Origin of the sequence: Acetobacterium sp. (assembly GCF_030652775.1) — a bacterium.
Taxonomy (GTDB): domain Bacteria; phylum Bacillota; class Clostridia; order Eubacteriales; family Eubacteriaceae; genus Acetobacterium.
The window spans coordinates 1-57,671 of sequence record NZ_JAUSPS010000046.1; the positions used below are offsets into that span (position 1 = coordinate 1).

The window sequence follows — 57,671 nt, forward strand, 5'->3', positions numbered from 1 at the left end:
AAAATACCCCACAAGTAGTTCATTAGAAAGTCAATTGTTCAAAATGAAAAGTTCATATAAAACAAAAACCCATGAGTTGTTAAAAAATATGGCACTTTTATATGTTTTCTTAGGTTTGTTTACGATCGGATATAGCACCCTCTTTGAGACAAAAATTAGGACTAGCATCCTTCCCGATATTTTTATTAAATCACTAACAGGCACTATGAGCTTTCTTTTAAGTGTTTGGGGATGGTTGCCAATATTTATTTTGTACTTGCTTATTCGAAAAGCATTAGGAATAGATGAGAAGAAAGATGCTAAATTAGAAATAGAAAAAGACTGTATTAACGAAGCGTTAATAAGAAGAAAATCTGAAGAATGTTCTAATCAAACAAAATTGTAATGCCGGTGGTTAATGGTGCGCTGGCAGAAGCTGTTAGAAATATTTTGAGGTAAAGCATGGAAAAATTATTAAAAAGCCATAAGGTCAGACTGCTTATTTTTGCAACGGCAATTTCTTTGCATGCAGGGGTATTCACAATAAAAGAGGGAAACGTTGAACATGTTTTGTATTTCGGATTTCCTGATGCTTTTCTTACGCTGCATAGGCATATTTCCGAATTTCCTGCTGGTGCGGGAATTAATCCATTGCAATTCGTAGCAAATGTAGGTGTAATCTGGCTAATTCTGTTTTATTTGCCTAAGATATTTCGCAAGTTGGTGTTGATGGTACGAAAAAAGAAAGATGACGTTTGATACTAACGATAGATTATTTTTTTTGAAAAAGTGAAAAACAGACGCTTTGCGTGCAATAATGTAATAATAAAAAACCTGAGCAATTTATTAGCTAACATGTATCGTACACATTTATGTTCAATTATGACAAAGAGCGCTGTATTATTCAGGGGGAAAACCCTTTTATGGGAAGTGTTTAAAAGTTGGGGATCGATATCTCACAACACGCAAAGAAAAAGCGTACATGGTCTACGCCTAGAGAACGGGAAAAAAGCTTTAGAAAAATATGACGGGTCGATGGAGATTGAAGATGCGGGAAATGTTTTTTCAGTTTAGCACCTGATGTTCATATAAAATGAGTTAGAGGTATGTAATGTCTCAAGATAAGAACAATGAAGTATTTAATTACGATAAAATTTTCCAAAAGTATTCAAAACTTTTTAGAAATTCGAAATATGAAGTTTATGATTTAGAAAAATTTATATTTTTAATTGAAATAAAAGTTGCACATAGTGAAGGGTTAAAACCCAAAATATTTGATCCATTAGAAACTGTCTTGTACATAGTGATGGTTTTTATTATTGCATCTACAGTTTTACTATTATGTAGTCAAGACGCATTTTTTTGTGTTTTAGTGCTGGCTGTGTTTACTTATATCGCTTTATTTTTTATGGTAAATATTTTAAAAACTAAGTCAATTAATCAAATGACAGAATATTCAAAGGCTAAAAAAAAGTACTTAATCATAAAGAAATGCATTAAAAATGAAATTGTGAGACGCAAAGACAATGATATGAAAAATACTTATGAAGATATGGTAGATTTAATTTAGTCGTTAGTAAAAAAATTCAAAGGAGCCAGTAACATGAGATTCTTAATAGAAAAATTTCCCAAAAATAATGATTTTGATCCTGAAAATGAGGGGTATCATGCCATTAATGAGCCAAGCTTTTTAAAACTTTGCTTGATGGCAATTCCAGTTATTTTCATATCCATGTTTATCATTGGACTAATGCTAAAGATCCGGCTGGGAGCGGATTATCATTTGAGTATGATTGATAGTTTTCAAGATATTTTGATTTTACTAGCCTTAGTACCCATCCATGAAATGCTGCATGTGATAGTTTTTCCGGATAAAATTTCATCAACGGATATTTTTATTGGTACGTATAGAGGCGCAATTTATGTTGAATATTTACAGGATATAAAAAAAGAAAGGTTTTTGTTGGGATTGATATTGCCGATCATTGTTTTGACGGTTATACCCGTTTTAATTATATTGTCAACAAATGTAAATTATATTCTTTTGTCAAAAATTGCCCTGATGAACATGGTTTTATCGAGTATGGATGTCCTGTCATTTTATGGGGTTTTGAGTAAAATTCCGGCGAATGCAAAAATTAGAAATAAAAACTCGCAATCATACTGGAGATTTTAATAGCGGAGGTGTTAAAAATGAAAAAACAATATTACCTGGATTTAGGATTATTGATCATTATCCTGGGATTATCACTTTACTTGCTGGGACAAGTAGATAATCCAGTTTATACCATAATTCTGATTAGCTTTGCCATCATCTTCTCGTATATCAATCTGAGATTTAGAATTATCTTTAAATATCCCTATGAGGGTAAGCTAAGTATCAGTAATTATTCCGGCTATTTTCAAATTTTGTTGGGAAAGCTGTTGTACATCATTGGCTTAATAAATCTTGTAAATACGGACTCAGATAAGCAGCATAATTTTATCATCTACGGTTTTATTCCTGTTATCTGGTATCTATCGATGTTCCACAATACAGCTTATATCTATGATAGTTATTTAATCTACAATTTTTCAAGGGTTATTGATATTCAGGATATTGAACGGTATGAAATGAAGAAAAAATCTTTGGATACATATGTTATAATTGTTCATATGAAAAACCAAAAAGCGCTTAAGCTGAGTCTCAATGATTCTAATTATCATAAACTTCAATTGGAAATTAAGTAGCTGAATGTGAAATAATTTTCAAAACGAAGAGGGGGAGCTTGTCTTGAACTCATTAAAAAAAATCAAACAATTTAAACCATATCTGATTATAATCATTCTTTTCATTTACATCGCAGTTATTGGTAATGGAAAGCTTATAATGTCCGAAAACCAACTATTTTTTTATGTGGGGATCATTAGACCCATTGTGGGTTCATTAGTCGGTGTTTTTTTATATATATTCAGTTTAGATGATTTAAGATTGACTTTGAAAATTAATGTGCATGATATAATTATTGCGATATTCTTGATCTTGTTTTATTACGCTCGTTATATCTCAATACTTGGCTTTTATGTAAATATTACAATTTCAATACCATATTTATTAGTTAGCTCTCCGGTTATAGTATATGTTTTTCCAGTAGTAGCAGGATATTATTTCTCAAAAGGATTCGTTTCAACCAAAAATAAGAGCGATGTGGGTAACTGAAATCTTATAGTTAGTGCAGTAAATTTGGATCTGTAAGGAGGATGGTGAAAACATGAAAAGAAGGATGATACAGGTTGGTTTAATGATCGGCTACCTGTGTTTTTTTGTATTGATGGATTTTTGGGTCATATCCATTCAGAACAGCTTTAATCCGCTGGAACTGAGGAGCGATATTTTTCATTACAGTCGTTTTTGGGGGATGATGCTGATTGTTTTTTTTAAATGGTTTATGCTTGGCTTTCAGTTGAATTTTATGAGTAAGGGCGGAAAGCTGAGAGTAAAGGTTGACATCATTTATCTTGCGACTGCACTGACATGGGCAGCGATATATTTTATGATAAATTTATGCATCCTTGTTCCGATACCAAGGATTTATAGCGGAAAATATATGATGCAGTTAATTTGTCTCATCCCGATTTTGTCTGGATTCTTTATGTTTGAGAGTTTGTTCTTAGGTAGGTCGTCTGCAAACACATACCAATAAATTATAATTATATATAGCTGAAAAATAGTGAAGAGTTTTCATAGAAAGGAAGCGGTTGTTTTGCGAATTTTAGAAAAGATTTATCCGTATCTGGTTATACCATCAGTGATAATCTATATAGGTATTATTGAAAAGGTGAAATTTGTAGTAAAGAATAGTCCGATAGATTCAAACTTTAATTCAACCTTGCCATTTTTTTTCAGTGATGGTTTTTTCTTTATGGCTATTACGCTGCCTCTGATTAGCATGATGTTTGGAGTGTTGTTGGAATTATTGACCAGAAAACCAGCAGCACTTAAAATTGAAATAAACGGACAGTATCTGATTATATCATTTATTGTTGGCTTTTTATATTATATGCCTTACACACCAGCATCTATTCTTTTTTCATATATAAATTTTAACTCGGTTTTGATTGCGAATGCACCAGCCTTTTATCTCATCCCAACCCTTGCTGGATTTTATTTGACAAAAGGCTTACTTGCTTCAAAAGAAAGTGAAAATGGCTAAATTTGATTAACGATCATACGCATTAGGAGAATAAAGGTGATACAAGCACACAACACCCTCCGGCTTTGGCATTTGCCGGAGCTTTTTTTGTTTGGTCTATACAAAAAAAAGCGGCTGTGGGATAATAAACAAAATGGACAGGAGTGAGGACGCACAAATGAGAATATTACATACCGCCGATTGGCATTTAGGCAAAAATATTGAAGGTCATAGCCGGATGGATGAGCAGGCCTGCTTTCTGGCGGACTTTGTTAAAATAGTCAAGGACGAAAAAATAGATCTGCTGATCATTGCCGGGGATGTTTATGACAGCTATAATCCACCAGCCCGAGCTGAGGAATTGTTTTATGAGACCTTAAAGCAATTGTCCGACGGCGGGAAACGGCTGATCCTGGTGATCGCCGGTAATCACGACAATCCCCAGCGCCTTGAAGCGCCAGGACCGCTGGCTCGGGATCACGGCATTCTGATGGCGGGGGTTCCAAAAACGATCATCCCAACTGGTGCGTATGGTAAGCATCGAGTCGTGGCATCGGGAGAAGGTTATGTGGAGCTGGAAATCAACGGGGAACGAGCCGTGATTCTGCTGCTACCCTATCCCAGTGAAAAACGGCTCAATGAGGTTTTATATGACCTGACCACTGCCGAAGACGAAAATCAAAAGTCTTACAGTGATCGGATTCATAGCTATTTTTCGCAACTGGAGTGCCATTACAGAGACGATACCATCAATCTGGTCACGACCCATATTTTTGCTATGGGCAGCGAGGAAGCCGGATCAGAGCGAACGATTCAGCTGGGCGGAACCTATATTGTCGATGGCCAGTGCTTTCCTGAAAAAGCCCATTACATCGCCCTGGGACATATTCATAAACCCCAGGTGATTCCCGGTACCAATGGCCGGGGACGCTATGCCGGTTCACCGATTCATTTTAACCGCCGCGAAATCGCCTATGGAAAAAAATGTATGGTGGTGGAAATTGTCGTGGAAGATGGCGTTACCGTTAAAAATGAGATCCAGGAAATTGATCTGAAAGTATACAAGCCCATCGAGGTCTGGAAATGCGAAAATGTTGATGCCGCCATCGCCAGATGCGCAGCCAATGAGGAGCGATCCTGCTGGGTTTATCTGGAAATTGAGACCGATCACTATATCCGGGAAGACGAAATCAAAAAAATGAAGGCTCATAAGGATGATATTCTGGAGGTGATCCCCCGGCTGACAACATTAGAAACCGAGGCCAGCCTGGAAGCGCTGACAGAGAAATCCTTTGGCGATGTGTTTAAAGAATTTTACCGCCGGGAAAGGGGCACCGAAGCCGATGATGAGGTTCTCGAACTGCTACTTTCGTTGGTGCTTGAGGAGGACAAACAATGAGACCGATCCGGCTAAAAATTAAAGGCATTAACAGCTTTCAGGAAGAACAGCTCATTGATTTTGAGACCCTGACTAAGGCGGGTATTTTTGGCATTTTCGGACCTACCGGCAGCGGTAAATCGACCATTCTCGATGGGATTACCCTGGCGCTTTACGGCAAGCTGTCCCGCAACAGTACCAATTATATCAATGTCAACGAAGAGAAGGCCAGTGTCGTGTATGAGTTTATCATCGCCGGTGCTGAGGAAAAAACCTATCAGGTCAGCCGCGAGTTTAAGCGCAATAAAAACGAGGGTATCAATCAAGGGAAATGCCAATTGCTGGAATTAAGGCCGGAAGGGCCGCTGGTGCTGGCTGACAAGACCACCGAGGTGACCAACACCTGTGAGGAAATCATCGGTCTGGGTCTCACCGATTTTACCCGGACGGTGGTACTGCCCCAGGGCAAATTCAGCGATTTCTTAAAGCTGGAGGGAAAGCCCCGCCGGGATATGCTGGAGCGGCTTTTTAATTTGTCCAAATATGGGGATGATCTCTCCAATCGGCTTAAATCGGAGCGGATCAATGAGATTGAAAAACTCAACCAAATCGTCGGCAGCATGAACACCTATGAAGGGGTCAGCCCGGAAGCACTGGCAGAAAAGCAGGACAGCTATACGCAAAACCATCAGCAGCTTAAAGAAAACCGGGAACGATTTGAAAAGCTGAACGCCGAACTGTTAGAAGTCAAGGTTTTAATGGGTTTGCTCACGGAGCAGAAGACGACCCGTGACGAAGTTCGAAACCTTGAAATAAAGCAAACGGAAATCGCGGAAAAAGAACAGCAGGTGGTACTAGGGAAAAAAGCGCTGGAAGTGCGGCCTTTTCTGGAAGCCTTTGAAACCCTGAAAAATCAGGTTGAAGCAAGCCAAAACAGTCTGATTGGCAGCGAAGAAAAACTGGTGCAACTGCTTGTCGAAAAAGAAGCGTGCGAAAAAAACTTTAAGCAAACCGATGACTATAAAAGCGAAAACCTCTTTAAATTTCAGAGCAAGCTGGAAAAGGTGGCGGATGCCATTCTTTGGAAAGAAGCGCAGTTGGCGCTGGAAATGGAAATCCGTGAGCTGAATAAAAAAATGGATGCGGAAAATCATCACAAGATCAGCCTGGAAAATGAAAAAACACGGTTGACTCAGGAGCTGGAAAAAGCAAAAAAGCTACTTGATGAGCAGCGCCGGGAGGAAAAACAGTGTCGGATTGAATCGGATCATCGTGAAAAAATTAACCGCGGGATGGCCATCACCGAAGAAATCACCCGGTTAAAAAATGAAATTGAAAATGATACAATGCGTCTGGCGAAAAACCAGACTGAAATAAACAAGCTCCTCGAAAGCGAACAAAATCTTACTGAGCAAAAACAGGTAAAAGAAAGCGAACAGGCAGTTATCAATCAGGCGCTTAACGCTCATGAAAAGGCCCGGCCGGCGACCTGGGACAGCATTGGGAAGGAAAAAGAGGAGAGCATCCGCATCAAAAATGTTTTTCTCAAACAACGGGCGAGTAGGGAGAGTCTCACGGCGCTGGAAAGTCAGATCGATACCCTGATTCAGACCATTGAGACAAAAAAGTCTACCGAAAAGCTTTTAAAAGAAAAAAAGGCAGCGGTGGAAGAAGAATTGATGCTGCTGGAAAATAAACACATGGAGCTTATCCTCAGAAAGCAACTCAGAGCAGGAGAATCTTGCCCGGTTTGCGGCTCGACCGAACATCCTCTAACTGCGGATCCGGATGAATCGGATGATGCCATCCGGACGGAGGTCATCAAAAATGCTCATTTGCAGCAGGAACAGGAATTGGCAGAACTTGCCGCAGAGATTGCTCAATTAACCGGAAGCTTTACCATTCTGGTTGAAAATCAGAAGAATCTGAAAAGTGAAATCGCCAGCCTTGGCGAACCGATTCCTGAGGGGCAGCCGAAGTTACTGGAAACCGCTAATACCGAGCTAAGCCAGACTATGGAAGCCTGGGAACAGTTGCTGAAAAAAATGGAAACCCGGAACCATGAAGCAAAAAACCAGTTATTAAAGCTGGAAGGGGATCTCAAAGAAAAAACAGCCGGCAAGCAAGCGCTGCTGTTACAGACCCGGGAGCTGGAAGAACTTAAAAAGAATAAGGAAACAGCATCCCGTGAGCTGATAGCAGAAGGAGCTGAATTAAGAATTAAGCTCAAAGTCCCAAAAGCCTTTGATTTTCACACCGCTAATGAAACCATTAAAAAAATGGATCAGCGTCGGGGCGAATTGATGGATAGCCTCGAAAAACTGGAAAAAGGACTTAATGCCCATCAGCAGCAGCTTGAAAAACTGGGCGAAACGATCCATGGCATTAACCGGCAGCTGCAGGAGTATTTACTGTTGATTGGCGAAAAGGCCAGGCAGTTTAAAGAAAAAAGAATCGCCATTGAGGAAAAGCTGGGAAAAGATTATGAACTAAATGAGCTGGGTGAATTAAAAGATAAATTTTGCGGCAATATCAAATGGATCGAAAATGCCTGGAATACAGCCAAGAAAAAGCTGGAAACCGCTCAAGAAGAGTATGCAAAAAATCAGGAAACAGTGACCATTAAAAAAGCGAATCTACAAACCCTGCAACGCCAATTTGAAACCACCGAGATAGCTCAGAGAAAGCAGCTGGATGCTCTGGGTTTTAAAGATCTGACCACCGCTGTAAACGCCTGTATCGATGACCAAACCATCAAAAATTTAGAAATAGAGATTGATAATTTTTACCAGAACCGAACCAAACTAAATGGCAAGCTGGAAGACCTGAACAAAAAAATTAATGGTCGGGAAATGACCGCAGCGGCTTATGATGAGATTTGCTCATCTCATCAGCTGCTGGAAGAAAGCCTTGAACAGCAGAAGACCCTGGAAATCCGGCTAAAAACCAGCATTGACGAGCTGAAAAAACGTCTGGCCGAGCTGGCGAACTATTTGGAACAAAAGGAAAAAGTGGATCATCGGCTGGCACTGATTGCCGATCTGGAAAAACTGTTTTCCGGCAAGCGCTTTGTCGAGTTTGTGGCCGTATCCCGGCTCAAGTACATCTCGATTGAGGCATCCAAACGGCTCACCGATATCAGTAACGGTAATTATGGACTGGAAGCCGACGATGAGGGGAAATTTATTATCCGGGATTACAAAAACGGCGGTGCCGCCCGGGATGCTTCGACATTATCTGGCGGGGAAACCTTTCTGGCCTCCTTATCTTTGGCGCTGGCGCTGTCCGCTGAAATACAGCTAAAAGGACGGGCGCCACTGGAATTTTTCTTTCTGGATGAGGGCTTCGGCTCGCTCCATGAGGATGCCCTGGAGGTGGTGATGAATTCCATCGAAATGCTGCATAATGACCGCCTGAAGGTGGGGATCATCAGTCACGTGGAATCGATCAAGAACCGGATGCCGGTAAAACTGCTGATTACCCCGGGCGAAGCCGGCGTTGGCGGCAGCAAGGTGCGGATTGAAAAATAAGACGATTGAAAAATAAGACGGATTGAAAAAAGTGGATTGAAATATTAAAAGGACAAAGATGACTAAGGATTATACAATCAAGTATTCAAAACGAAAAACAATGGGACTTTATATAACTAAGAATGCCGAAATCGAGGCTCGGGTTCCCAACGGAACTCCCAAAAAAATCATTGCGGATTTTGTGCACCAACACCAGCACTGGATTAACACCCACCACGGTGCGGTAGCCCAACAGGTAAACGAACGGGAAAATTTCGAACTGCGATTTGGCACCAAGCTGCTATTCCTGGGCCATGAATTCCCCCTGGTGCCGGTAGAAAAATCGGCATTCGGTTTTGACGGCCAGCACTTCTACGGCTATGCCCAGATGTCGGCCGCGGAATTAAAAACCAGTCTGGTAGGCAGCTACCGAACCCTGGCCAAAAGAGTAATTGTGGAGCAGGTGAATGCGCTGGCAAAACATATGGGACTAAAGCCCAAGGCCGTCAAAATAAATGGAGCGAAAAGCCGCTGGGGTTCCTGTTCCAGCGCCGGCAATCTCAATTTTTCCTGGTATCTGGTGATGGCCGAAGAAGCCACCATTCGCTATGTGGTAGTTCACGAGTTGGCCCATCTCATCGAAATGAATCATTCCCCCAGCTTCTGGCGTATCGTAGAACAGGTTTTGCCCAATTACAAAGTGGAACGGGAAAAGCTGAAAATACTCCAGAAAAAATTAAGCGTCCAGTGCTGGGAATAAGCGAGACAATCTCGCTTGAGGTTGTCGATAAACTCCCGTACCGACCAATTGTTAATCTGTTGTTCGCTGCGGAATCGGACAGGCTACGCCATGTCCGCTCCGATGCGTACAACATGATGTAACAATTGTCGGTACTAGGCTATCTTTTTTGACAGTCTGAAGCGAGACCATCTCGCTTATTTTTTTGCTTAAAAACTTGACAGTTGGGAAAAAAGAGTTTATAGTGTATATATAGTATATATACACTAAGACGAAAGGAATGAGGTGATTTGTTGAATATCGTCATCAGCAATTCAAGTGACAAACCGATTTATGAGCAAATTGCCAAGCAGATCAAGAAGATGATTATCAGCGGCGAGCTGAGCCCCGGGGACGCCCTGCCAAGCATGCGTTTTCTGGCCAAGGAGCTGCGGATCAGCGTGATTACCACCAAACGGGCCTACTCAGATCTGGAGCGGGATGGGTTTATTGAAACCGTCACTGGCAAGGGCAGTTTTGTGGCCAACCAGAATTTATCGTTTATTCGGGAAGAGCAACTAAGGCTGGCCGAAGAGCTTTTGCAGAAAGCGGTAGATATTGCCAGAAGCAGTGACATTTCCTGGGAGGAACTCAGTGAGCTGTTGGAACTATTGTATAAGGGAGAATAAAATGACTAATGCCATCGAAATCAAAAATTTAAACAAAAAGTATAAAGATTTTCAACTAAAAGATGTTAATTTTAAGGTGCCCAGAGGCAGCATTGTCGGCTTTATCGGTGAGAATGGGGCTGGTAAAACCACGACCATAAAAGCGATGCTTAATCTGGTCAAGCGGGATGAGGGAACCATTGAAATGCTGGGAATGGATACCTTAAAAGATGAGAAAAAGATCAAAGAATCAGTCGGCGTTGTGATGGACGGCTGCAACTTTCACGACAATTTAAAAACCGGTGATATTTCTAAGATGCTGAACAGCATCTATAAAAACTGGAATACGCAATTATTTCAGAACTATCTGAAAAAATTCATACTGCCGGAAAATAAGATTATCAAGGAATTTTCCCGGGGAATGAAAATGAAGCTGCAGATTGCGGTGGCGCTATCCCACGAACCAGAGCTGCTAATTTTAGACGAAGCCACTAGCGGGCTGGATCCGATTGTCCGGGAGGAAATCCTGGATGTCTTTATGGAGTTTATCCAGGATGAAAAACACGCCATCCTGATATCCTCGCACATCACCAGTGATCTCGATAAGATCGCCGATTATATTGTGTTTATTCACCAGGGTGAAATTCTGCTGGATGAAGAAAAAGAGACTTTGCTTTCTAAAATGGGCATTTTGAAATGCGGCGAAGAAGACTTCCGAAAACTTGAAAGCGATGAATATATCCGCTATCGCAAAAATCAGTTCAGTTTTGAGGTGCTGGTTAATGATAAGGTTGCCATCCGAAAAAAATATCCAGACGCCGTTGTGGATGGGGTAACCATTGAACAAATTATGCTGTTTTATGTAAGGGGGGAAAAATAATGAAGGGACTGATCTTAAAAGATCTGCTTAATCTGAAAAGTACATTTAAAATGTTGGGATTGATGATTTTCCTTTTTGCGGTTATTTACATACCCCAGGGAAATGGTTTTATCTTTGGTATGATTATCCTGATGGTTTCGATGATGGTGGTGACCACGATTAGCTATGACGATTTGGCCAAGTGGGACGCCTACGCCTTGACGATGCCGGTGACCCGAAAAGAAATAGTGCTCAGTAAATATCTGGTGATGGCACTCTTAAATACCCTGGGGGCAGTGTTAGCCTTAATCGTCGGAATAATCGGGAGTATGATCATGGGTCAAAGTTTTTCTACGGAAGTTCTGGCCATTATTGGGGTGCTCTATTTGATTGCCTTTAGTTATGGTTCAATGATGGTGCCGCTGATTTACCGGTTTGGCACCGAAAAAGCCCGACTGATGCTGATTTTAAGCGCTCTGATTCCCACCGGCCTGATTCTGCTGGTGACACAGATGCAGATCCCTCTGCCAGAAGCGGCCAATCCATTGATTTATTTCTTTTTGCTGCTTGGCTTTACCGTCATAATGGTGTTTGTTTCCTTTTTTATTTCGCTACGGATTTATAGTAACAAAGAATTTTAGAACAAAGAAAAATTCGGTAAAATATACGGAGTAAAAACAATAAAAGGGGGCTGAAAAATCAGCTCCCTTTATTGTTCGTTCGGTACCATTTTGCTAAAAGATATTAGTTAATCTTCCAGCCGTTCCTGCAAAGAATCTTCGAAGGCATTGATCCCGATGCGGTCGAGCACGGCAGAAATCCGTTCACCGTCTTTGCCCAGTTCCAGGTAGGTGGCCAGAATTTTTTCAATCAGAGTGGGAATTTCTGCGGCGGCATACAGGTCGGTTAAGCGGTCGCCGAAGCGGTAACCCCGACCCATCCGGCCACCCAGATAAACGGCAATGCCGCGAACCTCTTCGGTGATCGCACCAGTGGTGCATACCTGGGCACACTTGCCACAATTGACGCATTTTCGTTCATTCCAAAGGAGCTTTTGATTAAGCATCGTCAGCGATTGAGCCCGACAGACCTTGGTGCATTTTCCACAGTTAATACAGGCATCCCAGTCAAATTGAATATAGGCCTGTCCCACCAAGCCGATATCATTGGTGTTGGCCTTGGCGCAATTGTTGGGGCAGCCGACAAAGGTGATTTTTGTTTTGGCATGAAGATCCCGGCCGAAAAATTGGTCATGACAGATACCGCACAGCTTTTGCGTATCGTAAAGACCATGTTGGCAAACGGTGCCCTTACAGGCTACCAGGGGGCGGATTTTTTTACCGGTGCCACCGTAAACCAGTCCCCCGGTAGTAAGGGCTGATTTAACGGCTTCAATATCGTCGTAAGTGATCCAGGGAATCTCAATGGCCAATCGAGTGGTTTCGCCCAGATAACCCCGGCCATATTTTTCGGCGATTTCCGCCAGGGTCTGGAATTCTGCTGAGGAGAAATTTCCGGCTCGGCTTAAAACCCGAATGGAAAAATAACCCTCCTGCTGTTGGGCTAAGATCCCCTGGGCTTTCAATGCTGCAATTTCATTTTGTGTGATCACGCGGTTACCTGCTTTCGTTTAAAGGGTTGAGGCAATTTCAAAAATAAGTGGACACGGATGCGATCTTCATTCTTATCATCACGGATCAGATACTCTTTTTGAGTGCCGATGTTTTATTTTCTCTATTGTATGCCTAGTTTCTAAAAACAATATTAAATTTTACCGTCGCAAAATGCTGGAGTTGTGTTAAAATAAACAGAATCATAAAGAATTAAGGAGCGACTATGCTAAAACTTGAACAGGTCTCAAAAACCTATGGTAATAAAAATGAAAAAGCCGTCGATAATGTCAGCTTTGAAGTACATCCCGGTGAAATATTTGGATTTGTCGGACCCAATGGCGCTGGAAAAACCACTACCATTAAAATGATTGTCAGCTTGCTGGCTCCCAATAGCGGTAAAATAAGGATCAATGGGATCGATAATCAGAACGATATCCTGGCTGCAAAAAAACAATTCAGCTATGTACCGGACAGTCCGGAGCTGTTCGAAAAGATTAAGGGCATCGAATATCTGAAATTTATGGCTGATGTATATCAGGTACCCGCCGTAGAAAGACAGGAACGGATCGAGAAATATCTGGATATTTTTGAAATTAAGGATGCCGTCAACGATCCGATCGGATCCTTTTCCCATGGGATGAAGCAGAAACTGGCACTGGTAGGGGCACTTATTCACGATCCCCAGGTTTTTATCCTGGACGAACCGATGGTTGGTCTGGATCCTAAGGCATCCTTTGAGCTTAAAAAGATTATGCGCGATCATTGTGATCGGGGGCGGTCGGTTTTCTTTTCCACCCATGTTCTGGATGTCGCCGAAAAAATCTGTGATCGGATTGCCATTATTAAAAAAGGTAAGATCATTGAAGTCGGAACGATGGCCGAAATTCGTGAAAAAGCCGGGAGTCAGGAGTCATTAGAAAATATTTTCCTGGAGTTGACCGAATAATGAAAGAGATAGTAAATTTAACCAAATTATTTATCAACGAATCATTGGGATTTTCGTTGTTCTTCTATAATCAGAAGTTTAATAAAAAAGAATTTTATAAACAGCTTTTTACCCTGATTATTGTTCCGGTGGCGTTGATCCCTGCCTTTTTTATGTATGTTTCGCTAATGTCAGCCACCTATTTTGGGCTGACGATGATTAATCAGACTTCGGTTTTTTTAAGTATCGGGTATATTATGGCAACGGTATTGATTATCGTTTTTGGGATCATGTATATTCTTTCGGAATTTTATTTTTCAGATAATATCGAAGAACTGATCCCACTGCCGATCAGCCAAAGAAAATTGATCATTGCAAAGTTCTTAAGTATTCTGGTGTTTGAATATATTTTTGCGGCCTTCATTTTTCTGCCGATTCTGATTATTTATGGAGTCGGTCAGGGCATGGGATTGCTTTATGTGCTGTTATCTTTTTTGATCTTTTTGACCATCCCGGTGCTGCCGCTTTCGTTGATGACTGCTCTGATCATGTTGATGATGCAATCGGCTTCCCTCAAAGGCCGCAAGGACATGCTGCAGATTGTTTTTGTCTTTATCGGCATTGCCGTTATTTTTGGCGTGCAGATCTGGTTTACCAGCCAATTGGGGAATGGCGATGAGGTCGATTTTCAGCTCCTGATGAATACCATGCTGAGCAATAATGAGGGGATTCTAAACATCATTGGTTATGCCATGCCGACCAGCTTTTTAATGGCCTGGGCACTGAATAAAATCACCCTGATGTCCTTTGTCTGGGTAGGCGCGCTACTGGGAATTACCTTATTATCCGGCGCCCTGATGGTCGCAATCGGCGAACGGGTTTATATTAAGAGTATTGTCAGTGGAAAATCCATGAAAAAAGGCAAACAATTAAGCGGGGCTGAGCGAAGTAAAGCGCTAGGTAAAAAAAGCCATGGCGCCATGGCGGTATTTACCATGGATTTGCGGCTACTGTTGCGGACGCCGGTGTACTTTTTTAATAATGTCAGCGTGGTCATCATTGCCCCGCTGTGTGTCTTCTTAAGCTTTTATTTTATTAAAATACCCCCGGAAGATCTGCAGGGAATGCAGGAGTTTTTCAGAGCGATGCCGGTTTTAATCAACTTTTTACTGATTTCCTTTTTTATTTTTTTCGGTGGTACCTCAGCCACTACGGCCACCACCTTTTCCCGGGAAGGAAAAGCCTCCTGGCTGACCCGGATGATCCCGGTGACAGCCAGGGATCAGATCGTCGGACGAACCGGCGTTGCGATGCTGATTCAAAGCCTGGGGATCGTGTTTACCATCATTGCGATTCAACTCATCTTTCCCTTAACCCTGTCCACCCTGCTATTAACGGTTGTTCTGGGGATTCTGGGATCACTGCCGATTTTGCTATTTGGATTGTTCATGGACATGAATCGACCGTTGCTTAATTGGGACAACCCCCAAAAGGCGATCAAAAACAATATGAACGTGGTCATCACGCTTTTTGTCGGGATGGCCTATACCGGGCTGCTGATTGGGATCAGTGGTTTGCTGGGATATTTTGTTAACCCTTTGCTGGGGTATGGCTTGTTTTTGTTGATCAGTATTGGCATCAGTGTTGTTTTTTACCAGGTGATCAGCAATCGCCTGGAAGCGGAATTCCTGAATTTTGAATAACAAATTAAAGCCTAAGTTAATGGTTGCGAATCATAATAGCTAATATGAATGATTTTAATCAATTCGCAAAATCAGTTCGTAAAATCAGTTAGAAAAATAAAAAGGAGTTGAAGAAATGGCTCTCGACGACGTTCAAAAGAAAGCGAATCGACTTGTTCATGAAATGAGTCCTTATTTATTACAGCATGCCTATAATCCGGTTAATTGGTATCCCTGGTCGGATGAGGCCTTCAAGCTCGCCAAAAGACAGGATAAGCCGATTTTTCTTTCGATCGGCTACAGCACCTGTCACTGGTGTCATGTGATGGAAAAAGAATCCTTTGAAGATGAAGAAGTGGCCGAAATCCTGAATAAATATTTTATCAGCATTAAGGTGGATCGGGAAGAACGGCCGGACATTGATCAGATTTATATGACTTTTTCTCAGGTCAGCACCGGTCAGGGCGGCTGGCCGCTCAATGCTTTTTTAACCGCCGATCGAAAACCCTTTTATGTCACCACCTATCTGCCCAAACAATCCCGCTACGGACATCCCGGCATCATCGATGTGTTGCTGGGAATTGAAAGCCAGTGGCGAAAAAACAATGAAGACATTGTTCATTCGGCCAATAAGATGACCGGACTACTAAATGATCTGGAGGAAAGAAAAGGCGAAACGGAAATAAAGCGAACGATCTTTTTTGATGCCTATGATTTCTTTGATGAAAGCTTTGATGATCGCTATGGCGGCTTTGGCAAGGCTCCCAAATTTCCCACCCCTCATCATCTGTTTTACCTGTTGCGCTGCTATCAGGCCTTTAAACAGCCCGATGCTCTGGTAATGGTGGAGAAAACCCTGCAACAGATGTACAAGGGCGGTATTTTTGATCATGTCGGGTTTGGCTTTTCCCGCTATTCAACCGATGAACAATGGCTGGTTCCTCATTTTGAAAAAATGCTTTATGACAATGCTCTGTTGATCATGGTTTATGCCGAAACCTACCAGGCCTCCGGCAATCAATTATATAAAAAAATAGCCGAAAAAACGATCACCTATGTCAACCGCGACCTGAGATCCCCGGAAGGCGCCTTTTACAGCGCTGAGGATGCCGACTCGGAAGGGGAAGAAGGCAAGTTTTATGTCTGGTCGATGGATAAGGTCGAAAAAATATTGGGAAAAAAGCGGGCCGATGTCTTTTTTAAATTCTATCCGATGACGCCTAAAGGCAATTTTGAAGGCAAGAACATTCCCAACATGATCGATAGTGACCTTGATCTGATCGAAGCCAATCCGGAGCTGGAAAAAGCCCTCGATGAGATGACCGCCGATCTCTTTGCCCAACGCGAAAAACGGGTTCATCCCCATAAGGATGACAAGATCCTGACCTCATGGAATGGTCTGATGATTGCAGCTCTGGCTATGTCTGGCCGGATATTCAACAAGACCGTCTATATCAAACAAGCCGAAGAGGCGATGGCCTTTATTGAAGCCAACATGACCAGGCTAAATGGCCGTCTTTATGCCCGGTATCGAAAGGGTGAGGCGAAAATCCTGGCTTATCTGGATGATTATGCCAGCGTCATCTGGGGATATTTGGAGCTTTATCAGGCTAGCTTTAAAACTGAATATCTGGAAAAGGCGATTGTCCGGGCAGTCGATATGATCAACCTCTTTGGCGACGAATTTGGCACCGCCGGCTTTTTTCTATACGGAAATGACGCCGAACAACTGATTGCCCGACCCAAGGAAGTCTATGACAACGCCAAGCCATCGGGAAACTCACTGGCGGCCTATTGTCTGCTTAAGCTAGGAAAAATAACCGGGGAACAAAAATACATTGACATTGTCAATGGCATGTTTGCCTATTTTGCTGGAAACCTGAATCAGGCACCGATGGCCAGCACGATGATGCTCTGTGCAAAATTATTCCATGAACAGCCAACCACCGAAGTAGTCTTTGCCGGATATGAGAAGGATACGACGATCCGGGAGATGAACCGCCGCTTGAACCAGCAATTTCTGCCTTTTTCGGTGGTGCTTTTTAACAAAAGCGAAACAGATTTGAAAAAAATCAATGAATTTGCCGTCAATCAGCAGATGATTCACGGCGAACCCACGGCTTATATCTGTAAAAACTACCGCTGTGAGCAGCCGGTGAATGATCTTGAAGCCTTTCTTAAAATTATTGAAGACTGATTATTACTCATAAAAATGGGGTAATAACTAAGTAATGACAGGAAAGGAAGGAACCACTGTGAAATACGAAAAAAAAGATCAGGACACCTTAATAAAAACGCTGACGCCGGATCAATATGCGGTGACCCAGAAAAATGCCACCGAACCACCGTTTGAAAATAAATACTATAACGAATATCGCAAGGGGCTTTATGTGGATATCACCACCGGCGAACCGCTTTTTTCCTCCAGCGACAAATTTGAATCGGGCTGCGGCTGGCCCAGCTTCGCCAAGCCGATCGATCCCGAAGTTGTCAAAGAACTCAGTGACACCACCCTACGGATGAAGCGCACCGAGGTGCGCAGCGTCACCGGCGATGCCCACCTGGGTCATGTGTTTGAGGATGGCCCGATCACCACCGGGGGCTTGCGATACTGCATCAACAGTGCCTCCCTCCGCTTTATCCCGGCCGACGAAATGGAAGCTCAGGGTTACGGTGACTATTTGAAATTTGTTGATTAGATTGATCGGTTAATCGCGAAAGCGACGATTTATAAATAATGAGAGGTGAAAGTGAATGAACAGTATTGAATTTGCAATAAAAATGGAACACGACGGCGAAAAGTATTACCGGGAACAAGCGGAAAGCAATCAGGACAACCCTTTGAATGTCATATTTTTATTTTTGGCAGATGATGAGAAAGGTCATGCGGTGCTTTTGGAAAATGAGTTAAAAAAAATAACCTATGAATTGGGCGACAATGAAACACTCTCCCATACCGACAACGTATTTAAAGACAGAGGTGAATTTAAAAATAAATTTGAAAAAATTCCCAATCAATTAGATGTCTATCGGATGGCCTTGCAAATGGAAAAAGATAGCATTGAACTGTATGAAAAATTTTTCAAAGAAACAACAGATGAACAAACGAAAAAATTATTCGGTTACCTGGTCAAGCAGGAAGAAAACCATTTTAAAATCTTTGATAACCTGATCAACCTGGTTGAACGACCAGAGGAATGGGTGGAAGATGCTGAATTTGGTGTCCGGGAAGAATACTAAAACGGATCGTTGCAAATCATTTAAGGATTAAAATAAAAAAAGATAAAGGGTTGAACTCTCTTCACAGAAGAATAGTTCAGCCATTTTGTAAAAAAAAATCCGTGACAAGTTTTAATTTATTTGATATAGTACATTGAAACTTAAATTTAATAATAATATAACAGGTGTCGGCTGTAATCAATGTATTATAAGCCGGTGAAAAGGGAAGAGGGGTGAAAATCCCCCGCGGTCCCGCCGCTGTAAGAGAAGAGTTCCTCCAGGAATGCCACCACTTTGTTGGGACGGCAGGAGGTAATGTTGACGCTTGAGCCAGAAGACCTGCCTGTTTGTATATCTCAAACTCTACGAGAGATAGAGGAGGTTTATTTTTGTACGCATTTTTGCGACCTCATTGTCTTGTTTAGAGATAATGAGGTTTTTTTGTGCAAAAATGTAAATGGAGAGTGATGGAGCAAGATGTCAAAAGTATTAGTAATAGCCGGGACAACCGATGCCAAGACAGTAATTGAGAGACTATTAGAAAAAAATTATGACGCGGCAGTGACGGTCACCACCCGATTAGGCGCTGGTATGTTGGATGAGTTCAAAAATCTGGATATTTATCAGGGCAAACTGAACAAGGAGCATATTACCCAGTTAATCAGAACACTTAAACCGACCTGTTTAATTGATGCTGCCAATCCCTTTTCGACAGAAATAACCCGCAATGCCATCAATGTCTGCAAATATGAAGCCCTGCCCTATATTCGTTATGAGCGGGAGCGGGTGAGCTATGAGGATGACCCGGACATTACCATTGTCAAGAACTATGGGGAAGCCTGTGATGTCCTGATGAACTGCGAAGGTAATATTCTGCTGACCCTGGGAAGCAATAAGATTGAGACGTTTAAAAAAATTCCCGACTATTCACAGCGGGTTTATCTGCGAGTATTGCCGGACTGGAAGGTTTTGAGCAAATGCGAAAGCCTGGGATTCAGCCCCAAAAATATTATCGCGATTAAAGGACCGTATAACGAGGCCTTAAACATCGAATTGTTCAAATATTGCCAGGCAGCGGTACTGGTGACTAAAGAAAGTGGTAATATGGGGGGCGTGGTCGACAAGATCAATGCCGCTAAAAAACTGGGAATGAAGATCATCCTCGTCGATCGGATCGAAGCGTGCTGCAACAATAAATTCAGTTCGGTGGAAGAACTGTTGAAATGTGTGGATAGAATTGATGCGGGTTGATTGTATCAGTAATCATGAAATACTGAAAGGTAAAGTCTTCAAATGGAAAATAGTTTAGGTAAATCAATCAACTTTATTAGAACCAGTGAAAAAGCCGAACATCAAGTGACACACCACCATAAAATCGGGCATAAACATGGGGAAGGATCAGCCATTGATTTTTATGCCTATGCCTCGAAGCTCCGATGCTGGAATCCTACTTTTAAGGTCGTCTTTTCTTTTTTGACGCTGCTACTGTGCATTGGGCTGAATAATCCCTTTGTGTCGATCGCGGTGATTATCGGGATGGCTTATTTAACGGTGCTAAAGGGTGGCCTGTCGCTGGCGGCATATATTTCCGTACTGATGATCCCGATTACCTTTATTATCATGGGAACCATTGCCATCGGGGTTGATTTTTCTAGCCAGCCGATCGGACAATTCAATCTTTTTCTAGGCTTTGGCTATCTATTCACCTCAGTGGACAAACTCCAGGAAATGGCGTTTCTGATGTTAAAAGTTTTCGGAGCCATCAGTGCGATGATCATGATGACCTTGTCGACACCGTCTTCTGAAATTATTGGGGTACTCCGAAAAGCCCATGTGCCGAAGTTAATTATTGAGCTGATGAACCTGATCTATCGCTATATTTTTATTTTGATGGATGTTTTTAACAACATGAGAAATTCGGCCGATTCGCGGCAGGGGTACTGCGATTTTAAAACGTCCTGCACTACCTTTGGTAGTGTCGCCAGCAATCTGCTGGTGGTTTCATTAAAAAAGGCCAATGCCTACTATACGGCCATGGAAGCGAGAGGGTATGAAGGCGATCTGATTTTCCTGGAAGATGAAAAAAAGATGCCAATGAGGCATCTGGTCATCGGCGCAGCCTTTATTATTTTTCTGATTATACTTGGGATTATGACACATTAGAAGGGATCGATTATGAGAGAACCAATACTTAAGGTTAACAATCTGCATTACAGCTATGGAAACGGTAATCCGGCACTGGACGGTATCAGTGTGGATATTTATAAAGGAGAAAAAATTGCGGTGATCGGATCCAATGGCTCCGGAAAGTCCACTTTTTTCCTCAATGCCAATGGGGTATTAAAGGCTGATCATGGGGAAATCAGCTATCAGGGTACCGTTATTAACAAAAAGAATTTACGAGAATTGCGTAAAAATATTGGCATCGTGTTTCAGGAGGCCGATAATCAGATTATTGCGTCTACAGTGATGGCAGAGGTTGGTTTTGGCCCGATGAATCTAAAATTACCGAAAGAAGAAGTCATCGAACGGGTTGAAGAGGCCTTATCCTATATGAACATCCTGGATTTTAAAGACCGGCCACCCCATTATTTAAGTGGCGGTGAAAAAAAACGTGTGACCATAGCCGATGTCATTGCTATGAAATCGGAAGTGATTATTTTTGACGAACCGACGGCAGCTCTGGATCCACTCAATGCTCAGATGCTGGAGGAGGTTTTGGTGAAGCTTGGCGAAGAAGGAAAAACCATGCTGATCTCTACTCATGATGTAGACTTTGCCTACCGATGGGCAGAACGGGCTATTGTTTTTGATCAAGGAAAGATCATTGCCGATGGGACGCCGCTGGATATTTTTAAAAATACTGGAATTCTGGAACAGGCAAATCTGAAGCGGCCAGCGATGCTGGATGTTTATGAGATGCTGGTGGAGAAAAAAATGGTAGCGGATACAAAAGACTATCCCACCAGCCCCCAGGATCTGAAGGTCTTACTGGAAAAACAATTTAAGTTCGCATGAACCATCATTGCTGATGGTTTGGAAGAATAAAAATAATTAATTAAATTATATCGATTAAGATGGTTTTGTGAGATTTGAAATGAGCGCTCAAGAGTGTCACGAACCCTTAAGATAAAGATAAAAAAAGAGGAGGAACTATGAACACAAGTTTAAACATCAGAGAAAAAAGATTCATTGCTGTTGTGGCAGCAATTGCTTTGGTATTCGGGTTTACCCCGGTAGCCAACGCTATGCACATTATGGAAGGTTATCTTCCAGTCGGTTTTTGTATTGCCTGGGGTGTCATCTGTATTCCGTTTTTGATTGCGGGTTACATGTCAATGAAAAAAACGCTTAAAGAAAATCCTAAAACCATCACGTTATTGGCAATGGCGGGAGCCTATGTTTTCGTGTTATCATCTTTAAAAATACCATCGGTCACGGGCAGTTGCTCTCATATGACCGGAACAGGATTGGGAGCAATTCTTTTCGGACCAGCTCCGATTAGTATTTTAGGACTGATTGTATTGGTTTTTCAATCAACCCTGCTTGCTCACGGTGGTGTGACAACCTTGGGAGCGAATACATTCTCGATGGCTGTTGCCGGTCCATTTGCTGCTTATGGTATTTATAAATTAGGCTTAAAATTAAAAATTAACAAACATGTGGTTGTATTTCTGGCGGCAGCTCTGGGAGATTTTTTCACCTACCTTATAACCAGTTTTCAGCTGGCACTTGCTTATCCGTCGGAAGCAGGTGGTGTTGCAGCATCTTCAATCAAATTTCTGGCCGTATTTGCACCAACTCAAATTCCGCTGGCAATTATTGAAGGGATTCTGACGGTTGTAATTATTATTGGTCTGGAAACATATGCTCAACCTGAATTAAATGATCTTGGATACCTGACTGGAGGCGTAAGATAATGACAAAGACAAAAAAAACAGTGATTGGGTTATTGATTCTGGTAGGTTTAATGATTCTTGTTCCCTTATTTGCTTTAAGAGGTGCTGAATTTGGTGGTGCCGATAATGCCGGAAGTGTTGTTGTTTCTGAAATTCAAGGTGGCGAATATGAGCCTTGGTTTACACCAATTATGGAAACCGCACTGGGGGGAGAATTGCCTGGGGAATTGGAAAGTTTATTCTTCTGTATTCAGACTGGTATTGGGGTAGGAATTATTGCCTTTATTATGGGTCGATTTGTGGAACGAAAGAAAAAAGAAGACGGACTGAGTAAAGCCAACTAGTTTCAGTATTCAGATTGACTCAATTTAATATTCAAAAGAACAGGTGTCGGCTGTAATCACGTATTATGAGCCGATTAAAAGGGAAGATGGGTGAAAATCCCACGCGGTCCCGCCGCTGTAAGAGAAGAGTTCCTCCAGGAATGCCACTGTAGTAATATGGGAAGGTAGGAGGTAATGTTGACGCTTGAGCCAGAAGACCTGCCTGTTTATGCAAAACTCTGCGAGAGACAGAAAAAGGTTTTATTTGTGTGCCGTTTTACGGGCTCATTGTCTTATTTAGAGACAATGAGCCTTTTTTTATCTAACTGATTAGAAAAAATTTTAGGAGATTAATAATGAGAAAGTTAAGACGTGTGTTGGCGTTGTGTGTCGTGATGATTGCGGGTTTATTCTGCCTGGCAGGATGCAGCAGTTTGTCGGAGAATGTGGATGGAAAGCTAGAATTTGATTCAGCAATGGAACTAAAATATGCACAGAATTTTTCAGTGGATTTTTATAAGGGTGGCTATAAAATCATTACCTTAAAAGACGGATCACGTTATCTGGCGGTTCCTGAAGGAAAGAGTGTACCAGAAAATCTTGATGCAGATCTGGTGGTGCTGCAATTGCCGTTAACCAATGTCTGTCTGGGATCAACAACCGCGGCATCGTTGATGACGGGTATTGATGCATTAGATGCCGCCACATTAACGACACAAAAAAGAGATAGTTGGTATATCGAAGCGGTCGGTGCAGCTATGGATTCGGGACAGATTACATATATCGGGAATTATGATACACCCGATTACGAAATACTGGCATCAAAACAACCGCAATTGCTGATCTATTCAGGGATGTTGGATACGCACCCCGAAGTGTCGGATAAATTCAAGGAGCTGGGTCTTAACTATATGGTGGATCGTTCATCAGATGAACAACATCCTCTAGCTCGGATTGAGTGGGTAAAACTTTTTGGGATTCTGTTTGATAAAGAAGATGAAGCTCAAACTTTGTTTGAAGAACAGGAAAAAGTTGTTGACTCAATTAACGCTAAGTCAACCGGAAAAACCGTGCTGGCGTTCTATCGCGTATCAAATGGAAGTTGTTATGTCAGAAATGCCGGAGATTATTTCGCAAAAATGATTGATTTGGCGGGTGGAAGCTATTGTCCAGGGGATCTGAAAGTGGATGAAGGTGGAACGACAAAAATGGATTCTGAAACTTTTTATCAGACGGCTGCTGATGCTGATTACATTATTTATATTGATTTCAGTTCAACAGAACAATTGACAAAGCTGGATGAGCTGGTTGCCAAAGATCCGCTTTTTGCCGATCTGAAAGCGGTAAAAAACAAAACGGTCTGGAGTACCCGGCAGGACTTCTGGCAGGTAACAGCGACACTGGGTAATATGATTTCGGATATTAATACGGCGATTACGGTAACCGATAATTCCAAAGATGATTTAACCTATCTCTATCGATTACAGTAGGTCAGTTTCAAAAATGAAAATAAGTAGAGTTGGCAAAATAGCGCATTATCAAATTGTGTTTATGCTGTTGATGCTGGCATTAATTGGAGCTTTAATCTTTAGTATCAATTCTGGTAGTGTCGATATGCCAGTCAAAGATATTTTTAAGATCATTGTATTCGGAGCACAGGAAGGCTCAGTTGAAAGTAATGTTATCTGGAAAATAAGACTGCCGCGATTAATCGCGGCAGCCATACTGGGCGGAGCATTATCAGTAGCTGGTTTTTTACTTCAGACATTTTTTAGAAATCCGATTGCCGGTCCCTATGTATTGGGAATTTCTTCAGGGTCGAAAATGTTTGTTGGCTTCACGATGATTGTTTTGATGCGGTATGTCAACGCCTTGCCATCAGGGATTATCGTGCTCGCAGCATTTGCCGGCTCGTTGGTGTCGATGGGATTTGTGTTACTGGCAGCTAGAAAAGTTTCAAACATGTCGATGCTGTTACTGGTCGGTGTGATGATTGGGTATATTTGTTCAGCATTGACTGATTTCTTTGTGAATTTTGCGCAGGAACGGGAGATTGCAAATCTGACGAACTGGTCGATGGGTAGTTTTTCAGGAATTGGATGGTCAGATATCGGGGTGATGGCAATCATTGTCTTTATTTCGCTACTTGTTGTCATGATGTTATCTAAACCAATTGGGGCCTATCAATTAGGAGAAGGATATGCACAAAGTATGGGCATCAATATCAAGTGGTTTCGGATTCTTCTGGTTTTGTTTTCAAGTCTGCTCTCAGCCACTGTGACTGCATTTGCCGGTCCCATCGCTTTTGTGGGAATTGCGGTGCCACAGATCGCAAAAATTCTTATGAATACTTCAAAACCCATTATTATCATTCCAACGACTTTTTTAGCCGGATCGGTATTCTGTGTTTTCTGTGATATCCTTGCCCGAACACTGTTTGCCCCAACTGAATTGTCGATCGGGACCGTAACAGCATTCTTTGGTGCCCCATTTGTGATCTGGTTGTTGTTAAAACAGAAAAAATAGAGAATAAATTTAGCGACAGCCAGAATTTTGTTTATTTAGAAAAAAGTACATTAAGAAACCTAAATAAATGAAGGGAATCGTATTGATTGAATGATCATTTATCAAAAGGAGGAGGGACTGAAATAATCAGTTCTGAATAGCGATGTATTTTAAAACAGATAATTTATCGGTCGGCTACGGTGGTAAGGCATTAATAAAGAACATTAATATTGGGGTCGAAAAAGGCAAAATCTTATGTTTGCTAGGTCCCAATGGCTCTGGCAAGTCGACCATTCTGAGAAGCATCTCCAAACATTTAAAAAAAATAGCCGGGACAGTTTTTATCGCCAAAGAGGATATGAACAGCTTAAATAGCGTAGAGGTAGCAAAACGCTTATCAGTGGTGTTAACCGAAAAAGTGGCACCGGAACTGATGACCTGTGAAGAAGTGGTGGCAACCGGCCGTTATCCCTATACCAATCATTTTGGAAAGCTGACTGACGATGATCACCGGATTATTGAAGAATCGATGGAGGCAGTCAGTGTTCTGGATCTGATGGATCAGGAGTTTACCCATTTAAGTGACGGTCAAAAACAACGGGTTTTGTTAGCACGAGCCATTTGTCAACAACCGGAAATCATTATCCTGGATGAACCAACTTCCTATCTTGATATCCGTCATAAAATTGAATTGTTGGGGATTCTCAGAAGTATGGCCGTAAAGCAAAATGTAACCGTCATTCTGTCTCTTCATGAAGTCGATCTGGCTGCTAAATTGGCCGACACCATTATTCTGGTAAAGGATAATACAATATTCGGGTCGGGTTGTCCGGAAGATGTATTAAATGATGGTGTCATTAAAACACTCTATGGTATTGAAGCCGGAAGCTTTAATATGTTGATGGGAAGTGTGGAATTGCCGAGAACCTGCATGTCGGACTCCCGGGTGTTTGTTTTCGGCGGGGATGGCTATGGGACACGATGCTACCGGGCGCTGCATAAAAGCGGTATTTCATTTTGTACTGGGGTTTTGTACCACAATGACGTGGACTATCAGGTGGCGATGAGTCTTGCCAGACAGACGATTTTTGAAAAGAGCTTCCGCCCAATCAGTGATGTGATTTATGAACAGGCCTGCAAAGCGATGCTGAAATGTGAGGTTATCATCGATACCGGATTTGATCTGGATGGCGAGACCAATCGGAACCGGCAGCTTTTAGAACTGGCTTATAACACCAATAAATCCATTTTGAGCTTGCGTAAGCAAACGCTGAAAAGCAAAGCGGAGGTTCAACAATTTGAAACGATTGGAGCTATGATCAATAGCGAAAAATTAAAGCTTGATTCGGATGAAATGAGCAGCATCAGCTTGTGTAGTTAAGGAAATAAAAAAATGGCAAGTGCGAAACTGAACGAGAAGCGTGCAGCACTTTCGCAATAACCTGAAATAAAAACTAAAAAGGAGTGACATTAAACGTGAAAACAAATTTATTGAAGAAACTTGGTGTTGGAATGTTGGCATTAATGCTGACAGTTTTGGTGATGGGCTGTGCAAATAATGGCAAAACAACCAGTGAGGGTGGTAATGACATGTTGAAACTGGATTATTCCACTGCCTTTAGTGTTGAATATCTGGATAATCAGGTCAAAAAATTAACCGATGCCGATGGTCGCATTATTATGATGGTTCCTGAAGGAAAAAAAGTTCCCGATGAATACCAGGATGCTGACGTGATTATTGAGGGCAAGCTGGATCGTGTGATGCTGGCTTCGGCGACTCAAGGCTGTATGATGCGGGCACTGGATGCCGTTGACTTTATTAAAGCCGTGACCACCAAACAGGAATCATGGACGATTGCTGAAATTGCTGATGCCATGAAGGCCGGAACAATCACTTTTGTTGGTGACAATAAAGCACCAGACTATGAAATGATCAAGTCACTTGATCCCGAGCTGGTATTAGTATATTCGGGTGATTACGGTCTCCAGGATATGATGGCAAAATTTGATGAACTGGGAATTAACTATGCCGTGTGCAACGAGTATACCGAAGAAGATCCCCGCGGTCGGATGGAATGGATTAAATTCTATGCCGCCTTCTTTGACAAAGAGGATAAGGCAGTTACCTTTTTTAATCAGGCGGTGAAGAACATTGAGACAACCGTTAAAGATGCAAAGAAAACTGAAAAACCCAAGGTGGCTTGGGCGATGGTATCCAGTGGCAAGGTTTATATTGCCGAGAATGATTCCTATGTGGGAAAAATGATCGAAATGAGCGGCGGCGACTACGTGTTTAAGGATATGGCGGCTGGAAGCGGCGGCATTACCCTGGAAGAATTTTATGCGACCGCCAAGGATGCGGACATTCTAATTTACTCATCGCTAGAACAGTACTCACCAACACTGGACTCGGTGGTCTCCCAATCGCCAATTCTGGCGAACTTAAAGGCCGTTCAGGATGGTCAGGTCTGGTGTCTGGGAAAAGATTTTTATCAGTCCATTGATAAAACCGATGAAGTAATCAGCGACCTGTTCGCGATCTTCCATGGCGATGGAATAACTACACATTTTAAAAAATACTGATGCTAAAAGAAATGAAAACGGATAATTTTAATGACCAGATGACCACAGAATTAGAAAAACTAAACAGAAGATCGGTATTGCTGATGGGATTATTGGCAGTGGCGGTGGTTCTAACCTTTTCTTTCTGTGTTGGATTTGGATCACTTAAAATAGGACTGGATGAACTGATAAAAATAATCTTCCGTTTTGGTGACTATGACCCGGTTTTGAGTGAAATTGTCTGGGACATTCGATTTCCCCGCACAATCGGGGCATTGCTGGGGGGGGCAGCCCTGGCAGTGGCCGGCATTATGCTCCAGGTGTTCTTTCGAAATCCGATTGTTGAACCGTTTGTCTTAGGGATCTCATCAGGTGCGGTGCTCTGCGTCGCTCTTGTCATGCTGGGGGGGATTAGCCTCGGTTTTGGGGCCGTATCACCAATGGGATTATTCCTGGCCGCCCTGCTGGGATCTTCGGTTGTGATGATCGTGGTGCTGATGTTTGCGACCCGGGTAAAGGATGTGGTGTCGCTGTTGGTGATCGGGTTGATGATGGGTTATATCTGCAGTGCCGTCACCAGTGTCTTACAATCATTTGCCGAAAAGGAAGCGCTGCAGGGCTTTGTCGTGTGGACACTGGGAAGCTTCTCCGGATTTACCTGGGCAAGTGTTCGGATTATTGTGGCGTTATGTATTCCCATCTTCGGCTCACTGGTGTTTTTAGTCAAACCGCTTAATGCTTTTTCGATGGGGGAAGAGTATGCCATGAGTATGGGTGTCAATATAAAACGGTTTCGCATTTTTTTAGTGGCCATTACCAGCATTCTGGCCGCCGTGGTGACAGCCTTTGCCGGACCGGTGGGATTCATTGGTCTGGCGATCCCACATCTGGCCAGGCTGTTATTTAAAACCGCTGATAATAAAATACTGGTGCCGGGATCGATTCTGATGGGGGGGAGTGTTACTGCCTGCTGTGACCTGATTTCTAGAACGATTCTGGCTCCGGTTGAACTGCCCATTAGTGCGGTGACGGCGTTTATTGGTGCTCCGATTGTGATTTATTTGATAATGAAAAGGAGGACAAGTCTATGATTGCCTTAAAAACAGAAAACCTGAAAGTCGGCTATGGTAAAAAAGTGGTGGTGGACGCGGTTGATATTTCTGGCTTCAGAGGCCAGGTGCTCTGTCTGCTGGGTCCTAATGGCGCTGGAAAAAGTACAATTTTAAGAACCTTATCGGGTCTACTGGATCCCCTTGACGGGGTGGTTTATGTTAATCAGGAAAAACTGCTGGATAAAAAGAAGAAAGATCTGGCCAAAGAATTGTCGGTGGTCTTAACGACAAAGTTCTCGGCCGGAATGATGAGGGTTTACGACGTGGTGTCGATGGGACGTTATCCCTACACCAGTCGGCTGGGAAAACTGACCAGTCACGATCATCAGCTGATTCAGGAAGCCCTGATTACCGTCAATGCCGATTATCTGGCAACCCGTAATTTTGAGGAGCTCAGCGATGGCGAAAGACAAAAAGTGATGGTCGCAAGAGCTCTGGTTCAGGAGCCGGAGGTGATGATTCTGGATGAACCAACCAGTCATCTGGACATCCGGCATCAATTGGAATTAATCGATATCCTCAAAAATTTGAGCAAAGAAAAGAATATTACCATTATTTTATCCCTTCACGAAATTGATCTGGCCTTAAAAAGCTGTGAAACGGTGTTACTCGTTCGTGACAACCACATTGTTGGTTATGGTGCCCCCGAAGATATGGTTAATGAAGAAACCATCAGTCAGCTCTATGGGATAAAAAATGCCGGTTACAATAACCTCCTCGGTTCCATCGAAATTGCCAACAGCGGCGAGCCCACGGTTTTTGTGGTCGCCGGAAATGGCACCGGGATTCCGATTTATCGGTTATTGTCCAAACATAATATTGGCGCCATGACTGGCATCATTCACGAAAATGATGTCGATTACGAGGTCGCCCGAACCATGGGGTTGACCATCAAAAGTGCCTTTGCCTTTGAAGAGATTGATGATGTCACTTATTTGGGTGCTAAAAAGATGATTGACCGGATTGATACGGTGATTGATTCAGGGTTTCCAGTTCGAGAAATGAATCGGAAGAATCTGGAGCTCATTCGCTATGCCATTTCAAAAGGCAAAAAGGTGATCACCTTTCGGCCCGAAGAAGAGCGCCGACACTATTTCGGTGGGCAAGAAAAACAGATGTTTTCATGCCATCAATCATGTGACTTTTTTAAACATTTAAACACCACCGCAATGCCAGTGGAAAAACTGGGGAGCATCTTGTAATGAGATGGAAGGAGAAAGGTATGCAGATTTTTACACTACCAACGGGTGAGGGTGTTTATCGCTATCAGAAGAGCATCGTCATACCCTTTAACGGAAAACGAAAGGTTTTATCAACAGCCCACCGGAACGGCGGCTATTCTGAAGAACTGAAGGCAGTATTTAATCATGATGCCACCCAGGGTGCTGGTGTGGCTTGTACTCTCCGGGCTGACACTTATCAGGAACACATGAAGATTATTACCGAAGAACTGGGCTTGGATGCCGATTATACCGTAGGCATTACGACAGCCGCAGCGATGGAAAATGTGGCTATTAAAACTGCTTCCTATCAGGACTTGAGTGTGACTGCCATAGTAACTGGTGGGATTGAAGTCAATGGTGGTCGGGTAGGTGATCCCACCACCTGGCATGAAGTCAATGGAAAGCATCATGAAATCAAACCGGGGACGATTAATATTATTCTCTATATCGATGGCAATATGCCGGCTGAGACTCTGACCCGGGCGCTGGTCACCTGCACCGAGGCAAAAACTGCGGCAATTCAAGAGCTGATGCTGGGAAGTATGTATTCCCGGGGATTGGCCACTGGTTCGGGAACCGATGGAACCATCTTGATTGCTAACGGAGAAGCCCCGGATTATTACCAGTTTGCCGGTAAACACAGTAAACTGGGGGAACTGATCGGTTTAGCGGTTAAACCAGCCGTAAAAGAAGCGCTCTTTTTACAGACGGGTGCTAGCCCCGAGCAGCAATTCAGCATTTTAAGACGGCTGCAGCGATTTGGCATCAATCTGGATCGGATCTGGGATCAGTTTAAAACAGGGAATGATTTAGCCAAGCCGGAATTTGTCTGCTACCTGGAAAAACTGGATAAAGAACCTCAGCTGGTTGTTCTTATCTCTCTCTATGCCCATCTTTTAGACCAGTTCGATTGGGATCTGATTAACATGGAACAAACAGCTTCTGAAGCCGAGCAGATATTAAAACGGATGAATCCACAGTTGGCAGGGTTTAATGGCATTGACTGGCAAGGCATCACAAAAGAAGGTTTCATCGAAGCGATGGGGCAGAAGATGACGGATTGTTTAGTTGGTTTATTGGAGGAGCGCTCATGTATCGGATAACATTTATTCATTCACCAATGGATCATACCTATAATCTGAAAGAAGCCGTTAGGATTTTTGAAAGTGCAGGGCGCAACAACATTAAAATTAAAGAGGAAATGGAAATTGCTGTCAGCTTTCTTACCAGCAGCAAGCTGGATGATTCCAGCGAAGAATTCGATGCGGCCTTGGAAGAACTGGAGAGTGCCGATTTCATTCTCATCTTTATCCATGCCGGACTCACCCAATTCAAGAGCTTTGCACCCTTGATGGAGCGATTTGAAAACAAGAAACGCTTTTTTATCTGGTCAGGCTGTGATGAAGAAAACGTCCTTGCCTTAAAAAAATCCGGTATTTCCCCCTGGGAACATGGCGAGATTCAGAAATATGCCCTGGATACCAGTACTGAAAACTGCATTAATCTGATCAAATACTTGGGGGCTTATTATGGCTCGCTTAACATCGAGTACGGCGAGCCCCGCCATTCCAACTGGGAAGGCATTTATTGCCCGGGTAAAGAAGCAAGCAAAGAACAAAGCATTGAAACCGCCCTTGAAGAAGCCCGGGCAAGCAAAAAACCGGTGGTCGCTATTCTAATGTACAGCAAATTGGTACAGGAAAACAATTTAGAACACATTGATGCCCTGATCGCAGAAGTCAAAAAACAGGGTGCCTATCCGCTGGCGGTATTTTCGTCTTCGGCTCCCAACCCGGCGATTGGCTGTTTAGGCTTCAAATGGGTAGTGGATCATATTTTTACCACTGCCGGAATCGCAAATGTCGATGTGATCATTAATACCATGAGCCATTCCCAGAGTATTTTATCAGATCCCGGGGATGGCACCAAAACAGTGGAAAAGAGCATTTATCAGGCCATCGATGTACCGGTGATTAAGGCTCTGACCACCTTCCAGAGCTATGAAAACTGGTGTGGAAATTTACGCGGAATTGACGCCATGTCCTTTCCGGGAAGTGTTTACTATCCGGAGTTTGACGGCCAGATTATGTCGTTTACGATTGCCTACTCAGTTTTTGTCAGAGATGAAATTGGCGATAAAACCATTAACCGACCGATAGCGGATCGGGTCGTCAATGTCTGTGAACTGGCCCTTAATTGGGCAAGGCTGCGGAAAAAGGAGAATATTGATAAAAAGATTGCCATCCTCTTTCACAATATGCCACCCCGAAATGATATGATCGGTTGTGCTTTTGGTCTGGATTCACCTCAAAGTGTTTTTGACATGGTAAAAGCCTTGGTGGCCGATGGCATTACAACCGAATACGACTTTGAAGGCGGCGATGAGATTATCCAGAGAATCATCGATGCGGTCAGCAACGACACCCGCTGGTTATCGGCCGAACAGGCCATTAAGCGCAGTGTGGCGGTGATTGATAAGCGTGATTACCAGCCCTGGTTTAAGGCGCTGGAGAGCAAAGCTCAGGACGAGATGATCCGGGATTGGGGCGATCCACCCGGCGAAAACATGGTCTTTAAGGATCAGATGCCGGTGCCGGGAATTCTCAATGGCAACATATTTATCGGTCTTCAGCCGGCCCGGGGCTATGAGGACAAGGCCGAAGCGGTTTATCATAGTACCGATATTGTGCCACCTCATCAGTATATTGCCTATTATAAATGGCTGAAAAATGGCTTTAAGGCCGATGTGGTGATTCATGTGGGAACTCATGGCACTCTGGAGTGGCTGCCGGGCAAAGAAATCGGGTTGTCGGCAGCTTGTTATCCTGATATTGCCATTTCTAACCTGCCCAATCTATACCCTTACAGCATTACCGTCGAAGGTGAAGGCATCCAGGCCAAGCGGCGGTCTTATGCGGTTATCCTGGATCATCTGATTCCCTCCATGGCGCAGAGCGGCAGCTATGACGAGATGGAAGAGCTGGACGACCTGATCAAACAATATTACCGGGCAGTTAGCACCGATCAGGGAAAAACCGCTTTTGTTCAGAAAAACATCGAAACCATTGTGATTGAACAAAATTATCTCGCTGACTTAAATATCAGCCAGGACGAGATGGAAGCAGATTTCCCGGTGTTCGCAGAAAAACTCCATACCTGGGTGGAAAGCATTAAGAATACCCTGATTAAAGACGGGCTCCATATTTTTGGACAGGTGCCGCAAGAGGAACGGCTTTATCAATTGGTTTGCGCCCTACTGCGGTTATCCAATGGAAAGATTCCTTCGTTAACCCAGGCAACAGCCAAAGCGATGGGGATGGATTATGAATTTCTGAAAAATGATCCCCAGCATCGGGATGCCGAAGGGGTCACCAACTTGATGAGATTTAATGAAATTGAAGCTAGCAGTCGGGAGCTGGTTCGGGACTACTTACAACAGAAGGCAGAATCAGACGCCATTGACGACCACATCAAAAATTATTTTAAAGCAGCTAATCTGGCTGATCTGGTTGATTTAAAAAAGGTCTTCAAATTTATGAAAAATACCCTGATGCCAAAGCTTTCCGCCACCACCGATGAAATGACCAATCTAGTCAAGGGCGTCAATGGCGAGTTTGTCCCGCCTGGGGGATCAGGAGCGCCCACCCGGGGACGAGTCAGCATACTACCCACCGGGCGCAATTTTTATGCCATTGATCCGGCGGCGGTGCCGACCCGGGCAGCCTGGGAGGTTGGTAAACAACTGGGTCAAAAAATGATCGACCGCTATTTAGAAGACGAAAAGTGTTATCCCGAAACCATGGTGATTGTGGTCTATGCCGGCGAAACCATGAAGACTTCCGGTGATGATATTGCTGAAGTCTATTATCTGCTGGGAGTGAAACCCAAGTGGCTGGAAAATTCAGACCGGGTGATTGGGCTGGAGGTCATCCCTACTTCCGAACTGGGCCGACCGCGGGTGGATGTGACGTTGCGGATTTCCGGGTTGTTTCGGGACACCTTTCCCAATCTGATTGAATCGGTGGAAGAGGCGGTTAACCTGGTGGCCAGTCTGGATGAAAGCGATGAAGAAAACTTCATCAAACGTAATTTTCAAAATGAGGTAAGAGAGCTGATTCAAAACGGTGCCAGCATTGAAACCGCCCAGGAAGAAGCGGGGCTGCGGATCTTTAGTGATCCCCCAGGAACCTATGGCGCTGGGGTGACCCAATTGATTAATAGCAAGAACTGGGAAGACTTTACAGATCTGGGCAAGATATATACTTTTTGGGGCGGCCATGCCTATGGCAAAAAAGTCCATGGCAAATGCGTCACTGAGGTTTTTGCCCGAAGATTGTCCAAGGCGCAGATTACTATAAAAAATGAATCCTCGATGGAAATTGATATGCTGGAGAGTGATGATTTTTATAATTATCACGGTGGCCTGATCGCGGCAGTCCGTACCGCTTCTGGGCAGAAACCCCGTTCCTATTGCGGTGATAGCAGTGATCCCGCGCGGGTTGCACTTAACAATGTTAAAGAACAAACCGCCAAAATCATGCGCTCGCGGATCTTAAACCCCAAGTGGTTTGATGGCATGAAGGAACATGGCTACAAGGGTGCTCAGGAGATATCGGGAATGGTGGACTTCGTCTTTGGCTGGGATGCCACCGCAGATATTGTTGAAGACTGGATGTATGAAAAAATAACCGAAAACTTCCTCTTCAATGATGAGCGCCGGGAATGGATAAAGGACGTCAATCCCTGGGCCATCCAGAACATGACCGAACGGCTGCTGGAGGCGGCTCAGCGAGGGATGTGGGAGGCAAAAGCAGAAAGCCTGGAAAAACTGCGGGCTATCTATATGGACATTGAGGGGGAGATGGAAAAATTTAGTGAATAAGTTAGTGAAAAGATCGAGGGGTAACAAAAAATGTTTGTTTGGAATTGCGAAAGTGCCGTGAGCGTTGCGGACAGTTTTGCAATTATCGGAGAATTAAAAGGGTTAAGAGGAAGGGAAACAAATGCTTGAAATAATTGATTTGACAAAAAAATATAAAAATCTGACAGCGGTTGATGCGCTTAATCTCACCATTGCGGATGGGGAGTTTTTTGGGCTGTTGGGGCCTAATGGCGCTGGCAAAACAACAACCGTGAGAATGATCAGTACCCTGACACCAAAAACAAGTGGAGATATTGTGATTGGTGGAGAAAGTATTGATCGGAATCTGATTTCGATCAAAGCAAAGATTGGGGTCGTGCCGCAGCAGAATAATTTGGAAAATGAAATGTCAGCCTGGGAGAATCTGGAAGTACACGGGATGCTATATAAGATGCCCAAAGAAAAGCGACGCCAAAAAATTGATGAAATGCTTGAGTTTACCGAACTCACAGAACGCAGAGATGATTTAACCAAGAATTTTTCCGGCGGGATGAAGCGCAAGCTGATGATCGCCAGAGCCCTGCTTCACGAGCCGGAACTACTGCTTCTGGATGAACCGACAGTGGGGCTTGATGCCGCCGCTCGTCGAAAAATGTGGGATTTGCTAAAGCGGTTGAAATCAAAGGGACTAACGGTGTTGCTGACCACCCACTATATCGAAGAGGCCGAGATCCTCTGTGATCGGGTCGGTCTTATTGATAAGGGGAAACTGCTGAGACTGGACGCTCCAGCTAATTTAATCGAAGAGGTCGGCAAGGTAACGGTGGAATATTTTGCTGACGGAGAAACCCATGAAGAATTCTTTCCGACCCGAGAAAAAGCCAACGAATATGCCGGCTCTCTGGAAGGTGATGTCCGGATTCGTCCCTCAAACCTTGAGGATGTCTTCTTAAAATTCACAAACAGAAGGGTGGAATCATAATGAGTGGATTATACGGTATTCTCTGGCAGGAGTTTGTTGTTTTCAAACGAAAATTTGTGGCGACTAGCATCAGTTTTTTGATTTCACCGGTTCTTTATCTGGTGGCCTTTGGCTGGGGATTGGGCAGTGGGGTTGAAATCGGTGGGGTCTCTTATATGGCCTATATTATCCCGGGGATTATTGGGATGAGCACGATGATGACCAGTTTTAACAACACCGCCAATACCATTAATATTTCCAGAATTTTCTACAAGACCTTTGAAGATTATATGATCTCGCCGATAAATATGACCGTCTATGCATTGGGAAAAATCATATCGGGGGCATTCTATGGTATTTATTCGGCCACCCTGATTATTATCATGGTATCAATTTTCACCAATGATCTGGTGATTACACCTTACTTCATTGTGATTGCGCTGTTAAACTGTTTTGTTTTTTCAGCTTTGGGCTTTTTAATTGGACTGCTGGTTAATTCCCATTCGGATATGGCCAAATTCACCAGCTTTGTGATCACACCGATGTCATTTCTATGCGGAACTTTTTTTCCCATTGACAAGATGCCGGAAGTATTAAAATGGATTATTTACCTGTTGCCCTTAACCCATACTAATCTTGCCTTACGGACGACCGGTGAATCTTCCCAGCAAATGGCGCTCCACGCCGGTATTCTGGTTGCCTATCTGGTGGTGCTGTTTGTTCTGGGAGCGCGGCATTGTAAAACCGTTGAATAAAATGGTAACGACAAACTAAAATGAAGTTGTGGGCATAATTAGATAAAATATTAAAATAAAAGAGGATACAACGTGAAAAATAAAAATATTATCTATCCATTTACCGGAATCGTGGGTCAGGAAAAGATGAAAAAGGCTTTGATTCTCAATATCATCAATCCCCTTTTGGGCGGGGTATTAATTAGAGGGGAAAAGGGCACGGCCAAATCCACCGCGGTTCGGGCACTGGCTGATTTACTGCCAACCCGAAGCCAGGTGGATGGCTGCGCCTTTGGCTGTGATCCCCGGGAACCAGCCAATATGTGCAGTGACTGTCTGGAAAAATATCAGTATCAGCAGACCTTTGTGGAGGTTTTTGGCCGCATGAAGGTGGTGGATCTGCCGGTCAGTGCCACCGAAGACCGGGTGGTGGGGACCCTGGATATTGAACACGCCATCAAAAAAGGCGAAAAGAAGTTTGAACCGGGGATTCTGGCGCAGGCCAACCGGAACATTCTTTATGTCGATGAGGTGAATCTGCTGGATGATCACATCGTCGATGTGTTGCTGGATTCAGCAGCCATGGGTGTCAACACCATTGAGCGGGAAGGGGTGTCTTTTTTTCATCCCTCGCGGTTTATTCTGGTGGGCACCATGAATCCCGAAGAAGGGGATTTAAGACCCCAGCTGCTGGATCGGTTCGGGATGGTGGTGGACGTGATCGGCGAACGAAATCCCGAGCAGCGGATTGCTGTCATTAAAAACAGACTGGCTTATGAACAGGATAAGGAAGCCTTTGCCAACCACTTTACGGCGGACCAGCAGGATCTGCGCGAGCGCATTCTCAAAGCCAAGAAACTGCTGGAAAAGGTCAGCTATCGTGATGAAGTGCTGGAGATGGCGGTGAACATCAGCATCGAACTGGACGTGGATGGTCATCGAGCCGATATTGCCATGATCAAAACCGCCATGACCATTGCCGCTTTTAATGGCCAGACCGAGGTTGCCCCGGCCGATATGCGAGAAGCCGCAGAGCTGGTCTTGCCTCACCGCTTGCGTCGCACGCCATTTGAAGAAGGCGTCTACAATTTTGATAAGGTTGAGCAGATTATCAATGCTGTTGGGAGCGCTCGAGATGCCGTCATATAATCAGTTGCGGGACAGTGACCCCGGGAGCGGTCTGCCGAGTGGGGAGGAATGCCCGATGAATAAAGGAAATCCGAAGCGTCAAGGTAAGCATAAACCAATTGTCTATCGCTTTCCTTTTGCCGCTGTCATGGGGCAGGAAATGGTAAAAAAAGCGCTGATCCTCAATCTTATTAATCCTCAGATCGGTGGGGTGCTGCTGGCTGGGGAAAAGGGCACCGCTAAATCCACGCTGGTACGCAATCTCGGCCAGATTGCCCCGAACATGGAGGTCGTGGATTTACCTTTAAATGCCACCGAAGACCGGGTTATTGGCAGCATTGATATTGAAAAAACCATTTCTCAGGGTAAATGCGCCTTTGGCAGTGGGATTCTAAAAAAAGCCGATGGCAATATCTTATACATCGATGAGGTGAATCTGCTTAGTGAGCACATCGTTAACAGTATTCTGGAGGTGGCTGCATCAGGCGTGAATCATATTGAGCGGGAAGGAATCTCAATTGAACATCCCGCCCGGTTTGTGCTGATTGGCACCATGAATCCTGAAGAAGGCTTTTTACGGTCGCAGTTTTTGGATCGGTTTGGACTCTATGTGGCGGTGGAAGGGTCGAAAAATATGGTTGAGCGAAAAGAGATTATTAAACGACGGCTGGCTTTTGAGCACAATACGGCTGGTTTTATCAAAGTCTGGCAAGGTGATACTGAGATGCTAAGAAACCAGATCCAGGAAGCCAGAAAGAATCTGGCAGCGGTAAAAATATCCGAGACGGTTTTCAAGCTGACCGCCGATATTGTCAATGCTGCCTATTGCGCGGGTAACCGGGCGGAGCTGGTGATGATTGAGACCGCCAGAGCGCTGGCGGCACTGGCGGGACGTCAGAATATCAACATTGACGACATCAAGGAAGCCGCTGAATTGGCGCTGCCCCATCGCAAACGGGAAAAGCCCAATAATCCCCAGGAGCCACAGCAGAATGATCAAAGTGATGAAGCGACGGAGGAGCAACCAGAAGAAAATCAGCAAGATGACCAGGAAGATGAACAGAATGATGCCGGCGATGACAGCGAGGATCAATCGCAGCCAGAGGCGTCGGAATCTCCGGAAACAGGAGACGGTGAAACGGATGACAATGATGCCGATGATGCTGACAAAGAAGAGCCCGAGCCGCCGGAACAGCCGGATCTTAATGAATTGCTGGATCAGATTGATGCCATTGGCCGAACTTTTATGATTAAAAACCTGAATATCAAAGCCGTTGACCGTAAGAAGAGAAAGGGTGAAGGCAAACGAATTAAAACAAAAACGGATACCAAAAAAGGACAATATATTAAAAGTGCCATTCCCCGCAACACGATCAATGACCTGGCCTTCGATGCCACATTACGGGCGGCGGCCCCCTACCAGCGGGTACGGGAAGATAACGGTCTGGCATTGATAATAAAAACCGAAGACCTGCGCGAAAAACTCCGGGAAAAGCGCACCGGCAGTACCATTGTTTTTGTGGTCGATGCCAGTGGTTCGATGGGCGCCAAAAAGCGGATGGAAACCGTAAAGGGCGCCGTGGTTTCCTTGCTTACCGACGCCTACCAGAAACGCGATCGTGTTGGTCTGGTATCCTTTCGTAAAAAAGATGCCGAGGTACTACTAAACATTACCCGCAGTGTGGATATGGCGGAGAAATGTTTGCGGGATTTACCCACCGGCGGCAAAACGCCGCTAGCCGCGGGTTTACTAAAGGGCTATCAAGTGATTAAAAACGAACAGCGCAAAAATCAGGATCTGTTGCCGATACTGGTGCTGGTTTCTGATGGCCGCACCAATGCTGCCATAATGGAGGGAAATCCCTTTACAGAAGCCCTGGAAATGGGCAGACGGATTGCCGGGGAGGGCATCCAGACGATTGTGGTAGATACCGAGGTGGATTTTATTAAACTGGGTCTGGCCAAACAGCTGGCCGCCGCCATGGGTGCCCGTTATTACCGGATTGAAGATCTGGAGGCTGATGTGCTGGCCGAAGCCGTCCGGGATCTTTCCAAAGAATCGTCATTTTAGGAGGAACTGTGAGTATTGAAAAGAGCCAACAGATGAATAATAAGCAGATGAATACAAATCACAAGGGGCATCCTGATTCCGCTGATTTGAGACGGGATGGGATTTTTCACCCGGATAGCGAGGTGGTCTTTACTACTCTGGAAGCCTATGAAACCTGGTACGGGCGATTAGCTGAGAAAAAAATGGTAGTGGCGATTTTAACCCATTACGATACCTGGAGTAAGCGAAAAGCTGCGGTGGAAACAGCCCTGGTTCGGGAGCTGGAAAGCCAGGGGGTGGGGGTCATTGCCGTTTTTAGTTATTCCACCGCTGATGAAGAAAATGAGGTCAAGGATTTTAAAACCGTGATCCGGGATTATTTTTCCAGCAATGGAAGGCTTCGGATAGACGGGCTGATCAATTTTCAAATGCAGGCGGCAACCGGAAATAGTCAAACCGCCGATTTGTTCGTCCAAAGTGTGGCTGTTTTCAAACAAATGAATATACCAGTTTTTCGGCCAGTGGTCAGTCGTCTGCAGAATTGCGAGCAGTGGGAGAATAACCCAGCGGGACTATCCACGGAAATTGCCTGGGCATATACAACCAGTGAAATGATGGGGATGATCGAACCGGTTCTGATTGGCACCAGACAAGAGAGCGACGATCTGCTAAAAATCACCCCACTTCCCGAGCGGATTCAACGGTTGGTGGCTCGGGTGATCCGACGGATTGAACTAAAGAAGATTAAACCGGCCGATAAAAAGGTGGTGCTGATGCTCCACTGCTCACCCTGTGCGGGAGTCGAAGCAACCCTGGGAGCAGGGGTAGGGCTGGATGTTTTTGAGAGTGTTGTCCAAATGCTGAAAACCATGGAAATCGAAGGCTATCATGTTTGCGGTATTCCTGAAGATGGGACGGCACTGAAAAAAATGATGGTGGATCAAAAAGCCTATCAGGATTTCCGCTGGACCACGGTGGAGGACATTGTCAAGGCTGGCGGGGATCTCTATCGCATGCCATTGGCCGGGGCTGGCGGTTATAATCAGTTTTATCAGAAGCTGGATCCGATTCTTAGAGATCAACTGGAACAGGCCTGGGGGAAACCGCCCGGGGAAGCGATGGTCTATCAGGAGCAGCTGATCATTACCGGGCTTTCTTTTGGTAATGTCCGGGTAATGATCCAGCCAAAGCGAGGCTGTTATGGCCCCAAGTGTACCGGCGAAGTCTGCAAAATCCTTCATGATCCATCCTGTCCGCCACCCCATCAGTATCTGGCCACCTATCGCTATATTGATGAAATCTTAAAAGCTCAGGCCGTGATCCATGTCGGTACCGGTGGAAGTCTGGAACATCTGCCGGGCAAAACAAATGGCTTATCCCGGCATTGCTGGCCGGATGTGGTGATTGGCAAGCTTCCCAATTTTTACTGCTACAATGCCAGTATTGGCGTCGAGGGGATCGGTGTCAAACGGCGAAATTATGCCGTGGTGCTTGACTATCTGCCCAGTTGTATCCAGTCCGATTACAGCCAGATCACGACGATTAATCGGCTGGGGAGCTTTCTGGCGGCCGTGGAGGCCAACAGCCAGCAGGTCAAGGTACTGCGGCAAGAGATTGAAAGTCTTGTTTCACAGATACCGGAGTATCTGAAAATTATTCAGAAGGAAGAAAGTTTTGAACTGGGCATTGGTAAACTCAAGCAGCGTTTATCCCAATCGATTGTTCAATCGTATCAGCAAAAGAATCATGTCTGGGGTGAGATTCCCGAACTGAACCAGCAGGTAGCCTATATTAAAGAATCCATTGATGGGACTTCTTTACTGGCTTCGCTGATGAAAAAGGATAGTCAGGACGAGTACACCTATCATTCGGAGATGCTGTTGCTGATTTCGAAGATGCTTAACAAGGACGATAAAAAAGCGGTCTATTCCGATGATTTAGATAATCCGAGGTCAACTATTCTGGAATCGTCGGTGCTGGTGAATGAAATAGAGCAAAATAGAAGCAGTTTGTTGACCGTGGCGAATGAAAAAAATGCGCTGATACAAGCTTTACGGGGCGATTATATCGAACCGGGACTTTCCGGTTCACCCCGGGATGGACTTAATCGGATTATGCCAACCGGGCGTAACTTCTACTTGATGGACACCCAGAAGATTCCCACCCGGTCTGCCTATGCCATTGGAATGGAAATGGCCGATCAGTTGATTAAACAGCATCAGCAGGACACCGGAGCGTTTCCAGGGAAAGTTGCCATGAATATGATCTCCACCGATATCTCGATGACCAATGGCGAACAGCTTTCCCAGGTGCTGGCCTTGTTAGGGGTGACGCCGGTTTGGAATGAATCGGGGATTGTCATGGATGTGGAAGCGAAACCCCGGGAACAACTGGGACGACCGAGAATTGATGTGATCGTCAGGATTTCCGGGGTCTTAAGAGATTCCTATCCGGATCTGATTGCCATGATGGATCGGGCAGTGCAAATGGTTGCCGGTTTGAATGAGCCGGAAACACAAAACTTTGTCCGGCGGAATACCCAGGCAATTGTTGCGGAACTGATTTTACAAGAAGGAATCGCTGAAGCCGATGCCTACAGGCGGGCTACCATGCGTATTTTTGGTGATAAACCGGGAACCTACGGTGCCGGGGTGGATCTGGCGCTAAAAGCCAGCGCCTGGGAAAACGAAGGTGAGCTGGCTCGGGTGTTTACGGCCTTTTCGGGATATGCCTATGGGGATGGCTTAACTGGAGCAGTTTCCCGAAAAGAGTTTGTCGAAAACATCAAAGCGGCAGAGGTTGTGTTTGAAACCTCAGCCAGCAACCGTTATAATCTGTTGTCATCCGGTTATTCGGCATCGGTAATCGGGGGCTTCAATATGGTGAAAAATCAGCTATCTGAAAGGCACCTCAAACAATACCATGGCACATCCAATCAGCAAGAGAAGGTGGTGGTTACACGACTGGAAGATGAGCTCAAACGGATTATGGAACACACCCTCTTTAATCCCCTCTGGAACCGTTCGGTAATGGATCAGGGATATAGCGGCGGCGCTGAGGTCATGCGCAAAGCACAAACGGTCTTCAACTGGAAGTGTACTACTGAGAATATTGATGATCGCGCCATCGATGAAATCGTTCAAACTTATCTCGGCGATCCGGAAATGGCTGACTGGCTCAGTGCAGAAAACAATTTTGCCATTGAAGAAATGTCCCGGCGATTTTTGGAGCTCCACCAAAGAAAAAAATGGCATCCCAGTCCCGAGGCATTAGAAATTTTAACAAATATTTATATGAAGATTGAGGGCGATATGGAAGAGATGATGGAAGAATCCCAGGGGGATTATCAGGGCGGCAGCATTGAAATTGTCGGTCATCAGGATGTGGAAGCCTGGCATAATAGTATCAAGGAATTGGATGTTTTATTTGATTCAGAACGAAAACTGTGAAAAAGCTAAAATAAATTACCTGCTGTTGTTTTATAAATGTAAAGGAAGTGTTTGTTATATCAAAAGATGTCGTATTGATTGTACTGTGGACAACCGGTCGCTGTAATCTGGCCTGCAAATACTGCTATGCCGGTTCAACCCATATAAAAGAGGATATGGATTTCGAGACAGCGGCGCAGACGGTGGATCTATTTTCTGATCAACCGATGAAAATTCAGTTCGCCGGAGGAGAGCCGCTTTTGAACTATCCGCTGATTTGCCAGGTCGTTGATTATGTAAAAGAGAAACACTATGACGCCAGTTTTCAGATGCAGACCAATGGCACTTGTATTACCCCAGAAATTGCTGCTGGCCTGAAAAAAATGAAAATTGCCTTAGGGGTCAGCCTGGATGGCCCCCCGGAAGTAAATGAGTTTACCCGGGGAAAAACCCGGGAAGTCATCGCTGGAATTCAATGTCTGGCTGACGAGGGGGTTAAAGTTAACATAAATAGCGTGGTGACAAGTCACAGCGTGTTACAGCTACCCAAGCTGGTCAATTTTGCCTATTATCTGGGAAATGTAGGCGGAATCGGCCTCGATTTGCTGCGGGATGCTGGACGGGCCAGAGACCACACTGATACCATCCCAAAGGCCGCCCCGGCGCAATTGCAAAAGGCTCTGAAAGAGATGGTTGAAACATCACAGGAACTCTATGAACTGACTGATAAAAAGATTATCATTCGGGAAATCCATGAAGCCAGACAACGGTTGAAAATGTCTTCTTGCGACAAAGCCTATTGTTATGCTTCTTGCGGCCGATCCTATGTGGTCCTGCCCAACGGCGATGTTTATCCCTGCGGCTCATTGATTGATCAGGCGGATTATTATATGGGAAATGTGAAAACCCCGCCGTTAAAAAGTGTGGCCATTGAGAAGGCGGAACCGCAGGCCTGTCAGAGCTGTGATTTTTATGCAATCTGTCCTGGGGGATGTCCCTCACGGCTGTTGATTAATGGAGATAAAGGTCAGCATCCATCCCTGGATTGCGTGTTGAAGAAGGCGGCCTTTGATCTGGCAAAGAAAGGCATCTATTAGAACGGATTACGATTTAAAAAGAGAAGAATAATTTCTCTTTTTTGGTTGCTGACATTTTGTACGCACTCATTGTTCAACTTGACATATGCCATTAACCTATTATATAATTCAAAACATACTTAAACGAAACAAAACAATACTAAAAGAAGGAAAAGGGAAGAGCGATGAAAAAGTTTAAAAAATGGTTAGTGGTATTATTGGTAATGGGTACGATTGTCAGTCTGGTGTCAGGTTGCACCAGCAAAACTGATAAAGCAGAAGAAAAAGTCGATGAAAGTCAAAGCCTTGCTGGCCAAACCTTGTTTGTTTACTGTGGGGCAGGTATGACCAAACCTTTCGGTGAAATTGCCGATAAATTCAAAGCAGAAACCGGTTGTGAAATGGAAGTTGTTTATGCCAATGCAGCGCAACTCCAAAATCAGATTAAGACAACCGGCGAGGGGGATTTATTTATTGCTGGATCCGCTGATGAATTGACCCCGGTTAAAGATGTCGTAACCGAAAGCAAAGATCTGGTCAAACATATACCGGTATTGGCTGTTAAAAGCGGAAATCCGTTAGGTATTTTAGGTTTAAATGATCTGACTAAAGAAGGTGTAGAAGTTGTGCTAGGTGATGGCGATGCTACACCAATTGGAAAGATAGCCAATAAAGCGCTAACAGATCTGGGAATATTAAGTAATGTCAATGTCATTGCTCGGGCAGCCACAGCTCCAGAAATATTTAATGCGTTATCGGTTGACGAGTGTGATGCAATCATTGTCTGGAAAGAAAATGTGACCGGTTCCACCACCGAAATTGTCAAGACAACTGACCTGGATGCTTATGTTAAAAAAGTGCCGGCGGCTAAATTAAACAGCAGCAAAAATACCGAAGCAGTGGGAGCATTCATGACCTTTTTGGATTCAGATACAGCAAAAACGATCTGGGAAAAGTATGGATACGAAGTACTTAACTAAATTATCTGATGAAAGAGCGATTTTCAGTATTCAGTTTTTTTGAGATCTTCACCATTATCATTACGATCATTGTCATTATTTTTACCTCGGTATTGATATTGGCCATTGTACTAAAAGGGTTGCCCTATTTGGGGCAGGCCTTTTATTCGGAAGAAGTCCGTTTTGCTGTTAAGTTGAGCCTGTATACCGCAAGTATTTCTACAATCATTTGTATGGCTCTGGCGATCCCGACGGCCTATGCATTGACACGGACGTCATTTCCCTTTAAAAAAGTGTGTCAGATGATTATTGAACTGCCTTTATCGATGCCTTATCTGGTTTTGGGTCTCAGTTTATTGATTGTGTTTTCGTCAGATTTTGGGAAAGCGCTTAAGGAATTGGGATTTAAGGTTGTATTTGACAAAAATGGCATTATTATTGCCCAGACAGTCGTCAATCTGCCCTATGTGATCCGATTTATTCGAACCGCGTTTCAGGAAGTTGATGAGCGGCTGGAATTCATTTCCGGCAGTCTGGGGGCAACGAAGTGGGAGCGGTTTATCACCATCACCTTACCGTTATCCAAGAATGCCATCATCACAACCATCATCCTTGCCTGGTCAAGGGGTCTCGGCGAATTTGGGGCGACACTGATGCTGGTTGGAGCGACCCGGATGAAAACAGAAACCTTGACCACATCAGTTTATTTAAATCTGGCAACCGGGGACACCGGAGCTTCCATGGCATCGGCAACAATTATTCTGATTATTTCACTGATCTCTCTTTTTCTGACGAATTGGATTGGCCGGAAAAATCCCCAGGAGAGCAGGATGAAGGATGTGAATCAATGATTAATCCTATGGTTGAAATTAAAGACTATTCCATTCAATTAGGAACCTTTCAACTGAACAATATTAATTTAAGCATCAGCGAGAAAGAAATTTTTGCGGTGCTGGGCAGAACCGGATCAGGCAAAACTGTTTTGCTGGAATCGGTCGCGGGATTCTACCGAAAATTTTCCGGGGCGGTGAGCCTTCAGGGGAAACCGGTGGTTGATATTCCTCTGGAAAAGCGGCAGATTGGTTTTGTTTATCAGGATTTCGGTTTGTTTCACCACATGTCTGTTTATGAAAATATTACCTATGGATTAAAAATTCAACGAAAAGACAAAGCTTATAAAAAAGAAATGGCCGATAAGATGGCAGAAATTCTGTCCATCGGCCATATTATGAATCAATATCCGGGAACCTTAAGCGGGGGTGAACGACAAAGAACAGCCCTCGCCCGGGCGCTGATTCTTAATCCTAAATTGTTACTGATGGATGAACCATTTTCATCTCTGGATCCGTCAACAAAGGAAATGATGTATCAGCAAATTAAAAAAATTCATAAAATATTCGGATGCACGATTTTGTTTGTCACGCACGATTTTAATGAGGCGCAGAGAATGGCCGATCGGATTGGCATTATGGTCAATGGTGAATTAAGGGGGATCCGTAACAGTGCAGACTTATTTGAAGACTGTCAGGATCAGGAAATCAACCAGTTTTTATTGGGTGGATATGAAAGGAGAATCATTGTATGAAAGAGCTTGCATTGCAGGTTGATGGTATTATGTGTCACAAATGCGTAAAAAAAGTAACAGATGTTTTACTGGGTAAGGATGGCATTGAGGTTGTCCGGGTCAGTGAAGATTTTACAACCGTAACCGTAGAATTGGATGAAGAAAAAATTAATGCTTTACAGATCGGCAGTATTATTGAGAAAATAGAAGATAAATCCTTTAAAATAATCAATTGAACATGGGGGAAGATATGGCGTTTATATCAATCAATGAAATTGACCGGCTGATTAATGAGGATGTTCCTTATATTGACTTGACCAGCTGGACTCTGGGGATCAGAGAGCAGGAGGGTCGGATTACCTATTTTACAAGAGAAGATGCGGTTGTATGTGGAACCGAGGAAGTGCGAGCTATTTTTGAACGGTTGCATATTGAGATGGATCACATGGTTCCATCCGGTCGGCAAATTACCGCTGGTTCTGAGCTGATCACCGGAATCGGTCGGGCTGAAGATTTGCACATGGCCTGGAAGGTTGGCCAGAATATTCTTGACAACTGTTCTGGCATTGCCACAAAAACAAAGAAAATGGTAGATATCGTCAAGGCTGCCAATCCGAATATGGCGGTATTGACGACCCGTAAGGGCTTTCCCGGAACCAAAACCCTGGCGACAAAAGCGATCATGGTAGGTGGAGCGATGCCGCATCGGTTGGGTTTGTCTGAAACGATTCTTATTTTTAAACAGCATCTGAATTTTATTGGCGGATTTGAAGGCTTGTTGAATAAGCTCCCGGAAATAAAGGCAGAATGCTGTGAAAAGAAAGTTATTGTTGAGGCGACAACCTTAGAGCAAGCGATTATGCTTTGTCGTGCCGGCGTCGATGGTATCCAATTTGACAAAATGAGCGTCGCAGACCTTATTCCAGCGGTCGTTTATTTAAGAGCTGAATTTCCCCATAAGGTACTGCTGGCAGCAGGAGGAATTAATGAGACAAATATTTCCGAATATGCCAAAACGAATGTGAATGGGCTTGTGACAACCAGTTTATACAGTGCCAAACCCATTGATATTGGGGTCAAAATTCAATAAATAACGAAAAGTTTTGCGATACAAAGAAACGACGTGCATAAAAAAGCTATAGGGATTAAATTTCTGTAGCTTTTTTAATTATGTAATTTCAGCATTTTAAGTAACTGTATCTAAATATCGGCCGCTCAGAAAAAACATTAAGCGGTTAGAAGTAGGTATGGGAACGAGAATAATTATTGACATATGCTATTTATGGATTATAATAATTTTATAAATAGCCTGCCAAAAACGATATGCAGAATGAAAAATATTTTAGATTAGAGAGGTAATCGAATATGGAAGATGTTAAAAGTCAATTAGTCAATGATTATGCAATTGAAAATTTCAAAAGTGGTTTAAACTGTGCGGAAAGTGTATACGATGCTTTATTACGGGCTGGCGTTCTGGATGTTCCCAAGGAAACAATAGCTATGTGTACAGGCTTTGGAGGCGGTATTGGACTTTATGGTGATACCTGTGGTGCGTTATCAGCTGCCGTTATGGCAAACAGTGCGGTCTACGGTAGAAAGGATCCCTGGAGCATCGATGCTGAGCTTCGCGGCCCTGAAGTTGGTCAGAAATATTACCGACGTTATAACAATCTGGTCAGTGAATTTTGCGAAACTAATGGTTGTACAACCTGTCGTGATATCTGTGAGCCATTTGAAGATTGGAATGGAAAAGACAGACGTGTCCATTGCATGAAAATGGTGGGTGCTACCGCCCAATTAGCGTATAAATATCTGCAAATCCCGCAAGCGGAAGCTTTCGAGATGGCATATGGCGAAAAAATGAGTGACAACAAAAATAAGTAAGTGTTGAGAAACGGTAGTGTTTTGTAAAAAACAATGATTGAAATCGCTCAGCATTATTGGGCAATAATGAAAATTGTGAAGCGGCAGTAGATAAAAAGCTTGTGTTCATTGAGCGAAAGGATTAATTTGAAATGGAAAAAGAAGATAGACAATGTGGAAATAATGGGTCTTTTTCGGCTCATGACATAAGCGAAAAGCATGCCGAGTTGGCAAGGGATTTATTCAGAAAAGGTTATAATTGTTCCCAAGCGGTTTTTCTTGCTTTCGGCGATGAGTGTGGTCTGGACTTTGACACTGCCGCCAGGTTAAGCTCATCCTTCGGTGCCGGAATGGGAAGACTACGTGAGGTATGTGGTGCGGTAACCGGGATGTTTATGGTGGCAGGACTGCTTTATGGCTATACTGATCCAGGAGATCAGAATGGTAAAACTGAGCATTATGAGCGAATTCAATTGCTTGCGAAAGCGTTTGAAGACAAAAACCATACCATTATCTGCAGAGAGTTATTGGGACTAGATCAAGGCAAGGACAGTCCTGTTCCTGAGCTACGGACGGCAGAATATTATCGAAATAGACCATGTGAAGACTTAGTAGGGATGGCAGCAGAGATTATGGAAAATTATCGAAGAACAAAAAAACGAGTATGACGCAAGAAGGTAACCCTTCTGAGTACAGAAGCATAAGATGAACAAATAAATCCAAATAGTTATTGACATATGTTTTCAAAGAGGTATAATAAGTGTTAAAGACATATGTCAATAATAAACGAGGAGATATCAATGAAAATAGCAATACCTGCAGATGAAAAAAATTTGGCTGGTGAAGTGTGCATGTCTTTTGGACGGGCACCTTATTTTTATATTTACGAGACCATTACAAAAATGGGCGACTTCATTGAAAATGAAGCAGCCAGCAGTCCCGGGGGAGCCGGTATTAAAGCTGCTCAGATCGTTGTCGATAATCACGCCGATATTCTAATCACCCCCCGATGCGGTGAAAATGCCGCAGAAGTGTTTAAGGCGACAGAATTACAGATCTACAAAAGCAAGAACGGTTCAATTTCAGATAATCTGGACGCTTATCACAATGATAAACTTAGTAAACTGGAAAACTTTCATGCCGGTTTTCATGGCGTTACAGGGAACTAAGGCATGAAATTAGCAGTTCTCAGTGGCAAAGGTGGAACCGGAAAAACGCTGGTATCTGTCAATCTGGCAGCAGTGGCCAAAAATTCCGTTTATGTTGATTGTGACGTTGAAGAACCTAACGGCCATTTGTTTTTCAAACCCACAGAGATAGAAACTGAAACAGTAGCCATTAAAATTCCTGTCGTTGACGAAGATCTTTGTCTGGGTTGCCGAAAATGTGTAGACTTTTGTAAATTCAACGCCCTCGCCGCCATTGTCAACAAGTTACTTGTTTTTGATGATATTTGTCACTCATGCGGGGGTTGTATCATGCTTTGTCCAAGCAACGCTTTGACCGAAAAGGACAAGGTCATTGGAGAAATAAAAACAGGTATTTCCGAAGAGGTCAAGGTGATTTCCGGTATTTTAAATACCGGTGAAGTATCGGGAATACCTATTATTAAAGAATTACTAAAAAAAACAGCTGCTGAAAAAAGGTTGACATTGATTGACTGTCCTCCAGGCAGTGCCTGCATTGTGATGGAAAGCATCAGAGATGCAGATTATTGTATCTTAGTGGCAGAACCAACGATTTTTGGTCGGCATAACCTGGCCTTGGTCTATGAACTCGTGAAGCTGTTTAATAAACCTCATGGCGTCGTCATCAATAAATGTATGCCAGGCGAAAATCTGATTGAAACGTTTTGTATTGAAAACAAAATTAATGTATTAAGTAAAATTCCTTTTGAAAGTGAATTGGGAGCGATTAATTCCGATGGTGAAATTGCGGTCAAAAGCGAAAAATACTATGGATTATTTTCCGAGTTGCTACAAGCAGTCGTTAAGGAGGTAGAACATGAAACAGTTACTCATTCTTAGCGGCAAAGGTGGAACCGGTAAAACAACCTTGGCTAGTGCGTTTATTAAAATGGCACAGGCAAAAGTTTACGCTGATTGTGATGTGGATGCCCCTAACTTACATCTCGCTTTAAAACATTTGAGTCAGCCAAAGAGAAATGATTTTTATGGGATGCCGAAGGCGGAAATCAATCCAACGCTATGTGCAAAATGTGATCGATGCATCGAAAATTGCCGTTTTGATGCGATATCAGTGGATGATGATGGTTACCATGTTGATCCTTTTGCCTGTGAAGGCTGCGGTGTTTGTGAAATAGTTTGTCCAGTTCGGGCGATCAGCTTAAAACTGCATATTGCCGGTGAGTTAATGCTTTATCATGAAGATGTTGTCTTTTCAACCGCTCAGCTCAAAATGGGCAGCGGCACATCCGGGATGTTAGTCACCGAAGTTAAAAAGCAAATGAAATCGGTTGATGTCGGTGCTGATTTGGCCATTATTGACGGATCACCGGGAATCGGCTGCCCGGTGATTGCTTCCATCAGTGGGGTGGATATGGTGTTGATCGTTGCCGAACCATCGGTTTCTGGAATCAGCGACATGGAGCGGATCATTAAAACAGCCCAGACCTTTCATACAAAAACCGTTGTTTGTGTGAATAAATACGATACAAATCTGAAAAAAACAGAAGCGATTATTGAGTATTGTAAAGAGTATAATATCCCCTATATGGGAAACATTCCTTATGATGAAAATGCGGTTAAAACCATTAATCAGGGTCTTACCATTGCAGATGTTTTTTGTGATGCGGGTTTTGCAGCTCAGGTAGTATTTAACAATACCATGAAGGAATTGAAGCTCTGAAAGCTAGTGGTTATTAAATTATTTGATAACAATTGGTTGGATCATATTGTCGAAATTTTAGAATTAGAAGTGAATTTAGAAGAAAATTTAAAAGAAAACGGAGAAGAACAAATGAAAATAGCAGTAGCAAGTGATAATGGTTTGGTTTCTGGGCATTTTGGACATTGTGAAAGTTTTATGATTTATGATACCGTGGATGGCAAAATTGTTAAAACGGAAGCGGTACCCAATCCAGGACATAAACCCGGATTTTTACCAGTATTCTTAAATGACAAAGGCGTTAATGTGATCATCTCTGGTGGTATGGGTGGCGGTGCCGTTGATATTTTCAATGAGAAAAATATTGAAGTGATCACCGGCGCACAAGGCAAAGCAAAAGATCTAGCCAACAGTTATCTCTTAGGAGAACTTAAATCGACCGGATCTGTTTGTCATGAACATCAGCATCATGATGAGTGTGGCGAATAAATCAAGTTGTTTGACAAAAAAGAGCAGTCACCACTTAATTTGTATTAAGTGGTGACAGTTTTTTGGTGCCATTAAAAAAGTAGTTAGAAAATTAATATAGTTATTGACATATGCTATTCATGTATTATAATATTCCTGTTGATAGCATATGTCGAAAACTATGCAAATCAATAAGACAAACATAATCGGAGGTACTATTATGAAAATTGCATTACCAACTCGTGAGAATTTAATTGATGGCCATTTTGGTCACTGTGAGTATTATACTGTGTTCACCATTGATGATAGCAGCAAAGAAATACTAAATCAGGAAATGCTTGCATCACCGGCAGGTTGCGGCTGTAAATCCAATATTGCCACAACCTTGGCAGAAATGGGTGTGAGCCTTCTGCTTGCTGGCAATATGGGTGAAGGCGCTGTGAACGTACTGAGTCGATCCGGCATCGCAGTGGTCCGGGGATGTTCAGGTGACGTTAAAGAAGTAGCTTTAAACTGGCTGGCTGGAGCTGTTATGGATTCCGGTGAAATGTGCCATGCCCATGATGAAGGACATGAATGTCAGCACTAGGTTTCAGAATAATCATTTTTACAAGGAGTATTAATCTATGTCCAGACCAGTAAAATGGAAAAAAGTCTGTTGTCTGCCGGAAACGGATTTATTTGGACCGCTCAATGCCAAAAATACAGAAGAGGGAATCATTACCATGTCTGTTGAGGAATATGAAACCATCCGTTTGATAGACCTGGAAGGCCTGCTTCAGGAAGAGTGTGCTGAGAGTATGCATGTGGCACGAACAACGGTTCAGAAAATATATAATGATGCCCGTAAAAAACTGGCTGATGCGTTAGTGAATGGCAACGTCTTAAAGATCGAAGGCGGAAATTATAAACTGTGTGAAGAAGGTCAAGAAAACTACGGATGTAGCCGCTGCCGTAAACGTCGAGTCAGTGAGCGTTGCGATAAAGCGTAGATTTAAGAAAAGAAGATCAATAAAGCAAACAATGAAAGAGGAGAATTTTTATGAGCGAAGATTGTAGTCAATCCTGTGGATCATGCGGTGAAGAATGCGGAGATCGAAAAGTCGATTTTTCGGAACAACCCCATGAGCTAAGCAGAATCAAAAAAGTAATTGGTGTCGTTAGTGGAAAAGGTGGGGTTGGTAAATCCATGGTAACCTCTCTGATGGCGGTAAGCATGAAACGGCAGGGATATAATACCGCCATTCTTGATGCCGATATCACTGGGCCGTCGATTCCCAAAGCCTTTGGCATCAAAGAAAAAGCGATGTCCACAGAATTAGGTTTATTTCCTATTTCAAGTAAAACCGGGATTGAAATCATGTCCATTAATCTGTTACTGGAACATGATACCGATCCGGTTGTTTGGCGCGGGCCAGTGATTGCTAACACCGTTAAACAGTTCTGGACCGATGTGATCTGGGGCGATGTGGATTATATGTTTGTGGACATGCCTCCAGGAACTGGGGATGTGCCATTAACGGTATTTCAATCACTGCCGGTGGACGGGATTATTATTGTCACCTCGCCTCAGGAGCTGGTTTCAATGATTGTTGCCAAGGCTGTTAAGATGGCAAGAATGATGAACATTCCGGTTATCGGTCTGGTTGAAAACATGTCCTATTTTGAATGTCCAGATTGCGATAAAAAGCATTATTTATTTGGCGAAAGCCGTATCGAAGAAGTGGCGAAACAATATGGAATCGATGTCGTGGCAAAAATGCCCATTGATTCATCACTGGCTGGCGCCTGCGATAAAGGGCTAATTGAATTGTTCGACAATAATTGGCTGGATCACATCGTTGAAACGCTCGAAAAGAGTGAAAAAACAGACGAGTTGTTATTGCCAGAATTTGTCGGTCATGACACACTGTATCATGAGGGCAGCCGAGTTTAGGAAATATTTTCGAAAGACGTCGAAAAAAGAGTTAAACTAGTTATTGACTAATGTTATTCATTAGGGTAAACTACCGTTAGATTAATCGATTTGAATAAAAATAAGCCAATGAGGCATTTACTCCTTGAAAGGAGTTGTGTTTTGTTGGCTTTTTTTGTTGAAAATTAAAGGAGAAAAGAAAAATGAATCAGAAATTATGGGAAAAATCGGTAGCGTTTCACGGACATCATTGCCCGGGATTGGCCATTGGCGTGAGAGCATCACAGGAAGCGATCAAAGCGTTGGATATCAAATTTTCAGAAGATGAAGATGTGGTCTGTATCACCGAAAATGATGCCTGCGGTGTTGATGGGGTTCAGGTTATTTTAGGATGCAGTGTGGGTAAAGGCAACCTGTTATTTAGAAATCGCGGAAAACAGGCCTTTACATTTTTCAATCGAAATACCGGCGAAAAGATCAGACTGGTATTAAAAGCCTTGCCGGAAATGGGACGGGATGAAATGGAAGCTTATATTTTAAATGAGCCAGATGCCTGCAAGATTTTTGACTTTAAAACTCCAGATTATGAATTGCCGGAACGGGCTCGGATTTTTCAAAGTGTGATCTGCGATGAATGTGGCGAAAAAACCGCCGAGCACATGATTCGACTGGAAAACGGTAAAAAAGTCTGTGTGGATTGTTCTAATCCCTATACCCGCGGATTTTGAGTAATTTGAGTATTGTGAGAAGACAAACACGAAGCGAATTGAAAGAGGATAAACAGATGAAAAAAGTAGTAGCAGTGTTACTAAGCTTAATGATGATTGTAACGTTTGCGGGCTGTACCAATACAAAAGCAGAGACCACTGAAAGTGAAACGACCACAAAGGTTGTGACAGATAGTTTGGGTCGACAGGTGGAAGTGCCTGCTGAGATCGACAGTGTTGGCTCCCTTGGCATTATGCGGCTGTTAACCTATATGGATGCGGTTGATCTGGTAAAGGGCGGAACCGATATGGACAATGTTCAGGTGCTGACCCGTCCATACACGCTGGTTAATCCAAACTTTGCGACCATGGCTCAAATTGGCCAGGGTGGCGCCGGCGGAATTGTTCCTTTTGATGAAGAAATTATTAAGTTGGCGCCTGATGTGATTTTTGTGGTGTCTGATTATACCCAGGCCGATGAATTGCAGGCAAAAACTGGTATTCCCGTGGTGACTGTTGCCAGTCCCGGGCTATTTGACGGTAAAATGAGTGCTTCCATGGATATTATCGGTCAGGTGCTTGGCAAAGAAGACCGAGCCAAAGAAGTCAATGCATTTATGGATGCTGCTCAAAAAGATCTTAATGACCGGACAAAAGATATTCCGGATGCCAGCCGTCCTACCGTTTACAACGGTGGGTTGAATTTTAAGGGCAAACATGGTTTTGATGGTACCAGCGGGAATTACGGACCCTTTGTGGCAATCAACGCCAATAACGTGGTCGATCAAACGGGGCAAAAGACCGCCTTCACTGTTGATCTTGAACAGGTGTTGGTCTGGAATCCAGATATTATTTTCCTGAATCCGGAAAATATGGATCTGGTCAATGAACAATATACGCAAAACCCAGACTTTTTTAACTCACTTTCTGCGGTTAATAATAAAAAGGTATACACCCAACTGGCCTATAATAATAATTATACCAATATAGAAATTGCATTAGCCGATGCTTATTATGCTGGTACGGTTATTTACCCTGACCAATTTAAAGATATCAACATCGAAAAGAAATCGAATGAAATTTTTAAATTTTTACTTGGGGAAGAACTGTATTCAAAATATGTGGATGCGGGACAAGGTTTTGGTCTTTTGACACTTGGTAAATAAATAAAATGGATAACAACAAGAAGACAGCCTGCGGAGTCAATTATGATCAATACGTTCGCCGCAAGGTTTTGACCATTGTAACTCTGGTAGTTTTGACATTTCTAATGGCACTTTTTGCCATCTCCGCTGGTTCGGCTGACATTCCTGTCAGCGAAGTATTAAAAGCGTTATTTGGATTTGGAGCCGCAAAAAATGTATTGGTTACCGTCAATATCCGACTACCACGAATTCTGATGGCCATTGTTTCGGGCATCGGTCTGGCAGCTGCTGGCTGTGTCATGCAGAGTATTTTAAAAAATCCTCTGGCATCGGCATCAACCTTGGGGATCTCTCAGGGAGCTTCTTTTGGAGCTGCTATTGCGATTACATTTTTGGGTGGCGGAACAGTGCTGGGCAATACTGCTGACGCAGTGACAATTAATAACCCTTATTTAACCAGTTTCTGCGCATTTGCTGCTTCGATGTTTGTAACCTTTGTGATTTTAGGCTTATCCAAAGCCCGGAAGGCATCTCCGGAAACCATGATTCTGGCCGGGGTAGCCCTCAGCTCTCTATTTGCCGGAGCAACAGCACTGCTTCAATACTTTTCCTCAGACGTTCAGATGGCCGCCATAGTTTTCTGGACCTTTGGGGATCTGGGACGAGCCAGCATGCAAAATATTCAGGTGTCTGCTGTTGTCACTATCGGAGCACTGATTTACTTTATGTTTAATCGCTGGAACTACAATGCTCTGGAATGTGGCGAACATACGGCCATTGGTCTGGGGGTCAATGTGGCTCGGGTGCGCCTGATCGGGATGACGGTGGCTTCTCTGACTGCGGCAACCATTGTATCATTTGTGGGGATCATCAACTTTATTGGTTTGATAGCACCTCATATCATGCGTCGTTTTGTGGGAAATGATTACCGTTATTTATTACCGGCATCGGCCTTGATGGGAGCACTCATGCTGCTGATCAGTGATACCTTTGCCCGTTTAATTATTTCACCAGTTATCCTGCCTATCGGAGCCATTACATCATTCCTTGGGGCTCCGTTATTCTTATATCTGATATTTAAAGGAGTTGGTCATAATGCTGAAAATTGATGCGTTGGAATTTGGGTATCGATCAAACCGAAAGATTCTGGATGATATTAAATTTGATGTTGCCAAAGGAGAATGTGTAGCGATTTTAGGTAATAACGGTGCTGGGAAAAGCACCATGTTAAAGTGTCTGAATAAAATTATCTCACCCCAAAAAGGCCGGGTGGTCGTGAATGAGGTGGATATTCTCAAGCTGAATCGACTTGATATCGCCAAAAATACGGCCTATGTCGCCCAGAAAAGCGAAGGCAGTCGCATCACCGCCTATGACGCCATTTTATTAGGGCGAAAACCCTATATTAAACTGGCACCAAAAAAAGAAGACTACGAGATTGTTGAGAATATCATTGCCAGTATGTCGCTGGAAAAATTCTCACTGCGCTATATCGATGAGTTAAGCGGCGGGGAACTGCAAAAGGTCATGATTGCCCGGGCACTGGCCCAGGAACCAAAGGTGCTGTTGCTGGATGAACCCACCAGCTGTCTTGATCTCAAGAATCAGTTGGAGGTATT

Annotated in this window: 57 protein-coding genes and 2 riboswitches (1 of these 59 running past the window's edge); of the genes, 56 read left to right on the forward strand and 1 reads right to left on the reverse strand. The window is 43.5% G+C overall.

Going from position 1 to position 57,671, the window contains the following annotated elements:
- From Q7J41_RS07805 to Q7J41_RS07870, 14 genes are all read left to right on the forward strand, one after another.
- A partial coding sequence (locus Q7J41_RS07805) for a hypothetical protein (protein ID WP_304886861.1) occupies positions 1 to 385 on the forward strand: 385 nt, incomplete at its 5' end.
- Between the two features lie 56 nt (positions 386 to 441).
- Entirely contained in the window at positions 442 to 738 is a 297-nt protein-coding gene (locus Q7J41_RS07810; protein WP_304886863.1) for a hypothetical protein, read from the forward strand.
- 352 nt (positions 739 to 1,090) lie between these two features.
- Positions 1,091 to 1,549 (forward strand): hypothetical protein, encoded by a 459-nt coding sequence (locus tag Q7J41_RS07815; RefSeq protein WP_304886865.1) that lies wholly within the window; start codon positions 1,091 to 1,093, stop codon positions 1,547 to 1,549.
- A gap of 33 nt (positions 1,550 to 1,582) precedes the next feature.
- Positions 1,583 to 2,155 carry a DUF3267 domain-containing protein gene (locus tag Q7J41_RS07820; RefSeq protein ID WP_304886866.1) on the forward strand — a complete coding sequence of 191 codons (573 nt, stop codon included), beginning with the start codon at positions 1,583 to 1,585 and terminating at the stop codon, positions 2,153 to 2,155.
- A gap of 17 nt (positions 2,156 to 2,172) precedes the next feature.
- Positions 2,173 to 2,709 (forward strand): hypothetical protein, encoded by a 537-nt coding sequence (locus tag Q7J41_RS07825; RefSeq protein WP_304886868.1) that lies wholly within the window; start codon positions 2,173 to 2,175, stop codon positions 2,707 to 2,709.
- 43 nt (positions 2,710 to 2,752) lie between these two features.
- Positions 2,753 to 3,178 (forward strand): hypothetical protein, encoded by a 426-nt coding sequence (locus Q7J41_RS07830; RefSeq protein WP_304886870.1) that lies wholly within the window; start codon positions 2,753 to 2,755, stop codon positions 3,176 to 3,178.
- A 52-nt stretch (positions 3,179 to 3,230) separates the two neighbouring features.
- Positions 3,231 to 3,662 (forward strand): hypothetical protein, encoded by a 432-nt coding sequence (locus Q7J41_RS07835; protein ID WP_304886872.1) that lies wholly within the window; start codon positions 3,231 to 3,233, stop codon positions 3,660 to 3,662.
- Positions 3,663 to 3,722: 60 nt separating this feature from the next.
- Complete coding sequence (locus Q7J41_RS07840; RefSeq protein WP_304886874.1) at positions 3,723 to 4,172, forward strand: hypothetical protein; 450 nt, start codon at positions 3,723 to 3,725, stop codon at positions 4,170 to 4,172.
- 157 nt (positions 4,173 to 4,329) lie between these two features.
- A complete protein-coding gene (locus Q7J41_RS07845; protein WP_304886876.1) occupies positions 4,330 to 5,550 on the forward strand; it encodes an exonuclease SbcCD subunit D in 1,221 nt (406 codons plus the stop codon).
- Entirely contained in the window at positions 5,547 to 9,059 is a 3,513-nt protein-coding gene (locus Q7J41_RS07850; protein WP_304886878.1) for an AAA family ATPase, read from the forward strand. The genes Q7J41_RS07845 and Q7J41_RS07850 overlap by 4 nt, the downstream gene beginning before the upstream one ends.
- Before the next feature lie 58 nt (positions 9,060 to 9,117).
- Positions 9,118 to 9,798, forward strand: a complete 681-nt coding sequence (locus tag Q7J41_RS07855) for a M48 family metallopeptidase (protein ID WP_304886880.1) — start codon at positions 9,118 to 9,120, stop codon at positions 9,796 to 9,798.
- A 272-nt stretch (positions 9,799 to 10,070) separates the two neighbouring features.
- Entirely contained in the window at positions 10,071 to 10,445 is a 375-nt protein-coding gene (locus Q7J41_RS07860) for a GntR family transcriptional regulator (RefSeq protein WP_304886883.1), read from the forward strand.
- Between the two features lies 1 nt (position 10,446).
- On the forward strand, positions 10,447 to 11,304 hold the full coding sequence (locus Q7J41_RS07865; protein ID WP_304886885.1) for an ABC transporter ATP-binding protein: 858 nt from the start codon (positions 10,447 to 10,449) through the stop codon (positions 11,302 to 11,304).
- Positions 11,304 to 11,924 (forward strand): ABC-2 transporter permease, encoded by a 621-nt coding sequence (locus tag Q7J41_RS07870; protein ID WP_304886887.1) that lies wholly within the window; start codon positions 11,304 to 11,306, stop codon positions 11,922 to 11,924. The genes Q7J41_RS07865 and Q7J41_RS07870 overlap by 1 nt, the downstream gene beginning before the upstream one ends.
- 107 nt (positions 11,925 to 12,031) lie before the next feature.
- On the opposite strand, the gene Q7J41_RS07875 is transcribed toward Q7J41_RS07870, so the two are convergent.
- Positions 12,032 to 12,895 carry a 4Fe-4S binding protein gene (locus tag Q7J41_RS07875; protein WP_304886889.1) on the reverse strand — a complete coding sequence of 288 codons (864 nt, stop codon included), beginning with the start codon at positions 12,893 to 12,895 and terminating at the stop codon, positions 12,032 to 12,034.
- Between the two features lie 224 nt (positions 12,896 to 13,119).
- On the opposite strand from Q7J41_RS07875, the gene Q7J41_RS07880 reads away from it, so the two are divergent.
- The 42 genes from Q7J41_RS07880 to Q7J41_RS08085 form a co-directional block, all read left to right on the forward strand.
- A complete protein-coding gene (locus Q7J41_RS07880) occupies positions 13,120 to 13,842 on the forward strand; it encodes an ABC transporter ATP-binding protein (RefSeq protein WP_304886890.1) in 723 nt (240 codons plus the stop codon).
- On the forward strand, positions 13,842 to 15,524 hold the full coding sequence (locus Q7J41_RS07885; RefSeq protein WP_304886892.1) for a hypothetical protein: 1,683 nt from the start codon (positions 13,842 to 13,844) through the stop codon (positions 15,522 to 15,524). The genes Q7J41_RS07880 and Q7J41_RS07885 overlap by 1 nt, the downstream gene beginning before the upstream one ends.
- A 115-nt stretch (positions 15,525 to 15,639) precedes the next feature.
- Positions 15,640 to 17,700, forward strand: coding sequence for a thioredoxin domain-containing protein (locus Q7J41_RS07890; protein ID WP_304886894.1), 2,061 nt, complete (start codon positions 15,640 to 15,642; stop codon positions 17,698 to 17,700).
- Positions 17,701 to 17,758: 58 nt separating this feature from the next.
- Positions 17,759 to 18,202, forward strand: coding sequence for a peptide-methionine (R)-S-oxide reductase MsrB (msrB, locus tag Q7J41_RS07895; protein ID WP_304886897.1), 444 nt, complete (start codon positions 17,759 to 17,761; stop codon positions 18,200 to 18,202).
- Positions 18,203 to 18,257: 55 nt separating this feature from the next.
- Positions 18,258 to 18,743, forward strand: a complete 486-nt coding sequence (locus Q7J41_RS07900; protein ID WP_304886899.1) for a ferritin family protein — start codon at positions 18,258 to 18,260, stop codon at positions 18,741 to 18,743.
- Between the two features lie 145 nt (positions 18,744 to 18,888).
- Positions 18,889 to 19,084: riboswitch (cobalamin riboswitch) on the forward strand.
- Between the two features lie 115 nt (positions 19,085 to 19,199).
- Positions 19,200 to 19,973, forward strand: coding sequence for a precorrin-6A reductase (cobK, locus tag Q7J41_RS07905; RefSeq protein ID WP_304886901.1), 774 nt, complete (start codon positions 19,200 to 19,202; stop codon positions 19,971 to 19,973).
- Positions 19,974 to 20,015: 42 nt separating this feature from the next.
- The gene (gene cbiQ / locus Q7J41_RS07910; protein ID WP_304886903.1) at positions 20,016 to 20,885 is read left to right on the forward strand and encodes a cobalt ECF transporter T component CbiQ; all 870 of its coding nucleotides are present in this window, start codon (positions 20,016 to 20,018) and stop codon (positions 20,883 to 20,885) included.
- A 12-nt stretch (positions 20,886 to 20,897) separates the two neighbouring features.
- Positions 20,898 to 21,740, forward strand: a complete 843-nt coding sequence (locus Q7J41_RS07915) for an energy-coupling factor ABC transporter ATP-binding protein (RefSeq protein ID WP_304886905.1) — start codon at positions 20,898 to 20,900, stop codon at positions 21,738 to 21,740.
- A gap of 137 nt (positions 21,741 to 21,877) precedes the next feature.
- Entirely contained in the window at positions 21,878 to 22,642 is a 765-nt protein-coding gene (locus Q7J41_RS07920; protein WP_304886907.1) for an energy-coupling factor ABC transporter permease, read from the forward strand.
- Positions 22,642 to 22,965, forward strand: coding sequence for an energy-coupling factor ABC transporter substrate-binding protein (locus tag Q7J41_RS07925; protein WP_304886909.1), 324 nt, complete (start codon positions 22,642 to 22,644; stop codon positions 22,963 to 22,965). Before Q7J41_RS07920 ends, Q7J41_RS07925 begins: the two co-directional genes overlap by 1 nt.
- 24 nt (positions 22,966 to 22,989) lie before the next feature.
- A riboswitch (cobalamin riboswitch) is annotated at positions 22,990 to 23,186 on the forward strand.
- Between the two features lie 114 nt (positions 23,187 to 23,300).
- Entirely contained in the window at positions 23,301 to 24,434 is a 1,134-nt protein-coding gene (locus tag Q7J41_RS07930; RefSeq protein WP_304886911.1) for an ABC transporter substrate-binding protein, read from the forward strand.
- 13 nt (positions 24,435 to 24,447) lie between these two features.
- Positions 24,448 to 25,470, forward strand: coding sequence for an iron ABC transporter permease (locus Q7J41_RS07935; RefSeq protein WP_304886913.1), 1,023 nt, complete (start codon positions 24,448 to 24,450; stop codon positions 25,468 to 25,470).
- A gap of 142 nt (positions 25,471 to 25,612) precedes the next feature.
- The gene (locus Q7J41_RS07940) at positions 25,613 to 26,830 is read left to right on the forward strand and encodes an ABC transporter ATP-binding protein (protein ID WP_304886915.1); all 1,218 of its coding nucleotides are present in this window, start codon (positions 25,613 to 25,615) and stop codon (positions 26,828 to 26,830) included.
- 95 nt (positions 26,831 to 26,925) lie between these two features.
- Positions 26,926 to 28,032: an ABC transporter substrate-binding protein gene (locus Q7J41_RS07945; RefSeq protein WP_304886917.1), complete on the forward strand. Its 1,107-nt coding sequence runs from the start codon at positions 26,926 to 26,928 to the stop codon at positions 28,030 to 28,032.
- Positions 28,033 to 28,043: 11 nt separating this feature from the next.
- Positions 28,044 to 29,102, forward strand: coding sequence for an iron ABC transporter permease (locus tag Q7J41_RS07950; RefSeq protein ID WP_304886919.1), 1,059 nt, complete (start codon positions 28,044 to 28,046; stop codon positions 29,100 to 29,102).
- Entirely contained in the window at positions 29,099 to 30,325 is a 1,227-nt protein-coding gene (locus Q7J41_RS07955) for an ABC transporter ATP-binding protein (protein WP_304886921.1), read from the forward strand. Before Q7J41_RS07950 ends, Q7J41_RS07955 begins: the two co-directional genes overlap by 4 nt.
- 20 nt (positions 30,326 to 30,345) lie before the next feature.
- Positions 30,346 to 31,449: an adenosylcobinamide amidohydrolase gene (locus Q7J41_RS07960; RefSeq protein ID WP_304886923.1), complete on the forward strand. Its 1,104-nt coding sequence runs from the start codon at positions 30,346 to 30,348 to the stop codon at positions 31,447 to 31,449.
- Positions 31,437 to 35,228, forward strand: a complete 3,792-nt coding sequence (gene cobN, locus Q7J41_RS07965) for a cobaltochelatase subunit CobN (protein ID WP_304886924.1) — start codon at positions 31,437 to 31,439, stop codon at positions 35,226 to 35,228. The genes Q7J41_RS07960 and cobN overlap by 13 nt, the downstream gene beginning before the upstream one ends.
- 121 nt (positions 35,229 to 35,349) lie before the next feature.
- Positions 35,350 to 36,189: an ABC transporter ATP-binding protein gene (locus tag Q7J41_RS07970; RefSeq protein ID WP_304886925.1), complete on the forward strand. Its 840-nt coding sequence runs from the start codon at positions 35,350 to 35,352 to the stop codon at positions 36,187 to 36,189.
- On the forward strand, positions 36,189 to 36,923 hold the full coding sequence (locus Q7J41_RS07975; RefSeq protein ID WP_304886927.1) for an ABC transporter permease: 735 nt from the start codon (positions 36,189 to 36,191) through the stop codon (positions 36,921 to 36,923). Before Q7J41_RS07970 ends, Q7J41_RS07975 begins: the two co-directional genes overlap by 1 nt.
- A 72-nt stretch (positions 36,924 to 36,995) precedes the next feature.
- Positions 36,996 to 38,051, forward strand: coding sequence for an ATP-binding protein (locus Q7J41_RS07980; RefSeq protein WP_370650999.1), 1,056 nt, complete (start codon positions 36,996 to 36,998; stop codon positions 38,049 to 38,051).
- 55 nt (positions 38,052 to 38,106) lie between these two features.
- Positions 38,107 to 40,101 carry a magnesium chelatase subunit D family protein gene (locus Q7J41_RS07985; RefSeq protein WP_304886929.1) on the forward strand — a complete coding sequence of 665 codons (1,995 nt, stop codon included), beginning with the start codon at positions 38,107 to 38,109 and terminating at the stop codon, positions 40,099 to 40,101.
- 8 nt (positions 40,102 to 40,109) lie between these two features.
- Positions 40,110 to 43,529 carry a cobaltochelatase subunit CobN gene (locus tag Q7J41_RS07990; protein ID WP_304886930.1) on the forward strand — a complete coding sequence of 1,140 codons (3,420 nt, stop codon included), beginning with the start codon at positions 40,110 to 40,112 and terminating at the stop codon, positions 43,527 to 43,529.
- A 74-nt stretch (positions 43,530 to 43,603) separates the two neighbouring features.
- Complete coding sequence (locus Q7J41_RS07995; RefSeq protein WP_304886932.1) at positions 43,604 to 44,605, forward strand: radical SAM/SPASM domain-containing protein; 1,002 nt, start codon at positions 43,604 to 43,606, stop codon at positions 44,603 to 44,605.
- 164 nt (positions 44,606 to 44,769) lie between these two features.
- Positions 44,770 to 45,564, forward strand: coding sequence for a molybdate ABC transporter substrate-binding protein (modA, locus tag Q7J41_RS08000; protein ID WP_304886934.1), 795 nt, complete (start codon positions 44,770 to 44,772; stop codon positions 45,562 to 45,564).
- 8 nt (positions 45,565 to 45,572) lie between these two features.
- Positions 45,573 to 46,394 carry an ABC transporter permease gene (locus Q7J41_RS08005; RefSeq protein WP_304886936.1) on the forward strand — a complete coding sequence of 274 codons (822 nt, stop codon included), beginning with the start codon at positions 45,573 to 45,575 and terminating at the stop codon, positions 46,392 to 46,394.
- The gene (locus Q7J41_RS08010) at positions 46,391 to 47,128 is read left to right on the forward strand and encodes an ATP-binding cassette domain-containing protein (protein WP_304886938.1); all 738 of its coding nucleotides are present in this window, start codon (positions 46,391 to 46,393) and stop codon (positions 47,126 to 47,128) included. The genes Q7J41_RS08005 and Q7J41_RS08010 overlap by 4 nt, the downstream gene beginning before the upstream one ends.
- Positions 47,125 to 47,343 carry a heavy-metal-associated domain-containing protein gene (locus Q7J41_RS08015; RefSeq protein ID WP_304886940.1) on the forward strand — a complete coding sequence of 73 codons (219 nt, stop codon included), beginning with the start codon at positions 47,125 to 47,127 and terminating at the stop codon, positions 47,341 to 47,343. The genes Q7J41_RS08010 and Q7J41_RS08015 overlap by 4 nt, the downstream gene beginning before the upstream one ends.
- A gap of 14 nt (positions 47,344 to 47,357) precedes the next feature.
- Entirely contained in the window at positions 47,358 to 48,197 is an 840-nt protein-coding gene (gene modD, locus Q7J41_RS08020) for a ModD protein (protein WP_304886942.1), read from the forward strand.
- 275 nt (positions 48,198 to 48,472) lie between these two features.
- Complete coding sequence (locus Q7J41_RS08025; protein WP_304886944.1) at positions 48,473 to 48,991, forward strand: C-GCAxxG-C-C family protein; 519 nt, start codon at positions 48,473 to 48,475, stop codon at positions 48,989 to 48,991.
- A gap of 131 nt (positions 48,992 to 49,122) precedes the next feature.
- A complete protein-coding gene (locus Q7J41_RS08030) occupies positions 49,123 to 49,638 on the forward strand; it encodes a C-GCAxxG-C-C family protein (protein ID WP_304886945.1) in 516 nt (171 codons plus the stop codon).
- A 132-nt stretch (positions 49,639 to 49,770) separates the two neighbouring features.
- A complete protein-coding gene (locus Q7J41_RS08035) occupies positions 49,771 to 50,139 on the forward strand; it encodes a NifB/NifX family molybdenum-iron cluster-binding protein (RefSeq protein WP_304886946.1) in 369 nt (122 codons plus the stop codon).
- Between the two features lie 3 nt (positions 50,140 to 50,142).
- Positions 50,143 to 50,997, forward strand: a complete 855-nt coding sequence (locus tag Q7J41_RS08040; protein WP_304886947.1) for an ATP-binding protein — start codon at positions 50,143 to 50,145, stop codon at positions 50,995 to 50,997.
- A complete protein-coding gene (locus tag Q7J41_RS08045; RefSeq protein WP_304886949.1) occupies positions 50,975 to 51,838 on the forward strand; it encodes an ATP-binding protein in 864 nt (287 codons plus the stop codon). Before Q7J41_RS08040 ends, Q7J41_RS08045 begins: the two co-directional genes overlap by 23 nt.
- 111 nt (positions 51,839 to 51,949) lie before the next feature.
- Positions 51,950 to 52,306 (forward strand): NifB/NifX family molybdenum-iron cluster-binding protein, encoded by a 357-nt coding sequence (locus Q7J41_RS08050; protein ID WP_304886995.1) that lies wholly within the window; start codon positions 51,950 to 51,952, stop codon positions 52,304 to 52,306.
- A gap of 199 nt (positions 52,307 to 52,505) precedes the next feature.
- Positions 52,506 to 52,874: a NifB/NifX family molybdenum-iron cluster-binding protein gene (locus tag Q7J41_RS08055; protein WP_304886950.1), complete on the forward strand. Its 369-nt coding sequence runs from the start codon at positions 52,506 to 52,508 to the stop codon at positions 52,872 to 52,874.
- Positions 52,875 to 52,911: 37 nt separating this feature from the next.
- The gene (locus Q7J41_RS08060; RefSeq protein WP_304886951.1) at positions 52,912 to 53,277 is read left to right on the forward strand and encodes a DUF134 domain-containing protein; all 366 of its coding nucleotides are present in this window, start codon (positions 52,912 to 52,914) and stop codon (positions 53,275 to 53,277) included.
- A 50-nt stretch (positions 53,278 to 53,327) separates the two neighbouring features.
- Positions 53,328 to 54,221: an Mrp/NBP35 family ATP-binding protein gene (locus Q7J41_RS08065; RefSeq protein WP_304886953.1), complete on the forward strand. Its 894-nt coding sequence runs from the start codon at positions 53,328 to 53,330 to the stop codon at positions 54,219 to 54,221.
- Positions 54,222 to 54,403: 182 nt separating this feature from the next.
- Positions 54,404 to 54,928 (forward strand): FmdE family protein, encoded by a 525-nt coding sequence (locus tag Q7J41_RS08070; RefSeq protein ID WP_304886954.1) that lies wholly within the window; start codon positions 54,404 to 54,406, stop codon positions 54,926 to 54,928.
- A gap of 56 nt (positions 54,929 to 54,984) precedes the next feature.
- Entirely contained in the window at positions 54,985 to 56,073 is a 1,089-nt protein-coding gene (locus Q7J41_RS08075) for an ABC transporter substrate-binding protein (protein ID WP_304886955.1), read from the forward strand.
- A 5-nt stretch (positions 56,074 to 56,078) separates the two neighbouring features.
- Entirely contained in the window at positions 56,079 to 57,161 is a 1,083-nt protein-coding gene (locus tag Q7J41_RS08080; protein ID WP_304886958.1) for an iron ABC transporter permease, read from the forward strand.
- Positions 57,148 to 57,671, forward strand: partial view of an ABC transporter ATP-binding protein gene (locus Q7J41_RS08085; protein ID WP_304886960.1) — the 5' portion only. The gene runs 232 nt beyond the window's last position; 524 of the gene's 756 nt are visible here — the first part of the coding sequence; it begins with the start codon at positions 57,148 to 57,150; its stop codon lies beyond the right edge, outside the window. The genes Q7J41_RS08080 and Q7J41_RS08085 overlap by 14 nt, the downstream gene beginning before the upstream one ends.

Bases quoted from the DNA above. Each gene is read 5' to 3' on its own strand.
- Q7J41_RS07970 (WP_304886925.1), top strand. From the start codon at position 35,350: ATGCTTGAAATAATTGATTTGACAAAAAAATATAAAAATCTGACAGCG.
- Q7J41_RS08070 (WP_304886954.1), top strand. From the start codon at position 54,404: ATGAATCAGAAATTATGGGAAAAATCGGTAGCGTTTCACGGACATCAT.
- Q7J41_RS07935 (WP_304886913.1), top strand. From the start codon at position 24,448: ATGAAAATAAGTAGAGTTGGCAAAATAGCGCATTATCAAATTGTGTTT.
- cobK (WP_304886901.1), top strand. From the start codon at position 19,200: ATGTCAAAAGTATTAGTAATAGCCGGGACAACCGATGCCAAGACAGTA.
- Q7J41_RS08035 (WP_304886946.1), top strand. From the start codon at position 49,771: ATGAAAATAGCAATACCTGCAGATGAAAAAAATTTGGCTGGTGAAGTG.
- Q7J41_RS07820 (WP_304886866.1), top strand. From the start codon at position 1,583: ATGAGATTCTTAATAGAAAAATTTCCCAAAAATAATGATTTTGATCCT.
- Q7J41_RS07815 (WP_304886865.1), top strand. From the start codon at position 1,091: ATGTCTCAAGATAAGAACAATGAAGTATTTAATTACGATAAAATTTTC.
- Q7J41_RS07850 (WP_304886878.1), top strand. From the start codon at position 5,547: ATGAGACCGATCCGGCTAAAAATTAAAGGCATTAACAGCTTTCAGGAA.
- Q7J41_RS08075 (WP_304886955.1), top strand. From the start codon at position 54,985: ATGAAAAAAGTAGTAGCAGTGTTACTAAGCTTAATGATGATTGTAACG.
- Q7J41_RS07880 (WP_304886890.1), top strand. From the start codon at position 13,120: ATGCTAAAACTTGAACAGGTCTCAAAAACCTATGGTAATAAAAATGAA.
- Q7J41_RS07885 (WP_304886892.1), top strand. From the start codon at position 13,842: ATGAAAGAGATAGTAAATTTAACCAAATTATTTATCAACGAATCATTG.
- Q7J41_RS07920 (WP_304886907.1), top strand. From the start codon at position 21,878: ATGAACACAAGTTTAAACATCAGAGAAAAAAGATTCATTGCTGTTGTG.
- Q7J41_RS07955 (WP_304886921.1), top strand. From the start codon at position 29,099: ATGATTGCCTTAAAAACAGAAAACCTGAAAGTCGGCTATGGTAAAAAA.
- Q7J41_RS07855 (WP_304886880.1), top strand. From the start codon at position 9,118: ATGACTAAGGATTATACAATCAAGTATTCAAAACGAAAAACAATGGGA.
- Q7J41_RS07870 (WP_304886887.1), top strand. From the start codon at position 11,304: ATGAAGGGACTGATCTTAAAAGATCTGCTTAATCTGAAAAGTACATTT.
- Q7J41_RS08030 (WP_304886945.1), top strand. From the start codon at position 49,123: ATGGAAAAAGAAGATAGACAATGTGGAAATAATGGGTCTTTTTCGGCT.
- Q7J41_RS07925 (WP_304886909.1), top strand. From the start codon at position 22,642: ATGACAAAGACAAAAAAAACAGTGATTGGGTTATTGATTCTGGTAGGT.
- Q7J41_RS08045 (WP_304886949.1), top strand. From the start codon at position 50,975: ATGAAACAGTTACTCATTCTTAGCGGCAAAGGTGGAACCGGTAAAACA.
- Q7J41_RS08065 (WP_304886953.1), top strand. From the start codon at position 53,328: ATGAGCGAAGATTGTAGTCAATCCTGTGGATCATGCGGTGAAGAATGC.
- modA (WP_304886934.1), top strand. From the start codon at position 44,770: ATGAAAAAGTTTAAAAAATGGTTAGTGGTATTATTGGTAATGGGTACG.
- Q7J41_RS07890 (WP_304886894.1), top strand. From the start codon at position 15,640: ATGGCTCTCGACGACGTTCAAAAGAAAGCGAATCGACTTGTTCATGAA.
- Q7J41_RS07985 (WP_304886929.1), top strand. From the start codon at position 38,107: ATGAATAAAGGAAATCCGAAGCGTCAAGGTAAGCATAAACCAATTGTC.
- Q7J41_RS07975 (WP_304886927.1), top strand. From the start codon at position 36,189: ATGAGTGGATTATACGGTATTCTCTGGCAGGAGTTTGTTGTTTTCAAA.
- Q7J41_RS07825 (WP_304886868.1), top strand. From the start codon at position 2,173: ATGAAAAAACAATATTACCTGGATTTAGGATTATTGATCATTATCCTG.
- Q7J41_RS07930 (WP_304886911.1), top strand. From the start codon at position 23,301: ATGAGAAAGTTAAGACGTGTGTTGGCGTTGTGTGTCGTGATGATTGCG.
- modD (WP_304886942.1), top strand. From the start codon at position 47,358: ATGGCGTTTATATCAATCAATGAAATTGACCGGCTGATTAATGAGGAT.
- Q7J41_RS07845 (WP_304886876.1), top strand. From the start codon at position 4,330: ATGAGAATATTACATACCGCCGATTGGCATTTAGGCAAAAATATTGAA.
- Q7J41_RS08055 (WP_304886950.1), top strand. From the start codon at position 52,506: ATGAAAATTGCATTACCAACTCGTGAGAATTTAATTGATGGCCATTTT.
- cbiQ (WP_304886903.1), top strand. From the start codon at position 20,016: ATGGAAAATAGTTTAGGTAAATCAATCAACTTTATTAGAACCAGTGAA.
- Q7J41_RS07865 (WP_304886885.1), top strand. From the start codon at position 10,447: ATGACTAATGCCATCGAAATCAAAAATTTAAACAAAAAGTATAAAGAT.
- Q7J41_RS07900 (WP_304886899.1), top strand. From the start codon at position 18,258: ATGAACAGTATTGAATTTGCAATAAAAATGGAACACGACGGCGAAAAG.
- Q7J41_RS08005 (WP_304886936.1), top strand. From the start codon at position 45,573: ATGAAAGAGCGATTTTCAGTATTCAGTTTTTTTGAGATCTTCACCATT.
- Q7J41_RS08080 (WP_304886958.1), top strand. From the start codon at position 56,079: ATGGATAACAACAAGAAGACAGCCTGCGGAGTCAATTATGATCAATAC.
- Q7J41_RS07960 (WP_304886923.1), top strand. From the start codon at position 30,346: ATGCAGATTTTTACACTACCAACGGGTGAGGGTGTTTATCGCTATCAG.
- Q7J41_RS07835 (WP_304886872.1), top strand. From the start codon at position 3,231: ATGAAAAGAAGGATGATACAGGTTGGTTTAATGATCGGCTACCTGTGT.
- Q7J41_RS08025 (WP_304886944.1), top strand. From the start codon at position 48,473: ATGGAAGATGTTAAAAGTCAATTAGTCAATGATTATGCAATTGAAAAT.
- cobN (WP_304886924.1), top strand. From the start codon at position 31,437: ATGTATCGGATAACATTTATTCATTCACCAATGGATCATACCTATAAT.
- Q7J41_RS07915 (WP_304886905.1), top strand. From the start codon at position 20,898: ATGAGAGAACCAATACTTAAGGTTAACAATCTGCATTACAGCTATGGA.
- Q7J41_RS08010 (WP_304886938.1), top strand. From the start codon at position 46,391: ATGATTAATCCTATGGTTGAAATTAAAGACTATTCCATTCAATTAGGA.
- Q7J41_RS07940 (WP_304886915.1), top strand. From the start codon at position 25,613: ATGTATTTTAAAACAGATAATTTATCGGTCGGCTACGGTGGTAAGGCA.
- Q7J41_RS08015 (WP_304886940.1), top strand. From the start codon at position 47,125: ATGAAAGAGCTTGCATTGCAGGTTGATGGTATTATGTGTCACAAATGC.
- Q7J41_RS07950 (WP_304886919.1), top strand. From the start codon at position 28,044: ATGAAAACGGATAATTTTAATGACCAGATGACCACAGAATTAGAAAAA.
- Q7J41_RS08060 (WP_304886951.1), top strand. From the start codon at position 52,912: ATGTCCAGACCAGTAAAATGGAAAAAAGTCTGTTGTCTGCCGGAAACG.
- Q7J41_RS08050 (WP_304886995.1), top strand. From the start codon at position 51,950: ATGAAAATAGCAGTAGCAAGTGATAATGGTTTGGTTTCTGGGCATTTT.
- Q7J41_RS07810 (WP_304886863.1), top strand. From the start codon at position 442: ATGGAAAAATTATTAAAAAGCCATAAGGTCAGACTGCTTATTTTTGCA.
- Q7J41_RS08040 (WP_304886947.1), top strand. From the start codon at position 50,143: ATGAAATTAGCAGTTCTCAGTGGCAAAGGTGGAACCGGAAAAACGCTG.